At 71.1% G+C, this 42,067-nt stretch carries 34 protein-coding genes (1 of these 34 cut by a window edge); 19 read left to right on the plus strand and 15 right to left on the minus strand.

The window, feature by feature from the left end; all coding sequences use genetic code 11:
- Together Psi01_RS03915 and Psi01_RS03920 are read right to left on the minus strand one after the other, a co-directional pair.
- Nucleotides 1–140: the start of a tetratricopeptide repeat protein gene (locus Psi01_RS03915; RefSeq protein WP_204062524.1), read on the minus strand. 1,276 nt of this gene lie to the left of the window's left edge; only the first 140 of its 1,416 coding nucleotides appear in the window; its start codon is at nt 138–140; its stop codon lies off the left edge, out of view.
- 117 nt (nt 141–257) lie between these two features.
- Nucleotides 258–1,640, minus strand: coding sequence for a DUF4331 domain-containing protein (locus Psi01_RS03920; RefSeq protein ID WP_204062525.1), 1,383 nt, complete (start codon nt 1,638–1,640; stop codon nt 258–260).
- Between the two features lie 275 nt (nt 1,641–1,915).
- Between Psi01_RS03920 and Psi01_RS03925 the strand changes: the two genes are divergently transcribed.
- The 5 genes from Psi01_RS03925 (at nt 1,916) to Psi01_RS03945 (ending at nt 8,437) form a co-directional block, all read left to right on the plus strand.
- Nucleotides 1,916–2,164 carry an acyl carrier protein gene (locus Psi01_RS03925; RefSeq protein WP_204062526.1) on the plus strand — a complete coding sequence of 83 codons (249 nt, stop codon included), beginning with the start codon at nt 1,916–1,918 and terminating at the stop codon, nt 2,162–2,164.
- 5 nt (nt 2,165–2,169) lie between these two features.
- Nucleotides 2,170–3,423 carry a beta-ketoacyl-[acyl-carrier-protein] synthase family protein gene (locus tag Psi01_RS03930; RefSeq protein WP_204062527.1) on the plus strand — a complete coding sequence of 418 codons (1,254 nt, stop codon included), beginning with the start codon at nt 2,170–2,172 and terminating at the stop codon, nt 3,421–3,423.
- Nucleotides 3,424–3,743: 320 nt separating this feature from the next.
- A complete protein-coding gene (locus tag Psi01_RS03935) occupies nt 3,744–5,522 on the plus strand; it encodes an ABC transporter ATP-binding protein (RefSeq protein WP_239127040.1) in 1,779 nt (592 codons plus the stop codon).
- Nucleotides 5,523–5,845: 323 nt separating this feature from the next.
- Nucleotides 5,846–7,501: a urocanate hydratase gene (gene hutU / locus Psi01_RS03940; RefSeq protein WP_204062529.1), complete on the plus strand. Its 1,656-nt coding sequence runs from the start codon at nt 5,846–5,848 to the stop codon at nt 7,499–7,501.
- 120 nt (nt 7,502–7,621) lie between these two features.
- Complete coding sequence (locus Psi01_RS03945) at nt 7,622–8,437, plus strand: MurR/RpiR family transcriptional regulator (RefSeq protein WP_239127042.1); 816 nt, start codon at nt 7,622–7,624, stop codon at nt 8,435–8,437.
- Nucleotides 8,438–8,601: 164 nt separating this feature from the next.
- Here the strand turns inward: Psi01_RS03945 and Psi01_RS03950 are convergent, their stop codons facing one another.
- The 4 genes from Psi01_RS03950 to Psi01_RS03965 all read right to left on the minus strand — a co-directional run bounded on the left by Psi01_RS03950 (nt 8,602) and on the right by Psi01_RS03965 (nt 12,694).
- A complete protein-coding gene (locus Psi01_RS03950; protein ID WP_204062531.1) occupies nt 8,602–10,008 on the minus strand; it encodes an FG-GAP and VCBS repeat-containing protein in 1,407 nt (468 codons plus the stop codon).
- 317 nt (nt 10,009–10,325) lie between these two features.
- Nucleotides 10,326–11,075, minus strand: a complete 750-nt coding sequence (locus Psi01_RS03955) for an ABC transporter permease (protein WP_204062532.1) — start codon at nt 11,073–11,075, stop codon at nt 10,326–10,328.
- 27 nt (nt 11,076–11,102) lie between these two features.
- Nucleotides 11,103–12,092: an ATP-binding cassette domain-containing protein gene (locus tag Psi01_RS03960; RefSeq protein WP_204062533.1), complete on the minus strand. Its 990-nt coding sequence runs from the start codon at nt 12,090–12,092 to the stop codon at nt 11,103–11,105.
- Between the two features lie 71 nt (nt 12,093–12,163).
- A complete protein-coding gene (locus Psi01_RS03965) occupies nt 12,164–12,694 on the minus strand; it encodes a PadR family transcriptional regulator (RefSeq protein ID WP_204062534.1) in 531 nt (176 codons plus the stop codon).
- A 106-nt stretch (nt 12,695–12,800) separates the two neighbouring features.
- Here Psi01_RS03965 and Psi01_RS03970 point away from each other — a divergent pair, with 106 nt between their 5' ends.
- From Psi01_RS03970 to Psi01_RS03990, 5 genes are all read left to right on the plus strand, one after another.
- Nucleotides 12,801–13,487 carry an SDR family oxidoreductase gene (locus Psi01_RS03970; RefSeq protein WP_204062535.1) on the plus strand — a complete coding sequence of 229 codons (687 nt, stop codon included), beginning with the start codon at nt 12,801–12,803 and terminating at the stop codon, nt 13,485–13,487.
- Between the two features lie 64 nt (nt 13,488–13,551).
- A complete protein-coding gene (locus tag Psi01_RS03975) occupies nt 13,552–14,808 on the plus strand; it encodes an allantoate amidohydrolase (RefSeq protein WP_204062570.1) in 1,257 nt (418 codons plus the stop codon).
- Nucleotides 14,796–16,148 (plus strand): formimidoylglutamate deiminase, encoded by a 1,353-nt coding sequence (locus tag Psi01_RS03980; protein WP_204062536.1) that lies wholly within the window; start codon nt 14,796–14,798, stop codon nt 16,146–16,148. The genes Psi01_RS03975 and Psi01_RS03980 overlap by 13 nt, the downstream gene beginning before the upstream one ends.
- Nucleotides 16,145–17,323: an imidazolonepropionase gene (gene hutI / locus Psi01_RS03985; protein ID WP_204062537.1), complete on the plus strand. Its 1,179-nt coding sequence runs from the start codon at nt 16,145–16,147 to the stop codon at nt 17,321–17,323. The genes Psi01_RS03980 and hutI overlap by 4 nt, the downstream gene beginning before the upstream one ends.
- Before the next feature lie 228 nt (nt 17,324–17,551).
- Nucleotides 17,552–18,466: a sigma-70 family RNA polymerase sigma factor gene (locus Psi01_RS03990; RefSeq protein ID WP_239127044.1), complete on the plus strand. Its 915-nt coding sequence runs from the start codon at nt 17,552–17,554 to the stop codon at nt 18,464–18,466.
- Between the two features lie 562 nt (nt 18,467–19,028).
- Here Psi01_RS03990 and katG read toward each other — a convergent pair.
- Genes katG through Psi01_RS04005 form a run of 3 tightly spaced genes read right to left on the minus strand, consistent with a single transcriptional unit; the run spans nt 19,029 to nt 22,362 of the window.
- Nucleotides 19,029–21,260 (minus strand): catalase/peroxidase HPI, encoded by a 2,232-nt coding sequence (gene katG / locus Psi01_RS03995; protein ID WP_204062539.1) that lies wholly within the window; start codon nt 21,258–21,260, stop codon nt 19,029–19,031.
- 33 nt (nt 21,261–21,293) lie between these two features.
- A complete protein-coding gene (locus Psi01_RS04000; protein WP_204062540.1) occupies nt 21,294–21,731 on the minus strand; it encodes a Fur family transcriptional regulator in 438 nt (145 codons plus the stop codon).
- A gap of 55 nt (nt 21,732–21,786) precedes the next feature.
- Nucleotides 21,787–22,362: a GNAT family N-acetyltransferase gene (locus Psi01_RS04005; RefSeq protein WP_204062541.1), complete on the minus strand. Its 576-nt coding sequence runs from the start codon at nt 22,360–22,362 to the stop codon at nt 21,787–21,789.
- Between the two features lie 102 nt (nt 22,363–22,464).
- Here Psi01_RS04005 and Psi01_RS04010 point away from each other — a divergent pair, with 102 nt between their 5' ends.
- Nucleotides 22,465–23,115 (plus strand): PadR family transcriptional regulator, encoded by a 651-nt coding sequence (locus tag Psi01_RS04010; protein WP_204062542.1) that lies wholly within the window; start codon nt 22,465–22,467, stop codon nt 23,113–23,115.
- A 21-nt stretch (nt 23,116–23,136) separates the two neighbouring features.
- Here Psi01_RS04010 and Psi01_RS04015 read toward each other — a convergent pair whose 3' ends face one another.
- Nucleotides 23,137–24,099 carry an ABC transporter substrate-binding protein gene (locus Psi01_RS04015; protein WP_204062543.1) on the minus strand — a complete coding sequence of 321 codons (963 nt, stop codon included), beginning with the start codon at nt 24,097–24,099 and terminating at the stop codon, nt 23,137–23,139.
- A 339-nt stretch (nt 24,100–24,438) separates the two neighbouring features.
- Here Psi01_RS04015 and Psi01_RS04020 point away from each other — a divergent pair, with 339 nt between their 5' ends.
- The 7 genes from Psi01_RS04020 (at nt 24,439) to Psi01_RS04050 (ending at nt 32,934) form a co-directional block, all read left to right on the plus strand.
- The gene (locus Psi01_RS04020) at nt 24,439–25,749 is read left to right on the plus strand and encodes an ammonium transporter (protein ID WP_204062544.1); all 1,311 of its coding nucleotides are present in this window, start codon (nt 24,439–24,441) and stop codon (nt 25,747–25,749) included.
- Nucleotides 25,746–26,084 carry a P-II family nitrogen regulator gene (locus Psi01_RS04025; RefSeq protein ID WP_049576418.1) on the plus strand — a complete coding sequence of 113 codons (339 nt, stop codon included), beginning with the start codon at nt 25,746–25,748 and terminating at the stop codon, nt 26,082–26,084. Before Psi01_RS04020 ends, Psi01_RS04025 begins: the two co-directional genes overlap by 4 nt.
- A 3-nt stretch (nt 26,085–26,087) precedes the next feature.
- Nucleotides 26,088–28,364 carry a [protein-PII] uridylyltransferase gene (locus tag Psi01_RS04030; protein WP_204062545.1) on the plus strand — a complete coding sequence of 759 codons (2,277 nt, stop codon included), beginning with the start codon at nt 26,088–26,090 and terminating at the stop codon, nt 28,362–28,364.
- Nucleotides 28,365–28,584: 220 nt separating this feature from the next.
- A complete protein-coding gene (locus Psi01_RS04035; RefSeq protein WP_204062546.1) occupies nt 28,585–31,497 on the plus strand; it encodes a nitrate- and nitrite sensing domain-containing protein in 2,913 nt (970 codons plus the stop codon).
- Nucleotides 31,494–31,916, plus strand: a complete 423-nt coding sequence (locus Psi01_RS04040) for a roadblock/LC7 domain-containing protein (RefSeq protein ID WP_068921742.1) — start codon at nt 31,494–31,496, stop codon at nt 31,914–31,916. The genes Psi01_RS04035 and Psi01_RS04040 overlap by 4 nt, the downstream gene beginning before the upstream one ends.
- Before the next feature lie 87 nt (nt 31,917–32,003).
- On the plus strand, nt 32,004–32,366 hold the full coding sequence (locus Psi01_RS04045) for a DUF742 domain-containing protein (protein ID WP_204062547.1): 363 nt from the start codon (nt 32,004–32,006) through the stop codon (nt 32,364–32,366).
- Nucleotides 32,347–32,934 carry a GTP-binding protein gene (locus tag Psi01_RS04050; RefSeq protein WP_239127046.1) on the plus strand — a complete coding sequence of 196 codons (588 nt, stop codon included), beginning with the start codon at nt 32,347–32,349 and terminating at the stop codon, nt 32,932–32,934. The genes Psi01_RS04045 and Psi01_RS04050 overlap by 20 nt, the downstream gene beginning before the upstream one ends.
- A gap of 72 nt (nt 32,935–33,006) precedes the next feature.
- On the opposite strand, the gene betA is transcribed toward Psi01_RS04050, so the two are convergent.
- The 5 genes from betA to Psi01_RS04075 all read right to left on the minus strand — a co-directional run bounded on the left by betA (nt 33,007) and on the right by Psi01_RS04075 (nt 39,688).
- Complete coding sequence (gene betA / locus Psi01_RS04055) at nt 33,007–34,635, minus strand: choline dehydrogenase (protein ID WP_204062548.1); 1,629 nt, start codon at nt 34,633–34,635, stop codon at nt 33,007–33,009.
- The gene (locus Psi01_RS04060; RefSeq protein ID WP_204062549.1) at nt 34,632–35,567 is read right to left on the minus strand and encodes an ABC transporter substrate-binding protein; all 936 of its coding nucleotides are present in this window, start codon (nt 35,565–35,567) and stop codon (nt 34,632–34,634) included. The genes betA and Psi01_RS04060 overlap by 4 nt, the downstream gene beginning before the upstream one ends.
- A 103-nt stretch (nt 35,568–35,670) precedes the next feature.
- The gene (locus Psi01_RS04065; RefSeq protein ID WP_204062550.1) at nt 35,671–36,660 is read right to left on the minus strand and encodes an ABC transporter substrate-binding protein; all 990 of its coding nucleotides are present in this window, start codon (nt 36,658–36,660) and stop codon (nt 35,671–35,673) included.
- On the minus strand, nt 36,657–38,648 hold the full coding sequence (locus Psi01_RS04070) for an ABC transporter permease (RefSeq protein WP_204062551.1): 1,992 nt from the start codon (nt 38,646–38,648) through the stop codon (nt 36,657–36,659). The genes Psi01_RS04065 and Psi01_RS04070 overlap by 4 nt, the downstream gene beginning before the upstream one ends.
- On the minus strand, nt 38,645–39,688 hold the full coding sequence (locus tag Psi01_RS04075; RefSeq protein ID WP_239127048.1) for a quaternary amine ABC transporter ATP-binding protein: 1,044 nt from the start codon (nt 39,686–39,688) through the stop codon (nt 38,645–38,647). Before Psi01_RS04075 ends, Psi01_RS04070 begins: the two co-directional genes overlap by 4 nt.
- Nucleotides 39,689–40,061: 373 nt before the next feature.
- Here Psi01_RS04075 and Psi01_RS04080 point away from each other — a divergent pair.
- On the plus strand, nt 40,062–42,067 hold a 2,006-nt coding region (locus tag Psi01_RS04080; RefSeq protein ID WP_204062553.1), incomplete at its 3' end, for a sensor histidine kinase.

The following is a 42,067-nucleotide window of genomic DNA, read 5'->3' on the forward strand; positions in this document are numbered from 1 at the left end:
ATCCCCACCTTGACGCGGGTCCGCGCGGCGGACGTCCCGCGGAGGCCGGAGCCCTCGGAGCCGTTGGAGCCTCCGGAGGCGTCGGGGACGCCGGTGCGGCCGTCTCGCGGCGGTCTCCTCTCGGGGAGGGAAGTCTTCACGGTGATCTCTCCTGGGCGGGGCGCGGTCACGGCGGGAACGGTCTCCCGGAAGTCCGGGAAACGCGGGGAGTACGGGGGGTGCGGAGCCCGGACGGGCCGGGCTCCGCACCTGGGGGATCAGTTCTGGTTCACGGCCTTGTTGCTGGGGAGCGGGATGTAGGGGAACGTCTTGCCGGTCGGCTTGTCGTTGGCGTCCACCTTGTCGCCCGCGGCCAGCGCGTCGACGAGCTTGCCGCTCTGGGCGGCACCGGCCACCACCTGCAGCGAGATGTCGACCGTGTCATCGACGAAGCGACGGCCGTTGGGGTAGCCCTGCGGGTCGCCACCGATCACGCCGAGGCGGTTGGGGTCCTTGCTGGGCGCGATGGACATGTTCAGCCGCAGCATCTCCGAGGGGCGCAGCTTGACCGCGTCCTTGTTGAGGGTCTGCGAGTTGAGGTCCGTCTTGATCGGGCCGTTGTCCTTCGCGATGCCGGTCAGGAAGATCTCGACCAGGTCGTTGCGCGGGGTCGCCGGCGCCTTGATCCCGTAGATGGCCTCCAGCAGGCGGGCCAGCTCGGGGTCGGTGACGCGGTTGACGACCGCCGGGATGCCGGCGTCCTTGTCAGGGCTGATCGAGTTGAAGGTGTCCTTCAGCCCGGCCGGCATCACGAGCTCGTTGACCAGCGGCTGTCCCAGCCGGGAGACCTGGACGAAGCCGTCGGCCCCCTTCTTGTCCACGGTGGACCACACGCCGATGACCGGGTTGTCCTTCGAGTTGCCCTTCAGCGCGACCTCGTCCTTGGGCAGCTGGAGCGCCAGCGTGTTGACGTTGTAGCCCTTGAGGGTGTCCTGGCCGACCTCGGACAGGTCACCGCCGTACAGCAGGTCGAAGACCCGCAGGTCGAGGAAGAACGACTCGTCCGACTGCCCGGCGTAGGTCTTGCCGTCGCCCGGCAGGGTGGTGATGGCCTGCGAGCGCAGGGCGCCGTAGTCGGGGATCGAGGCGGCGCCGACGTTGCTCGGCGCCACGATCCCGTTGGACACCAGCGTCTTGGTGCCCTGCGGAGTGATCTTGAGCAACGTGTAGCGCTGCCTGAACAGCAGGTTCTCGTCGTTCAGCGAGGTGACGGGGCCGTTGTTGTAGAGGAATGTGGCGTTTCCACGCTTGTCCTCATTGCGGAACCGCCACTGGTAGGTGATGTCGGGCTTCGCGTCGCCGTTACTGTCGATCTTGATGTTGTAACGGGAATTGACGTCGAACGAGTAGAAGTTCGGTCCGCCGTTCGGCTCCTGGAACGGGATGAAATTAGCGAGGAGCGTTACGGTGTCTGTTTTGTCGGGGCTGACGAACGCGTAGACGTCGGTGTTGTCGTTGCGCGGGTCACCTGAGATCATCGGGGCCTCGCGGTGCGAGGACGCCGTGCCGGTCGCGGGGCTGAGCAGGGCGAACGAGGAGGCGATCAACGCTCCGGACACGCCCAGTCCCAGCAGGGCGCGCCGGTTGATCCGGAGCTCCATGTCGTAGGTCCTTTCGGCTGCCGGTCGCGGACGCGACCGGCCTCGGGATGGGGAGAGCAAGGATCCGGCCGGGTTCCTCGACGGGTTGTTCGTCGCAGGGGCGCCATCGGATTGCCGCAATTTCCCGGCCGTGAAAACCATCCGCAAATGAGTGGGAGGCGCGGGAATTCCGCCTCCCAGGGTCTAGACAGAACATGTGTCTAGAGGGCATAGTCCGGGGTCTGCATGGGCGCGAGCGGATCGAATCCCGTCAAATCCCGTCAAAAGGTGGGCGAATGACAAGCCTTGACTCAGCCACGTCCGTCGTCAGGTCGGCGATCGCCGAGGTGCTCAGTGTGCCGAGCGACCAGGTGAAACCCAGTGCCACCATCGCCGACCACCAGATCGACAGCCTCGAGTGGGTGGAGATCGCGGTCATCATCGAGGAGCAACTGGGCGTCCAGCTCGAACCGGCCGACTTCGCCGGCGCGCGGACCGTGGCCGACATGGCCGGCATCCTGCACGCCGCGATGGCGGCCCGGTGACCGGGATGAGGGGCGAGGAGGGCCCGGCGGGCGGGCAGAAGGGCGTGCGCGTCGTCGTCACCGGGATCGGGGTCAAGAGCCCGGCGGGCAACACCGCCGGGGAGGTCCTGTCCACGGTGCTGGCCGGCAAGTCGACGGCCACCGCGATCCCCGGCCTGGCCGGCGGTCCCGTGCCCATCGGATGCCCGCTGGCCCCCTTCGAGCCGCTCGACTACTTCACCGGCCGTGAACTGCGCACCCTCGACCGGACCGCGCAGATCGGCCTGGCCGCCGCGATCGACGCCGTCGCCGACGCGGGCGAGCCGTCCCCTGAGGACTGCGGCGTCTACGTCGGCACCGGCGGGGGCGGGTTCGCCACGCTGGAGAACCTGATCGTGGGGCACGCCCTCGGCAGGGAGAAGGTGCCGGTGCACGCCGTACCGGCGCTGATGTCCAGCTCCACGGCCGCGCGCATCGCCATCCGGTACGGCTACCGCGGGCCGTGCCTGACCTTCAACACGGCCTGCGCGAGCGGGGCCACCGCGATCGGCGAGGCGCTGCGCGCGATCCGTTCGGGCACGGTCGGCTCGGCCGTGGCCGGCGGCCTGGACGCGCTGCTGTCCCCGCTGGTCATGGAGGCCTTCGCCAAGGTGGGCGCGCTCTCGGAACGGCTGGACGCGCCCGCGGAGGCCTCGCGCCCCTTCGACGAGAAGCGTGACGGCTTCGTCATGGGCGAGGGCGCGGCCTTCCTCGTCCTGGAGCGCTCCGATCTGGCCGAGGCGCGCGGCGCCCGCGTCTACGGGGAGGTGAGCGGCTACGCGGCCAACTGCGACGCCAACCACATCGTCGCGCCGCTGCGGGACGGCTCCGTCGCGGCCGACTGCATGCGCGCGGCGCTGGCCGACGCCGGGCTGTCGCCGGAGGACGTCGGCCACGTCAACGCGCACGGCACCTCCACCCCGCACAACGACGACGCCGAGGCGCTCGCCCTGCGCGACCTCTTCGGCGGGGCCTCCGGCGGGCGCACGCCCCCGGTGACCTCCACCAAGGGCGTCAGCGGCCACCTGGTCGGCGGGGCGGGGGCGTTCGAGGCGGTGGTGGGCCTGCTCTCGGCCCGGGAGGGTCTGGTCCCGCCGACGGCCAACTTCACCTCGGGCCCGGCCACGGAGATGATCGACCTCGTCCACGGGGCGCCGCGCCGGATCCCGGCGGGTCCGGTGCTGTCCAACTCCTTCGGCTTCGGCGGCAGCAACGCCTGCCTGATCCTGACCCCCGCCTAGCCCTCTCTCTGTTCCTTCTCTGTCCGCTCCTTCACGGCTGCGCCCCCGAAGCGCCGGCCGCCGCACCCCTCCGCGCGCGGTCCGGCGCTTCTCGCCGTTCCCCCTCCCGCCGCATCGCCGCCCCTCGGCGCCATCCCCCTCGCCGGAGTGTAAGTCAACGTAAGTTGACACGATCATGAAGTCAACTTATGTTGACAAGGTCGACTTTGGTCTACGAAAACGGGCGAAACGCTCGGGGAGAAGGCATGAGCGGTAGACAGGAAGAGCGGCGGCCGGGGGCCGGTCGCGTTCGTCCGGAGGGGCAACCGGAAGGGAAGAGAGTGACCGCGACCGCATCTGAACACGTACCCGGCCAGGGTCCGGCAGCCGGACCCGGGGGCAGGGCATCGTGGAGCCTGCTGTTCGACTACGTCAGGCCGTACTGGCGCGTCCTGCTGGCCGGCGGGGCCCTCAGCCTGATCAGCTCACTGGCCGGGCTGGCGATGCCGCTGCTGGCCAAGTCGGTGGTCGACGCGTTCGGCCGGGACCAGTCCCTGGCCGGGCCGGTGCTCGCGCTGACGGCCGCCGTGGTGCTGGGCGCGGGCATCGGGGCGCTGGGCCGGTACATCCTGGAGCGCATGGGCGAGGGCATCGTGTTCTCGGCCCGGCGGAGCCTGGTGGGACGCATGATGAGGTTGCGCGTCTCCGAGGTGGACCGGCTCAAGCCGGGCGACCTGCTCTCCCGGGTGACCTCCGACACCACCCTGCTCCGCGCGGTGTTCACCGACGGGATCGTCGAGTCGGTCAGCTCGCTGTTCATGCTGGTGGGCGCGATCGTGATGATGGCGATCATGGACGGGGTCCTGCTCCTGGTCACCCTGGCGGTCCTCGTCGTGGTCGGCGGGCTCGTGGGCCTGGTCATGCCGCGCATCCAGCGGGCCTCGCTCAAGGCGCAGGAGGCGGTGGGCGAGATGGGCGCGGTGCTCGACCGGGTGCTGCAGGCCTTCCGCACGGTCAAGGCCAGCGGCGCCGAGGAGCGGGAGATCGCGTCGGTGGGCGCCGCGGCGCGCGAGGCCCGGGACCGGGGCGTCGCCGTCGCCTGGTTGTCCTCCATCGTGGGCATCTCCGCCTGGGTCTCCGCGCAGCTCGCCTTCGTGGCCGTGCTCGGCGTCGGCGGGGCGCGGGTCGCCTCCGGCGCGATGGAGGTCTCCGCGCTGATCGCCTTCCTGCTCTACCTGTTCTTCCTCGTCGCGCCGGTCGGCCAGCTGGTCTCGGGGTTCACCCAGGTGCAGGGCGGCCTGGCGGCGGTCAAGCGGATCCGGGAGATCGAGGACCTCCCGGCCGAGGAGACCGCCGGGCCGGTCCCCGCGCCCGGCACGGCCCCCGCGGGGGTGACGTTCGAGTCCGTGGGCTTCCGCTACGGCGACGACCGGCCCATGGTCCACCACGACGTCTCCTTCGCCGTCCCGGCCGGCGGCATGACCGCGCTCGTCGGCCCGTCCGGGGCGGGCAAGTCGACGGTGTTCGCGCTGCTGGAGCGCTTCTACGAGCAGCAGAGCGGGACGATCACGTTCGACGGGCGCGACATCCGGCACTGGCCGCTGGCCGAGCTGCGCGCCGCCGTCGGCTACGTCGAGCAGGACGCGCCCGTGCTGGACGGCTCGCTCCGGGAGAACCTCCTGTTCGCCGCGCCCGACGTGCCCGAGGAGGAGGTGCGCCGGGTGCTCGCGCTGACCCGCCTGGAGGACCTGGTCGCCCGCCTCCCCGAGGGGCTGGACACCAAGGTCGGCCACCGCGGGGTCCTGCTGTCGGGCGGGGAGCGCCAGCGCGTCGCCATCGCCAGGGCGCTGCTGCGCCGGCCCCGGCTGCTCCTGCTGGACGAGGCCACCTCCCAGCTCGACGCGGTCAACGAGCTGCGGCTGCGCGAGGTCATCGCGGAGGTGGCCAGGGAGACGACCGTGCTGGTGATCGCGCACAGGCTGTCCACGGTGACCGGCGCCGACCGGATCGTGGTGATGGAGGCGGGCCGGGTCAGGGCCGTGGGCACCCACGACGAGCTCCTCGACGGCGACGACCTCTACCGCGAGCTCGCCGCCACCCAGTTCCTCCTGCCGACATAGACGCCGTGCGACCGTCCGCTCCGTAGACTCCTGGCAAATTCCTGGGGCCGTTACGGGGCGGTTCGGGCAAGACGGTCCGGCGGCCCGGTTGACCGTGGGGGAAACCGGGAACCCCCGCTCTGCGAAGCCTCTCCTTCGCGCCGGAGCGCCCGTGGCGCGCTCACCGGTCCACCGCCGGTCCCGTTCGTGCGGAGCGCGGCCGGGACGGGGACCGCAGGAGGGGCATCCCGGCGACCGTTCCGGGATGCCCCCTCCCGGGTTGACCTGTGGCCTCCGAGTGACAAATATGAATGCGTTCATTCAGGACGATGGGGAGGCCATTCATGACCGGCAGCCGGACCGTCCGCGCGCCGCGCGGCACCACGCTCACCGCCAAGGGCTGGCCGCAGGAGGCCGCGCTCCGCATGATCCAGAACAACCTGGACCCCGAGGTGGCCGAGCATCCGGAGCAACTCGTCGTCTACGGGGGTTCGGGCAGGGCGGCCCGAGACTGGCGCTCGTTCGACGCGATCACCCGCACGCTGACGACCCTGGAGGGCGACGAGACGCTGCTGGTGCAGTCCGGCCGCCCGGTCGGCGTCTTCCGCACCCACGAGTGGGCGCCCCGCGTGCTCATCGCCAACTCCAACCTGGTCCCCGACTGGGCGGACTGGGAGGAGTTCCGCCGCCTGGAGGCCGCCGGCCTGACCATGTACGGGCAGATGACCGCGGGCTCGTGGATCTACATCGGCACCCAGGGCATCCTCCAGGGCACCTACGAGACCTTCGCCGCCGTGGCCGCCAAGCGTTTCGGCGGCTCGCTCTCCGGCACGATCACGCTGACCGCCGGGCTCGGCGGCATGGGCGGCGCCCAGCCGCTGGCCGTGACCATGAACGGCGGCGTGGCGATCTGCGTCGACTGCGACCCGCGCAGCATCGAACGGCGCATCGAGCACCGCTACCTCGACGTGCGGGCCGCCGACCTCGACGAGGCGCTGCGCCTGGCCTACGAGGCGCGCGACGCCCGCCGCCCGCTGAGCATCGGGGTCGAGGCCAACGCGGCCGAGGCGGTGCCCGAGCTGCTGCGCCGCGGTGCCGAGATCGACATCGTCACCGACCAGACCTCGGCCCACGACCCGCTGATGTACCTGCCGCTGGGCGTCTCCTTCGCAGACATGGCCGCCGAGCGCGACAAGGACCCGGCCGGGTTCACCGCGAAGGCGCGCGAGTCCATGGCCAGGCACGTGGAGGCGATGGTCGGCTTCCAGGACGCCGGCGCCGAGGTCTTCGACTACGGCAACTCGATCCGGGGCGAGGCCAAGCTCGCCGGATACGCCCGAGCGTTCGACTTCCCCGGCTTCGTGCCCGCCTACATCCGCCCGCTGTTCTGCGAGGGCAAGGGCCCCTTCCGCTGGGCCGCGCTGTCGGGCGACCCCGCCGACATCGCCGCCACCGACCGGGCCATCCTGGAGCTGTTCCCCGACAACGAGCCGCTGGCCCGGTGGATCCGGATGGCCGGGGAGAGGGTCCACTTCCAGGGCCTGCCCGCCCGCATCTGCTGGCTCGGGTACGGCGAGCGCCACCTGGCCGGCGAGCGGTTCAACGACATGGTCGCCTCCGGGGAGATCCAGGCGCCGGTGGTCATCGGCCGCGACCACCTCGACTGCGGCTCCGTCGCGAGCCCGTACCGCGAGACCGAGGGCATGCTCGACGGCTCCGACGCCATCGCCGACTGGCCGCTGCTGAACGCGATGCTCAACGTGGCCTCCGGCGCCGCCTGGGTCTCCATCCACCACGGCGGCGGGGTCGGCATCGGCCGGTCCATCCACGCCGGGCAGGTGACCGTGGCCGACGGCACCGCGCTGGCCGCCGAGAAGCTCAACCGGGTCCTGACCAACGACCCCGGCACCGGCGTGATCCGCCACGTCGACGCCGGATACGACGAGGCCGTCGCCGTCGCCGAGGAGCGTGAGGTCCGCGTCCCGATGCGCGAATCCTGACCTGCCGCGCTCCGATAAGTGAGATGGGGGACCGCCGAGGTCGGCGCTTGGGTACGGTGAGGCATCCTCCGCCTCCCCCGGCGGGGAATGATCACGGGCGGCGGATCGGTTGGAGGGGACGTGGGCGACGGACTCGACCGGCTTCTGGAAGGTCGCCGGCTCTCGCCGGTGCAGCGGCGGATCGCGCGTTACCTGGACGACCACCTCGACGAGGCGATCTTCCTGTCGAGTGTGGAGCTGGCCGAGCGGGCCGGGGTGAGCCAGCCGTCGGTGACCAGGTTCGCGATGGTCCTGGGCTTCGCCGGATACCCGGAGCTGCGCCAGGCGCTGCGGCCCCTGGTCGTCGGCGGCCAGGACCCGTCGCGGGCCAACGACCTGCAGACCGCGATCGACGTGGAGATCGGCAACCTCCGGGCGGTGCGGGAGGGGCTGGCCGACGCCTCGGGCGTCACGGAGCTGGGCGCCGCGCTGGCCGCCTGCGAGCCGCTGCCGGTGCTGGGCCTGCGGGTCTCCAGCGGGCTGGCCACGACCTTCGCCTACTACGCCCGCCGGATCCACCCGGACGTGCGGCTGCTGACCCACGGCGGCTCCGAGCTGGCCGACGGCCTGCACGCCGCCCGCCGGGCCGGAGCCGGCTGGCTGCTCGCGGTGGTCCTGCCCCGCTATCCGGCCGAGGCCGTGCAGGCCCTCAAGGACGCCCAGGGGCTGGGCCTGCGCACCGCGGTGATCACCGACCGGCGGGACGTGCCGTTCGACGCGGACGTGGTCCTGGACGCCCCGGTCGGCGAGCGGCTGGTGTTCGACTCGCACGCGGCGCCGCTCGCCCTGGCCATGGTGCTGGTGGAGGCCATGGCGGACGCGGCGCCGCTGCGCACGCAGGCCCGGCTGGAGGAGTACGAGCGGATGACCGACCAGGCGGGCGTCTTCACCTGCTGAGCGGGTGCTGAGGCCCTGCATCGGAACGCCCCGGCGAAAAGGGCTCCCGGTGAGCTTCCCGCTCTCTCCCGGAGAGCCGCCGTCCTGACCGGACGCCGGTTTCGGCGATCGATCACGGGATTCAAGCGGGACTCGTTCGCCGGAGCGGCATCACCGGGGTGGCGTCATTGGGGCAGGGATGCGGCGAAGCGGGCGCCGGGCTCGACGGCTCCGACGTCTTGCGGGTGGACGACCTGGGCGGTGGGGAAGGCGCCGGTGGCCGTGCCCGGCAGCACCGTCAGCATGCCGCGCCCGGTGTTCTTGCCCGGTGCGCCGACCAGCAGCTCGCCCTTGCCGTCGCCGGTGACATCCAGGATGGAGACCGCCTCGCCGAAACGGTCGCCGGCTGCGGATTGTTCGGGCACCGGGTCGGCGGCCGGGTCGGCGTTGTCACCGTCTTGGCTGATGAGCCGCACGCCGGCGGGCTGCGGCCCGGATTTCGAGCCGGGCACCAGGGCGACCAGACCGGCCTGGTCGTGGCCGGAGACGGGGGTCGCCGGAGCGCCGATGGCGATCTCGGCGGCGCCGTCGCCGTTGACATCGCCCACAGCCACCTTCATCCAGTCGCTTGGCAGGCCAGCCAGCCAGGACAGATTCCGTGCGGTGTAGCCGGGATAAGCCATGCCGGCGCCGTAGCGGGAGCCGTAGAAGACGTTGACGGTGCCGGTGCTGGGCGTGACCATGACCACGTCGTCGTAGCCGTCACCGTTGACGTTGCCGATGGCCAGCTTGGAGTCCCGCTTGGGGCAGGCCTGGGCGGTGGGAGCAGTCGAGCCGCAGGCGGCCGGTGAGCCCATCACGTACGGCGTGGCCGAGGGGTTGCGGATGTCACCGATGTACCACAGGTAGTACTCGTCGCCGCCCAGGTTGGCGACGGTCACCATCTCCAGCAGATCATCACCGTTGAGCAGGCCAGTAGCTGCGGAGGAGACATAGGGCTGCCGGCCGGACACGAATTCGGCCTGCTCGTGGGGCCCACCGTTGTACCAGCCGCCGAGGCGGGCGTTGTAGCCGCTCTTCCAGGCGGCAACGATGTCGATCTTGGGGTCGCTGTCGGCCCGGCCGGCCTTCAACCCGTCCAGGTAGGGTGCGGTTGCGATGAGGTGCCGCGCCACGATGCCTTCCGATTTCCAGGTGTGGATCTGGACGTCGTGGTGGCCGGTGGAGATCAGATCCTGGCGGCCGTCGCCGTCGAGGTCGGCGGCGCTCAGTTCGTTGCCCCACTGCTCGCAGTACAGCACTCCGCCCCAGCGGGTGGTGCCGGTGTTGCACTGCGGCGCGGGCCGGAAGTTCTCATGTCCACCGAGCCCGTTCGGGCCGCCGTACAGCACCGTCACCAGTCCGGAATTGGCGCTGCCTTGAGCGCCGGGATAGGACGGGCTGCCCACGGCCAGGTCGTTGTAGCCGTCGCCGTTGAAATCGGTGTTCTTGACCGAAGGAGCCGCCTGCGCGCCGGCCGGGGCGGCGGCCGGAAGGGTCAGGGCCGTGCTCAGCGCGAGGACGAGCGCCGCCCGGGTGGCTGTCATGTGCATGCTCGCATGATCGCGGCGGCCTCTTGTGATCGACTTGCGGCTGACCGCAGACGCTGATCAGCGACATCCCCGGCGGCGGTGAGCCGGTCATCGATCCTGGCCTGCAGTGCGGTCGCGAAGGGTGTCGAGGTCGTTGGTCGCATCTCGATCCTCGGCACCCTTCGCCGCTTCCGCTCCGGCGTGGCGGTCAGCCTCGTCTGTCGGCACGCACCGCCGTACCGCTCTCCTGTTCAGGACTTGCTTGCGTCCAGGGTGTGTCTCTTGGATCTTTGCCGTCCGGGCGACCGCAGTGGGCAAGAGGATTCGAGAAACACGCCCTAGCCCGCCAGTTTGCGCAGGGAGCGGACCGACCAGGTCAGGGCGAGCACGCCCAGGACCAGGAAGATGCCGAAGGCGATCGGGATGTCACTGTCGGAGAAGTCGCCGGCGAACAGGGCGCGGCCCGCCTCGACGGCGTAGTAGAGCGGGTTGAACTTGGCCACCGTCTGCATCCAGTCGGGGGCGAGCGACATCGGCAGCATCAGGCCGGACAGCAGCATCAGCGGGAGCAGGAAGAACTGCACGATCTGCGACATGCCGTTCTCGTCGCGCACCGCCAGCGCCAGGCCGTACGACAGGTTGGCGGCGAACAGGCCGGTCACCGCCATGAGCAGCAACATCAGGCCCATCGCGGCCAGGCTGATCCGCAGGCCCATCAGCGCGGCCACGCCCAGCACCAGGAGTGACTGCAGGACCAGCATGAGCATGTCCTTCACCACCCGGCCGAGAATGATCGCGGGCCGCCAGGCCTGGCTGACCGCGAGCCGCTCCAGCACCCCGTTCCGGGTCTCGTTGATCATGCCGAAACCGGCGAACATCGAACCGAACAGCGCGATCATCACCAGCGCCGCCGGAGTGAACACGATCAGTGCCTCGGTCAGCTCCCCGTTCGGGGTGATGCTGGTCAGCAGCGGGGCGAACAGCAGCAGATACAGGACGGGCTGCATGATGCCGATGATCGGCCATGCCAGGTTGCGGCGCATGACGCCGAGCTCGTAGCCCGTGAACAGCAAGGTGTGTCGAAGCATGGGGGGAGTCCTCGGGAGGGTGTCGGGTCAGGCGGCGTCGCGCAGGGAGCGGCCGGTGTGCTTGAGGAAGACGTCGTCGAGCGTGGCCCGGTCGAGCGAGATGGAGCGGATGGCCAGGTTCTCGGCCTCCAGCGCGCGCAGCAGCGTGGGCAGGCCGTGCTCGCCGTCGTCGAGGTAGGCGCGCAGGGAGTCGCCCTCCACCTGGGTCTCCTTGATGTACGGCTGCGCCGCCAGGACCTTCCGCGCGCCGTCCAGGTCGTCGAGCCGGAGCGTGACGACGTCGCCCGCGAGCTCCTTCTTGAGCTTCTCCGGGGTGCCCTCGGCGACGATCTCGCCGTGGTCGACGATGACCAGCCGGTCGCACAGCGCGTCGGCCTCGTCCAGGTAGTGGGTGGTCAGCAGGACGCTGGTGCCCTGGTCGCGCAGGGCGCGGATCTCGTCCCAGAGGTTGGCCCGGTTCTGCGGGTCGAGGCCGGTGGTGGGCTCGTCCAGGAAGACCAGGGGCGGCCGGTTCACCAGCCCGATGGCCAGCGAGAAGCGCCGCTTCTGGCCGCCGGAGAGGGTCTTGACCGGGCGGTCGGCGATCTCGCTCAGGCTGAAGGCGGCGAACAGCTCCTCCGCGCGGGCCAGGGCCTCCTTCCGGGACATCCCGGCGATCCGGCCCGCCAGGACAAGGCTCTCCCGGCCCGGGGCGTTGTCGTCCACGCCGCCGGCCTGGCCGACGTAGCCGATCTTCTCGCGGACCTTGGCGGCCTCCTTCACCACGTCGAACCCGGCCACTCTGGCCGTGCCCGAGGTGGGGATGGTGAAGGTGGCCAGCATCCGGACCGTGGTGGTCTTGCCGGCGCCGTTCGGGCCGAGGCAGGCGAAGATCTCGCCCTCGTCGACGGCCAGGTCGATGCCCCGGACTGCCTCGACCTCCTCGGTCTTGCCCCTTCCCCGTTTGGCGATGAATGTCTTGCGCAGGTCGTGCGCCTCGATGATCACGTTTTCTCCGTTCGTCGGGATGTCGAGCATGAACCCTCCCGTCGTGGGAGGGGCAACAGGTTTTCGCGGTGCGGCTTCCTCCCGGGAAGGCCGCGGGGCGGCTAGGGCAGCTCGCCGTTCTTGACCCTGCCGACGCTCTCCTCGATCCAGGTGAGCTGGGCCTGGAGCTGGGCGGCGTGCAGGCGCAGGGTCTCGCTGATGTGCCGCGGGGCTCCGTAGGCGCTCTTGGCGGGGATCGCCCGTTCGAGCATCGCCAGGGAGGCCCGCAGCTGCTCCGCCCTGCCCTCCATCGCGGCGGTCAGGTCGGCGGGGGAGAGCCGGTCCATGAAGGTCAGCGCGACCTGGAAGGGGTCCACGATCGGCCGGACCTCCCACCAGTGCCGCATCAGCTGCATCATGAACTCGGCCCGGCCTGCCTCGGTGATCTCGTACACGGTCTTCCCGCCCCTGCCCTCCTCCACGCGGTGCAGCAGGCCCTCGTCGGCCATCTTGGACAGTCCGTGGTAGATCGAGCCGTAGGCCACGTTGGCCCACCCGTCGGCACCCCACGTCTCAAGGCGGCGCCGTACCTCGTAGCCGTGCAGAGGACCGTCGAGCAGCACACCGAGAAGGAGAACACGCGTAGATGACATATGCAAGTTTGTATATAAATTTTAATACGCGGTCAAAACCTCCGCGGGCGCGCCGTCACCGGGGGCCACGGGTGGGAGCGTTCCGTGACCTCGTAGGATTGCCGCCATGTCAGCACGCCCCACCGCCCTGATCACCGGCGCGTCCCGGGGGATCGGGGCCGCCGTCGCGCACGCTCTGGCCCCCACGCACGACCTGCTACTCGGCGGGCGCGACCGCGAGGCCCTGGACAAGATCTGCGCGGAGCTGCCGGGCGCGCGGCCCTGGCCGGTGGAGCTGACCGCCGTCACCCCGGCCGACGTCGCCGGGATCGACCGGCTCGACGTGCTGGTGCACAGCGCCGGGGTGGCGCTCCTGGGCCGCGTCGAGCAGGCGCGGGCGGAGCTGTGGCGGCGCACGATGGAGATCAACGTGATCGCCGTGGCCGAGCTGACCCGGCTGCTGCTGCCCGCCCTGCGCGCCGCGCGCGGCCAGGTCGTGATGATCAACTCCGGCGCCGGGCAGCGGGCCAACCCGAACTGGGTGCCGTACGCCGCCAGCAAGTTCGCCCTGCGCGCCCTGGCCGACGGGCTCCGGCTGGAGGAGCCGGACCTGCGGGTCACCACGCTCTACCCGGGCAGGGTCGACACCGACATGCAGCGCGGGGTCCGCGAGCAGGAGAAGGGCGCCTACGAGCCGGAGCGCTATCTCAGCGCCGACTCGGTGGCCAGGGCCGTCCTGTCGGCGGTGACCGCCTCGCCGGACTCCTACGTCACCGAGATCACCGTCCGCCCCGCCGTGGGGCCGCTCACCTGACGGCCGAGCGCCCCGGCTCGCCAATGAATGACTCCATTCACATAATGGAGGGGTGTTCGACGAGATGTGGGGTGCCATCGAGCACCTCGGACGCGACGGCCGGACCGGGGGCTACCTGCGCGACGCGTGGTCGCCAGCCGACCTGGAACTGCGCGAGTGGTTCCGGCAGGAGGCCGGCAGGCGCGGCCTCGACCTGGAGCACGACCGTAACGGCAACCTGTGGGCCTGGCGGGGCGACCCGTCGGCGGGGGACGGGGTGGTCACCGGCAGCCACCTCGACTCCGTACGGCAGGGCGGCGCCTTCGACGGCCCCCTCGGGATCGTGTCGGCCTTCGCCGCCCTGGACCTGCTCGACGAGCGGGGGGCCGAACTCGCCCGGCCGCTGGGGATCGCCTGTTTCACCGACGAGGAGGGGGCCAGGTTCGGCGTCCCGTGCATGGGCTCCCGGCTGCTCACCGGCGTCCTCGACCCCGACCGGGCCCGCGGCCTGACCGACGACGCCGGCGACAGCCTGGCGGAGGTGCTCCGCCGGGCCGGCCGCGACCCCGGCGCGCTCGGCCGCGACGAGGAGACGCTGCGCCGCGTCGGCGTCTTCGTGGAGCTGCACGTCGAGCAGGGCCGGGGGCTCGTCCACAGCGGCGACCCGGTCGGCGTGGCCAGCGCGATCTGGCCGCACGGGCGCTGGCGGTTCGACTTCCGCGGCCAGGCCAACCACGCGGGCACCACCCGCCTGGAGGACCGTGACGACCCCATGCTGCCCTTCGCCCGCACCGTGCTGCAGGCCCGCGCCCTCGCCGAGCGGGCCGGCGTGGTGGCCACCTTCGGCAGGCTCCACGTCTCGCCGGGCAACGCCAACGCCGTCCCCGGCCTGGTCAGCGCCTGGCTCGACGCCCGCGGCGGGGACGAACGGGCGGTGCGGGCGCTGGTCGGGGAGCTGACCGCCTTCTCCGGGGCGGAGGTGAGCACCGAGTCCTGGACCCCGGCCGTCGAATTCGGCGCCGCCATGCGCGACCGCCTCGCCACCGTGATCGGCGCCGCGCTCGCCCGCCGTACGGCGCCGCCGGAGACCGGGGCGCCCGATCCGGCCGCACCAGTGCCCGAGGCCGCCGCGGCCGACCCCGCCGCACCGGTGCCGGTGCTGCCGACGGGGGCCGGGCACGACGCCGGGATCCTCGCCGCCGCGGGCGTCCCCAGCGCGATGGTGTTCGTGCGCAATCCGACGGGAATCTCTCACTCCCCCGAGGAACATGCGGAAAGATCCGACTGTCACCTCGGAGTCGCCGCCCTCGCCGCAGTCTTGGAGGACCTGTGCCGGAGCTGACCTACTGGTGCGAGCTGGCCTGGCTGCCGCCGGGCGAGGTCGTCGCCGGCGTCCTCGTCGAGATCTCGGGATCGCGGATCACCGCCGTCACGCCCGGGATGGCCGAGCCGCCGGCCGGGGCGACCAGGCTGGCCGGGCTCACCCTCCCCGGCCTCGCCAACGCGCACTCCCACGCCTTCCACCGGGCCCTGCGCGGGGCGGCCCAGACCGGCAAGGGCAGCTTCTGGACCTGGCGCGAGCAGATGTACGGCGTGGCCGGCGCCCTGGACCCCGACTCCTACCTCCGGCTGGCCAGGGCGGCCTTCGCCGAGATGGCGCTGGCCGGGATCACCTGCGTCGGAGAGTTCCACTATCTGCACCACGCACCGGGCGGCACGCCGTACGACGACCCGAACGCCATGGGCCACGCGCTCGTCCAGGCCGCCAGGGAGGCGGGGCTGCGCATCGCGCTGCTGGACACCTGCTATCTGACGGGCGGGGTGCGGGCGCCGCTGAGCGGCGTCCAGCTCCGCTTCGGCGACGGCGACGCCGAACGCTGGGCCGTGCGCGCCGAGGCGCTGGCCGCCGCCTACGCCGGTGAGCCGGACGTCGAGATCGGCGCGGCCATCCACTCGATCCGCGCGGTCCCGCCCGAGCAGATGCCCACGGTCGCCGCGTTCTCCCACCACCACGCCGCCCCGCTGCACGCCCACGTGTCCGAGCAGCGGGACGAGAACTCCTCCTGCGTGGAGCAGTACTCCGCCACGCCCGTCCAGGTGCTGCACGAGCACGGCGCGCTCGGCCCCCGCTCCACGGCCGTGCACGCCACGCACGTGTCCGAGGTGGACATCGCGCTGCTGGGCCAATCCCGCACGCACGTGTGCATGTGCCCCACGACGGAGCGCGACCTGGCCGACGGCATCGGCCCCGCGCGGGCGATGGCCGAGGCGGGTTCGCCGATCACGCTCGGTTCCGACAGCCACGCGGTCGTCGACCTGTTCGAGGAGGCCCGCGCGGTCGAACTGGACGAGCGGCTGGCCACCGAGCGGCGCGGGCACTGGCGGGCCGCCGAGCTGCTCCAGGCCGCCACCGTCACCGGGCACGCCTCGCTGGGCTTCCCCGACGGGGGGATGCTGTGCCCCGGGGCCTGGGCCGACCTGGTCTCCGTCCGGCTGGACTCGGTCCGCACGGCGGGCGTCGGCCCGCCCGCCGAGACCGCGGTGTTCGCCGCGACGGCGGCGGACGTGCACTCAGTGGTCTCCGGCGGCAGGCAGACCGTCGCCGAGGGCCGTCACATCCTGGGCGACGTCGGCGCGATGCTCGCCGAGGCGATCCGCGAGACACGGCGGGTGAGGGCATGACCACTCCGGAGAAGGGGGCCCGGGCGGGGAGCACGTTGTTCGACCGGATCGGCCTGCTGTACACGGGGGATCCCGGCCGCGAGGAGATCGAGCAGGCCGCCCTGGTCGTCGAGGACGGCCGGGTGGCGTGGACCGGCCCGGCCGGGCGGGCCCCGGACGCCGACGAACGCGTGGACGTCGAAGGGCGCTGCGTCATCCCCGGCTTCGTCGACAGCCACGCCCACCTGGTCTTCGCCGGGGACCGCACCGCCGAGTTCACCGCCCGGATGTCGGGAGAGCGCTACACCGCCGGGGGCATCCGCACCACGGTCGCCGCGACCCGGGCCGCCTCCGACGACCTCCTCGCGGAGCGGACGTCCCGGCTGGTCGCCGAGATGCTCGCCCAGGGCACGACCACGGTCGAGATCAAGAGCGGCTACGGCCTGAGCGTCGACGACGAGCGCCGCTGCCTGCGGATCGCGCGGGGGTTCACCGAGGAGACGACCTATCTGGGGGCGCACGTCGTCCCGCCGGACGCCGCCTCCGCCGACGACTACGTCCGCACGGTCACCGGGGAGATGCTCCGGGCCTGCGCGCCGTACGCCAGGTGGGTGGACGTCTTCTGCGAGCGCGGAGCCTTCGACGCCGACCAGACCAGGGAGATCCTGACCGCCGGGATCAAGGCCGGGCTCCGGGCCCGCCTGCACGCCAACCAGCTCGGCCCGGGGCCGGGGGCGGCCATCGCAGCCGAGCTGGGGGCCGCCTCCGCCGACCACTGCACCCACCTGTCCGACGCCGACGTCGAGGCGCTCTCCTCGGCCGGGGTGGTGGCCACCCTGCTGCCCGGCGCCGAGTTCTCCACCCGCTCGCCGTACCCCGACGCCCGCCGCCTGCTGGAGGCCGGGGTGACCGTCGCGCTGGCCACCGACTGCAACCCGGGTTCCTCCTTCACCTCCTCCATGCCGTTCTGCGTGGCGCTGGCGGTGCGGGAGATGGGCATGACGCCGCTGGAGGCGCTCAGGGCCGCCACGATGGGCGGGGCCCGCGCGCTGCGCCGTACGGACGTCGGGACGCTGCGGACGGGGGCCCGGGCCGACCTGGTGGTCCTGGAGGCCCCGTCGTACGTCCACCTGGCCTACCGCCCCGGGGTACCCCTGGTGGCGCAGGTCTGGCAGGGGGGCCGCCGTCAGGCGTGAACCGCCCACGGTGGGTATGCGGATTCGATCGCGGGCCGCGGCATCCTCCTTGAGGAGGAAAGCGAAACCATTCTGTGGGCGTAGTCCTTTAGGGAATCTTTGCCCTGGACCGCACGTTGATTGAGCAAGCGGCGTGTCCGTTCGCGCGGGGCGTGGAGCGAGCGGACGGGCAGGCCATAAGCAGGCGGAACGAGGTGCCACCGAATGGCAAGGCCGACGGGGAATCGCATGCAGGATCAGCAGGTCTCGGACCGAGACCTGCTGGGGACCTACCTGGCGGAGATCGGGCGGGTCCCCCTGCTTACCGCGGAGGAGGAGGTCGAGCTCGCGAAGCGGATCGAGGCCGGCCTCTTCGCGGAGCAGTTGCTGGACAGTGGGTTGACGGAACCGCGAATCGCGGACGCCGCCGATGAGGAGCTGGAACGGCTGGCCATTTCGGGGCAGCGGGCCAAGGACGAATTCATCCAGGCCAATCTACGTCTTGTGGTGGCGGTCGCGCGCAAATACTCCGGACGGGGAATGCCGCTCATCGATCTGGTCCAGGAGGGGAACCTGGGACTGGTGCGGGCGGTGGAGAAATTCGACTATCGGCGTGGTTACAAGTTCTCGACCTACGCCACGTGGTGGATCCGCCAGTCCGTGGGACGCGCGATCCACGAGCAGGCCCGCCCGGTCCGGCTGCCGACCCACGCGGGGGAGCAGATGACCAGGCTGATGCGCGTCCGCCGCGACATGCTCGCCGAGTTCGACCAGGAGCCGACGGACGCCGATCTGGCGGCGGTGCTGGAGCTCCCCATCGAGCGGGTCCGCGAACTGCGCCGCTGGGCCTCCGACCCGGTCTCGCTCCAGCTCGGCGTGGGCGACGAGGACGAGACCGAACTCGGCGACATGATCGCCGACGAGACCTGGGCGGACCCCGAGCAGCAGGCCATGGACATCCTCGAGCGCGAGCGCCTCGAGGAGTGGCTGACCGGCCTCGAAGGCCAGACCCGGGAGATGCTCCGCTGGCGCTACGGCCTGATGGACGGCCGCGAGCACACCCTCACCGAGGTCGGCGAACGCTACGGCATCGGCCGCGACCGCGCCCGCCGCATCGAACGCGACGCCCTGGCCCGCCTGCGCAAGATGGCCATGGCGGCCTGACCTCTTCTTTTCCCGTTCTCCGGCCGTACGGGTCTGCCCGTACGGCCGCGTCGTATCCGGCGGGGTTGGCGCCGGTACGGCGCGGAACACAGACCAAGGCCTGGCGCCGGTACGGCTCCAGCGTCGTCAACGCCGAACCCGCTGCGACGCTGCCCTCGCCCACGCTGCCCTGCACCGGGACCAGCTCACCTGGCGCCGGTACGGCGGGGCGGGGAGCGGTGGCGGTCGGCGCCGTTGTACGGCGGGCAGGGCCGGGGCGGCGGGGCTTTCCCGGGCGCCCAGCGTGCGTCCTGATGCTGAAGCGCAGGTGCGGGGCCGGTTCAGGATGGGGCGCCGTTGCCTTGCGGCCATGCCGGCGGGAAGGAGCGCAGGGCGGGGCGCCGTACGTCCACATGAAGTGTGACGGGCTCTCCGATGAGGAGTCGAGGCGTCAGTCGATGCCGCCCTCGACGCTATCGACGGGACCGTCGGGGCGTGAGCGTCCCGGGGCAGCGGTGGTGAGAACGGCGGCGGCCGCCGCGGACGATCCGCGGCGGCCGCCGGAGTGACCCGGACCTTCTGATCAGACCAGGTCGAACCGGTCGAGGTTCATGACCTTGAACCACGCCGCGACGAAGTCGTTGACGAACTTCTCCCTGGCGTCGTCGCTCGCGTAGACCTCCGCGAGGGCGCGCAGCTCGGAGTTGGCGCCGAAGACGAGGTCGGCGCGGGTGCCGGTCCACTTGACCTCGCCGGTGACGGCGTCACGGCCCTCGAAGGTGTTCTGGTCCTCGGAGGTGGCCTTCCACGCCGTGCCCAGGTCGAGCAGGTTGACGAAGAAGTCGTTGGTCAGCGACCCGGGGGTCGTGGTGAAGACGCCGAGCGGCGACTGCTGGTAGTTCGCGCCCAGGACGCGCAGACCGCCGACGAGGACGGTCATCTCGGGGGCGCTGAGGTTCAGCAGGTTCGCCTTGTCGAGCAGCAGGTACTCGGCCGGCAGGCGGTTGCCCTTGCCGAGGTAGTTGCGGAAGCCGTCGGCGGTCGGCTCCAGGGCGGCGAACGACTCGACGTCGGTCTCGTCCTGGGAGGCGTCCACGCGGCCCGGGGTGAAGGGGACCCGGACGTCGTAGCCGGCGTTCTTGGCGGCCTGCTCGACGGCCGCGCTGCCCGCGAGGACGATGAGGTCGGCCAGCGAGATCTGCTTGCCACCGGTCTGGGAGGCGTTGAAGGACTGCTGGATGCCCTCAAGGGTGCGCAGCACCGTCGCGAGCTGGTCGGGGTCGTTGACCTCCCACCCGCTCTGCGGCTCCAGGCGGATGCGGGCGCCGTTGGCGCCGCCGCGCTTGTCGCTGCCGCGGAAGGAGGAGGCCGAGGCCCACGCGGTGGACACGAGCTGGGACACCGACAGGCCCGAGGCGAGGATCTGGGCCTTGAGGGCGGCGATCTCCTCGTCGCCGACGAGCTCGTGCGTCACCGGGGGGAGCGGGTCCTGCCAGATCAGCGTCTCGCTGGGGACCTCCGGGCCGAGGTAGCGCACGACCGGGCCCATGTCACGGTGGGTCAGCTTGAACCACGCCCGGGCGAAGGCGTCGGCGAACTCGTCGGGGTTCTCCAGGAAGCGGCGGGAGATCTGCTCGTAGATCGGGTCGACCCGGAGCGCGAGGTCGGCCGTCGTCATGCCGGGGGCGTGGCGCTTCGACGGGTCGTGGGCACCGGGGACGGCGTCGGCCCCGGCGCCGTCCTTCGGCATCCACTGGTGCGCGCCGGCGGGGCTCTTGACCAGCTCCCACTCGTAGCCGAAGAGGGTCTCGAAGAAGCTGTTGTCCCACTGCGTCGGGGTGGGCGTCCAGGTGACCTCGATACCGCTGGTGATCGTGTCACCGCCCTTGCCGGTGCCGTGGGTGCTCTTCCAGCCGAGACCCTGGTCCTCGATCGAGGCGGCCTCGGGGTCGGGGCCGACGTGCTCCGACGGGCCCGCGCCGTGGGTCTTGCCGAAGGTGTGACCACCCGCGATCAGGGCGACCGTCTCCTCGTCGTTCATCGCCATCCGGCGGAACGTCTCACGGATGTCGCGGGCCGAGGCGAGCGGGTCCGGGTTGCCGTTCGGGCCCTCCGGGTTGACGTAGATGAGGCCCATCTGGACCGCGCCCAGGGGGTTCTCCAGCTCGCGGTCGCCGGTGTAGCGCTTGTCGTCGAGCCAGGCGGTCTCGGGACCCCAGTAGACGTCCTCCTCGGCCTCCCAGACGTCCTCGCGGCCGCCGGCGAAGCCGAAGGTCTTGAAGCCCATGGTCTCCAGGGCGACGTTGCCGGTGAGGATCATGAGGTCGGCCCAGGAGATCTTCTGGCCGTACTTCTTCTTGACCGGCCACAGCAGGCGGCGGGCCTTGTCGAGGTTGGCGTTGTCCGGCCAGCTGTTGAGCGGGGCGAAGCGCTGCTGACCGGCGCCGGCGCCGCCGCGGCCGTCGCTGATGCGGTAGGTGCCCGCGCTGTGCCACGCCATCCGGATCATGAGCGGGCCGTAGTGGCCGTAGTCGGCCGGCCACCAGTCCTGAGAGGTCGTCAGCACCTCCGCGATGTCCCGCTTCACGGCCGCGAGGTCGAGGCTCTTGAACGCCTCGGCGTAGTCGAAGTCCTCGCCGAGGGGGTTGGCCACGGCGGGGTTCTTGGCGAGGATCTTCAGGTTGAGCCGCTCCGGCCACCACTGGCGGTTCCCGCCGCCCTGGGTCGGGTGCAGGGCGCGCTCGTGCGCGACGGGGCAGCCGCCCGCGCTATCGGGCTTCGGGTCGGTGACGATTGCATCGTGGTTCTCGGACATGGGGAGATCCTTCTGACTAGGGGATCACGGTGCTCAGGAAGCTTTGGCGGTGGAACAGTCGGGGCACAGCCCCCAGTAGACGACCTCGGCCTCATCGATCGAGAAGCCGTTGTCGTCGGACGCTGTCAGGCACGGCGCGTGGCCGACCGCGCAGTCGACGTCGGCGACGGCACCGCAGGACCGGCACACGACGTGATGGTGGTTGTCCCCGACGCGTCCCTCGAACCGGGCCGGGCTGCCGGCCGGTTCGATGCGCCGGACGAGCCCCGCCGCGGTGAGCGCGTGGAGGGCCTCGTACACGGCCTGAAGCGAGATATGGCCTACACGGTCGCGCACCCCGGAAGCGATGGTCTCGACGTCGAGGTGGTCACCGTCCCTGACGGTCTCGAGCAGCGCGACGCGAGCAGCGGTCACCCGCAGTCCCGCACCACGCAGCTCCTCGGCGGGGGTCGGATTCCCGGGTGCGCTCATGGCGCCAAACCTACTGCCATAAACACGAACGATACAAGATAACGAACGATGCAAGTTATGTGTCGGTCCGGGAAACGTCCGCCGGACGGTGGCGCGCCGCGCGGTCCAGCCGCAGTTCCATGAAGAGCATGAAGGCGTCCAGACCGGACAGTCCGGCCTCGGTGCGGTCGAATATCGGCCTGTCCCGGAAGCCGAGGGATCGGTACAGGGCATGGGCCTCGCGCATGAACGTCGCGGTCTCCAGGCGCGCGGCCCGATAGCCGATCGTGCGCGCGTCGGCCAGCAGCCTCTCCAGGATCGCCCGCCCGATCCCCCGGCCCCTGGCCTGGGGGCGCACGTACATGCGCTTGATCTCGGCCACGGCGGAGTCGACGGGCTTGAGCGCGCCGACCCCCACCACCCCGGAGTCCGTACGCGCGACGAGCAGGCGTCCACGCGGGCCCAGCAGGTGGGGCAGTTCCCGGGTGAACTCGCGGTGGTGCGCCGCCACGGTCGCCTCCGTGTCGTCGAACACCACTCCGTGGTCCGCGGCGAGCCGTTCTCCGCACCACACCAGGTACTCCCGCAGGATCTCCCCGGTTACGGCCTCGGCCCGCGCCGGCGGCCCGCCGAGCTGCTCGATCCTCGCCATCGGCCTCTCCTCGCGGATGCGTGCCCGCCCGGGGGTGCCACGCCGGACTGCTGCAGTCTGGAGCAAACCGACGCTACTCCAAACTGGAGTAGCGTCAAGGGCGTGAGCTCCCCGAAGCAGCCTCGTCTCACCACCACCTCGTACGCGTTGCTGGGACTGCTCGCGGTCCGGCCGTGGACCGCCTACGAGCTGACCCAGCAGATGCGGCGCAGCCTGCACTTCGTGTGGCCGAAGTCAGAGAGCCTGCTCTACACCGAGCCGAAGAAGCTGGTCGGGGCGGGCCTGGCCCGCGTCACCCGTCAGCGCCGGGGCGGCCGGACCCGGGCGCAGTACCGCATCACCCCCGCCGGCCGCCGCGCGCTGGAGACGTGGCTCGACACCGAGCCGGCCGCTCCGCTGTTCGAGATCGAGACGATGCTGCGGGTGACCTTCGCCGACCAGGGCACCCCCGAGCAACTGGCCCGGGCCCTGCGCTCGGCCGGCGCCTGGGCGGACGGGGAGCTGGCCCGGGCCCGGCCGCAGCTCGAGAACTATCTCGGCGCGGGCGGGCCGTTTCCCGAGCGCCTCCACCTCATCGCGCTCGTCGCGGGCTTCTACGGCGAGCTGTTCGACCTGATGCGCCGGTTCTTCGGCGACGCCGCGGACCTCGTCGAGACCTGGGAGGCCACGACCGGCGTCCCGCTCGACGCGGACCTGCGGGCCATGCTCGAACGCACTCTGCACCGCACCGAACCGGCGGGCCCGCCCGGCTAGCCCGCGGCCCGGGGACGGGGGTCAGGGCCTGGCGTACTTCTCGAGGTCGTCGAGGATCTTGCCGGCGGCCGTGACGCCGATGCCGAGCATCCAGGTCTCGTCGTCGACGTTGTGGGCCTTGCCGTCCTTCACGGCGGTGAGGTTCTTCCAGAGGGGACCGGCGGTGACGGCGGCCTGGCTCTCGGCGGCCTGCCGGCCGTAGGCGCTGTAGAACAGCACGTCGCCGTCCGCCTGGGCGAGGTTCTCCTGGCTCAGCTCGCCGAAGCGCCTGTCCTGGGCGCTCTCCAGGCGCTGCGGTTCGGGGCGGCCGAAGCCGGCGTCGCCGACGACGATGCCGCTGAACGACTCGGGGCCGTACATCCGGATCTGGTCGGGCATGAAGCGCACGATGCTCACCTCGACCTCCGGGGCGCCGCCCAGGTTCTCGGCCCTGTCCCGGTAGGCGGCCAGGAGCCTGTCGGCCTCGGCCTTCTTGTTCAGCGCCTCGGCGTCGAGGAGGAAGTTCTCCTTCCAGGTGATGCCGACCTTCTCGGTGAAGACGGTGGGCGCGATCTGGCTGAGCTTGGCGTAGAACTGCTCCTGCCGGAACTTCGAGCCGAGGATCAGGTCCGGCTTGAGGGCCGTGATGGCCTCCAGGTTGGGCGACTGGAGCGTGCCGACGGCCTTGGTGGAGGCGAGCGCCGCGCCGAGGTATTTCGGCCATGCCTGATTCTCGGAGGCCTGCGCCGCGCCGACCGGGGAGAGCCCCAGGGAGACCAGCGTGTCGAGCTTGTCGGTGTCGAGGACGACGACGCGCTTGGGCGATTCGGGCACCTTGGTCTCGCCCATCGCGTGCTTGACGGTGCGGGTGGGGCCCTCCTGCTGCGCGGCCGTACCGTCTCCCGGGGCGCCGGAGGAACCCGAGGAGCCGCAGGCGGACAGGGCGAGGACGGACACAAGCACGGCGGCCGCGGCCTTGGCGAGTCCGTCCAGGCGCGTGGTCATCGATTCTCCTTCGATCGATCAGGTAAGGCGGGCCTAAGTCTATTTGCGGCTGCCCCGGCTACCGAAGGTGAGCTGTCCGAAACAAGGTCGAAACACCACCCTGTCGAGTTTCACAGATGCGAAACACCCGGGGTCGTGCCCCGAAACCGGCGGAGAACACGCTGTGGCGCACGGGAGAGGAAACCGGGCCACGGAGTGCTCCGGGTGTCGGAAGGCACAGAGGGCACGGCTCGCTCTCCCGGCAGGAACGTCAGTGCGCGGCCGGTCGAAGGAGCCCTGGAAGCGCCCACTGCGACTGTGCAACCGGCCACACGCCAATCGGAAGGAGGGTCGCGTCGAATGAAGATCGATAGCGGCTCCACTGCCTGGATGCTCATAAGCACCGCACTCGTGCTGCTCATGACGCCGGGCCTCGCGTTCTTCTACGGGGGCATGACCAGGGCCAAGAGCGTCCTGAACATGATGATGATGTCGTTCGTCAGCATCATCACCGTGACGATCACGTGGGTGCTCTTCGGGTACTCCCTCGCGTTCGACACGGTCGGTGAGGGCGACGGCTTCCTCAACAAGCTCGTCGGCGGGCTCGACAACATCGGCCTGATGGGCGTCAACGAGGCCGCCTACAACGACACGTTCCCGATGATGGTCTTCTCCGCCTTCCAGCTGACCTTCGCCATCATCACCGTCGCGCTGATCAGCGGCGCGATCGCCGACCGGGCCAAGTTCGGCGCCTGGGTGGTCTTCAGCGTCGTCTGGGCCTCGATCGTGTACTTCCCGGTCGCCCACTGGGTGTGGGGCGGCGGCTGGCTGACGCAGCTGGGCATCGAGGACTTCGCCGGCGGTACGGTCGTGCACATCAACGCCGGAGCCGCAGCCCTGGCCCTGGCGCTGGTGCTGGGCAAGCGCGCCGGATGGCGCAAGGAGCCCATGCGCCCGCACAACCTCACCCTGGTGCTCCTGGGCGCGGGCCTGCTGTGGTTCGGCTGGTTCGGCTTCAACGCGGGCTCCGAGCTGGCGGCAGACGCCACCGCCGGACTGGCGTTCATGAACACCCAGATCGCCACCGCCGTCGCGGCGGGCGCCTGGCTCATCGTGGAGAAGATCCGCGACGGCCACGCCACCTCGCTGGGCGTCGCCTCCGGCGCGGTCGCCGGTCTGGTCGCGATCACCCCGGCCTGTGGTTTCGTCGACCCCTGGGCCGCGATGCTGATCGGCCTGCTGGCCGGTGCGGCCTGCGCCTACGCGGTCGGCCTGAAGTACAAGCTCGGCTACGACGACTCGCTCGACGTGGTGGGCGTGCACCTGGTCGGCGGTGTGATCGGCGCCGTGGCGCTGGGCTTCGTCGCGGCCTACCCCTTCCTGGACGGCCAGAACAAGGGCCTGTTCTACGGCGGCGGCTGGACCCAGCTCGGACTCCAGGTCCTGGGCCCGGTGGCGGTCGGCGGCTACTCGTTCGTCGTGACCTACATCCTCGGCAAGATCATCGACAAGACGATGGGCTTCCGGATCACCGCGGAGGACGAGGTCGCGGGCATCGACATCACCACGCACGCCGAGACCGGCTACGACCTGGGCACCTTCCACGCCTCCGGCGTGGCCGCCCCCAACGGCCCGGCGGTGGCCCCGGCGGGTAAGAAGGTGGACGCATGAGACTCATCACGGCGGTCATCAAGCCCTTCAAGCTCGATGACGTGAAGGCGGCCCTGGAGCAGTTCGGCATCAAGGGCATGACGGTCAGCGAGGCCAGCGGGTACGGCCGGCAGCGCGGCCACACCGAGGTCTACCGCGGAGCCGAGTACCAGGTGGACCTGGTCCCCAAGGTCCGGCTGGAGGTGCTCGCCGAGGAGGACGACGCCGAGGACGTCATCGACGTCATCGTCAAGGCGGCGCAGACCGGGAAGATCGGTGACGGCAAGGTCTGGTCCGTCCCGGTGGACACGGTGATCCGGGTCCGCACCGGGGAACGCGGCCCCGAGGCGCTCTGACCGGTGAGAGGCGACACCCGCTCGTACGCCGCGGCCCGCAAGGAGCGGGCCGCGGACGTCGACCGCTGGCTGACGGACCTGCTCCGCACCGCCTGCGGCACGCCGTACGGGCGCGACGGGGACATCAGAGGAATCGACGAGCGCGGCGCCCTGAGCGGGGTCGCGCTCGTCGCGGTCGGGAGCCTGGGCCGTTCGGAACTGGCCCCGGGCAGTGATCTGGACCTGGTCCTGCTGCACGACGGCCGCGACGACGTCGCCCGGATCGCGGACCGCGTCTGGTACCCGATCTGGGACTCGGGCGTGAACCTCGACCACTCCGTGCGGACCGTGGACGAGGCGGCCAAGGTCGCGCGCGAGGACCTCAAGGCGGTGCTCGGGCTGATCCAGGCCAGGCACGTGGCGGGGGACCCCGAACTGACGCGGGCGGCCCGGGAGGTCGTGCTCGCCGAGTGGCGGGCCGACTCCCGGCGCCGCCTGGGCGAGCTGCGCGACGCCGCCGACCGGCGGACGGAGTCGAGCGGCGAGCTGGCCTTCCTGCTCGAACCCGACCTGCGCGACGCCCGCGGCGGGCTGCGCGACGTGCAGGCGATGCAGGCCGTGGCCGCCGCCTGGGTCGCCTCCGCGCCCGGTCCCCGGGTCCGCGAGGCCTACGAACTCCTGCTGGACGTCAGGCACGGCCTGCACCTGGTGACCGCGCGCGGGACCGACCGGCTGGTGCTGCAGGAGCAGGACGCGGTCGCCGGGATCCTGGGCCTGCTGGACGCCGAGGCGCTCATGCGCAGGCTGGCCGAGGCGGGCCGGACGATCGCCCACGCCTTCGACGGCACCTGGCGCACCGTGGAACGGCTGCTGTCGGGCCCGGCCCCGCGGGGGCGCCGCCCGCTGGCCGACGGCGTCGTCGAGCACGGCGGCGAGGTGGCGCTGGCCCGCGGCGTCAGCCCGCGCAAGGACCCCGTGCTCGTCCTGCGCGCCGCCGCCGCGGCGGCGGAGGCGGGCCTGCCGCTGGCCCCCGCCACGGTGAACGCCCTGGCCTCCCAGTCGCCGCCGATGCCGGTCCCCTGGCCGGACGAGGCGCGCGACGCGCTGGTGGCGCTGCTGGGCGCCGGCCGCGCGGCGGTGCCGGTCTGGGAGGAGCTGGACCAGGCGGGCGTGCTGGTACGGCTGCTGCCCGACTGGGAGCGGGTACGGCACCGCCCCCAGCGCAACCCGGTGCACCGCTACACGGTGGACCGGCACCTGATCGAGACCGCGGCCGGAGCCGCCGCCTTCACCCGCGAGGTGTCCCGGCCCGACCTGCTGCTCATCTGCGCGCTTCTGCACGACATCGGAAAGGGGTATCCGGGCGACCACTCCACGACCGGCGCGGTCGTCGCCCGCGACATCGGCACCCGGATGGGACTGCCCCCGGCGGACGTGGACATCCTCGAAACGGTCGTCCGCCACCACCTGCTGCTGCCGGAGACCGCCACCCGGCGCGACCTGGACGACCCGGTGACGATCTCCCGGGTGGCCGGGGCGGTCGGTTCGCGTGAGGTCCTGGAACTGCTCGCCGCGCTGGCGGTGGCCGACGGCAACGCCACGGGGCCGGCCGCCTGGAACGCCTGGAAGGCCTCACTGGTCACCGACCTGGTGCGCCGGGTGCGCTCGGTGCTGTCGGGCACCCCCCTGCCGCCCGCGCCCTCCCTGTCCGCGGAGCAGGCGTCGCTGGCGCGGCACGGCGGCGGCGCGATCCGGGTCAACGGGGGAGCGGTCACCGTGGTCGCGCCCGACCGGGCGGGGCTGCTGTGGCGCGCGGCGGGGGTGCTGGCCGCGCACCGGATGGTGGTACGGGCCGCCTCCGCGGCCTCGGCGGGCTCGACCGCCGTCATCGAGTTCTCGGTCGTCCCCGAGTACGGCACGCCGCCCGACCCGGCGACGCTGGAGGCCGATCTGCGCCTGGTGCTGGCCGGCAGGCTCGACATCGAGCAGCGGTTGGCCCGCCGTACCCGTTCGATGCGCCCCGCCCGGGTGCCGGTGGCGCCCCCTCGGGTGACTTTGGTCGATGACGCATCTCACACGGCTACTGTCATAGAAGTACGCGCCCACGACCGTCCGGGGCTATTGTGGCGAATTGGCAGAGCTTTTGGCGAATGTGGTCTTGACGTACGGGCTGCGCGGGTCGAGACTCTCGGCGCAGAGGCGGTGGATGTCTTCTACGTGGTCGACAGGGCCGGACGTCCTCTTACGGATGAGGCCCAGCGTGCACAGGTGCGCGATCAGATACTGGCAGCGTTGCGATAACCATCGCAAATCAGTCTCTCGTCACCTTTGTAACGATTAAGTCCGGTTTGTCGGCTATGTCGGTTCTGTCCCGTGAGCGTGTGGTCTTATGAGGCCACTCATGTCGTGATGGTGAAGGGTAGCGAGAGCGGTGACGACGGGACCTACCGATAGCGAGAACGCGTCGGTGCGAGACCGCGGCAAGCGGCCTGCCGCCCGATTCGGTCTGCGGAACTGGCGCGTGCGGACGCGTCTGACGGCGCTGATCCTGGTGCCGACGACCGTGGGCGTCGTGCTCGCCGGAGCGCGTGTGGCGGCCTCCGTCGACAGCGTCGCCGGCTACCAGCGCACGGCGGCCGCGGCGGAGTACTCCTCCCGGCTGCGTGATCTGGCCCAGGCGATGGGATTGGAACGTGACCGGGGGACCTGGGCCGCGTTCCAGCCCTCCAACAAGACCCTGGTGAGCAGCGCCGACGCGCAGCGCAAGACGGTCGACACCCTGTTGCAGAGGGTGCGCCAGGACCTGCGGGCGATCGACGACTCCTACGGCCCCCGAGCGGTCAAGGCCGCCAGGGACGCCGGCTACCAGCTCGACAGCCTGAACACGACGCGCGAACTGCCCGGCACCGTGCGTGCCGAGCGGTACAGCTTCCTGATCAACCCGCTGCTCCAGCTGCACGACGAGCTCGCCCTGGTCGGTGACGACCCGGGGATCGCCGGCAGCGCCCGCGGCCTCAGCGCGCTGGCCTACGCCAAGGAGGAGGTCTCCAAGCAGCGGGCCCGCCTGCTGGCCGGTTACTACGAGCCCTCACTGATCAGCGCGCAGCAGGTCGAGGAGTTCATCGCCTCCCGCTCGCGGATGGAGGAGCGCAAGACCGAGTTCGCGATCGAGGCGGGCGCGACCAACGGCCAGCTGCTCAGCACCGCCCTCGTCGACGAGAAGGTGCACCGCGCCGAGCTGACGAAGTCCAAGGCGATCGCGCTGGCGAGCAACCCCAACGCCAGCGGCCGCCTGCTGAGCGACCTGGCCGAGGTCAGGCAGTGGTTCAACGACAACACCGAGGTCCTGGAACGGATCAAGAAGGTCGAGACCAAGGTCGCCGGTGACGTGATCACCCGGGCCCGCGAGCTGGAGGACACCGAGCAGCGTGTCGCGATCATCGCCTCCGGCATGATCCTGGCCCTGCTCCTGCTGGTCCTCGGCCTGACCGTCCTCATCGCCCGCTCGATGGTCATGCCCCTGCGCCGCCTGCGGGCCGAGGCGCTGGACGTCGCCGGGTTCAAGCTCCCCGAGGTCGTGCGCCAGCTGCGGGTCTCCGGTGACACCGCGGCCCCCGAGGTGGCCCCCATCTCGGTCGACAGCCACGACGAGATCGGGGAAGTCGCCAAGGCCTTCGACGAGGTCCACCGGCAGGCCGTACGGCTCGCGGCCGAGGAGTCCGAACTCCGCTCCAACATCAGCGCGATGTTCGTCAACCTCTCGCGCCGGACCCAGACCCTGGTGGAACGGCAGATCTCGCTCATCGACGGTCTGGAGAAGGGCGAGCAGGACGGCGGCCGTCTGGCCGACCTGTTCAAGCTCGACCACCTGGCCACCCGCATGCGCCGCAACTCCGAGAACCTCCTGGTCCTCGCCGGCCACGAGCCGACCCGCCGGCGCAGCCAGCCGGCCAAGCTCGTGGACGTCGTGCGCGCCTCGCTGTCGGAGGTCGAGGACTACGAGCGGGTCCAGGTCAAGGTGCACCGCGCGATCTCGGTCGCCGGAAGCGCCGCCAACGACATCGTCCACCTGGTGGCCGAGCTGGTGGAGAACGCCATCCAGTTCTCCCCCCGGGCCAGCCAGGTCGTCGTCTCCAGCAGCATGATCGAGGGCGGCGGCGCGCTGCTCGCGGTCAGCGACGCGGGCATCGGCATGACGGCCGAGGAGCTCGTCGAGACGAACCGCCGCCTGGCCGACCCGCCCGTCGTGGACGTGTCGGTGTCGCGCCGGATGGGCCTGTTCGTGGTCGGCCGCCTGGCCCTGCGCCACGGCATCCGCGTCCAGCTCCGCCCGCAGGAGGGCGGCGGCCTCATCGCCATGGTCCTGTTCCCGCCGGAGCTCATCGTCGCGGCGGCCCAGCAGGTCCCGACCCCGTCGTGGGGGGCCGAGCCCTCCATGTCGCAGAACTCCTTCGGTCAGGGCTCGTTCGGGCAGCCGTCCTTCGGCCAGGGCTCCTTCGGCCAGACGTCCTTCGGGCAGAGCTCGCTCAACCAGCCCTCGATCGGCCAGGGCTCGTTCGGGCAGAACTCGCTGCCGCCGGCGCCCTCTCCCGAGCGTCCGGTGCCGGACCCCCGGCAGCCGGTCTCGTCCTCCTTCAGCTCCTTCACGCAGAGCAACGAGACCTTCCCGCGCAACGGGGAGGCGTTCACGCAGAGCGCCGAGGCGCCCCTTCCCCGGCGCCAGGCCGGTGGCCTGAACGGGCTGAACGGGCTGAACGGCCTGAACGGCGCCCCCGCGGGGCCGGGCGCCTCCGGCGACCCCGCCGGAGCCGCGTTCTCCGCCTGGGGACAGGTCTCCCACGACGACCCCGTCACCGCCTCGATGCCCGCGGTGGGCGTCTCCCCGCTCGACGCCGAGCAGGAGGAGTTCCTGCCCATCTTCGCCTCCGTGGAGTCGGCCTGGTTCCGCAGGGCGGAGAGCGTCGAGGAGCCGGTCGAGCAGCCGGAGGGCCCGGCCCGGGAGGCCGAGGCGGTCGCGGACGACGTCCCCGTGGAGGAGATCACGCCCGCGGTCGGCATCGCCACCGGCGTGCCGGCCGAGGAGGAGGTCCCGGTCCCGGTCAGGGAGCCGATCTCCGTGCGGACCAGGACGCCGGCTCCGGTGCGTGAGCCCGAGAACTGGCACACTCCCGCCGACGCCGGCTGGCAGGCCGCCCAGGCGGCCAGCGACCCCAGTCTCGGAGGGATCACTGCGGCGGGCTTGCCCAAGCGGACCCCCAAGGCCAACCTGGTGCCCGGCACCGCGGCCAGTGTGCCTTCGACCCCGATGCCGCCCATCTCCGCCGAGCGGGTGCGGAACCGGTTGTCGAGCTTCCAGCAGGGCGTGCGGCGGGGCCGTGCGGAACTATATGAGGACACCGCCAGGAACATGGCGGAAAAGGAGGAGGGCCAGTGACCACTCTGAGCCATGAGGCCCGCAGGTTCGACTGGTTGATCACGGAGTTCGTCCGCGGCACTCCCGGTGTCGCGCACGCGGTGGTCGTGTCGGCCGACGGGCTGCGGATCGCCAGCTCCGAAGGCTTCCCGGACGACCGCGCCGACCAGCTCGCCGCCGTCGCGGCCGGACTGCTCAGCCTGACCGTGGGCGCCTCCCGCGTCTTCGAGGGTGGTGCCGTCACCCAGACCGTGGTCGAGATGGAGCGGGGCCTGCTGCTGGTCATGGCGATCAGCGACGGTTCGGTCCTCGCCGTTCTGGCCTCCCCCGAGTGCGACATGGGTCTGGTGGCCTACCAGATGACCCTGCTCGTCGACCGGGCCGGCCAGGTTCTGACCCCGGCGCTCCGGGCCGAGCTGCAGTCCTCCCGGGGGCGATGATGGGCCGGGTCGTGTCGCCGGTTCCGCAGGATCGTGCGGTGAGCGCGTCCCGTCGCTCGCCTTCGGTGTCCCGGCCGGGAGAGGGTCGTGCTGGGCTCTGACGGAACCGGGGACGAGGAGCCCCTGTTCCGTCCGTACGCGGTCACCGGTGGTCGCGCCGAGCCGCGCTATCACCTGGCGATGGAGACACTGGTCTCGTCCTCGGCCATCATGGATGAGGAGCTGGCTCTGCTCACCCCCGAGCAGGACGCCATCATCAGGCTCTGCCGTTCGTTCCGGTCGGTCGCCGAGATCTCGGCGTTGCTGAGGGTCCCCCTCGGCGTGGCCCGCGTTCTGGTGGCGGACATGGCCGACGAAGGCCTCGTCCGTCTCCACCAGCCGCGTCTCGACCAGGGACAGCCGGATCTCAACATGCTCGAAAGGGTGCTCAGTGGACTTCGCAGGCTCTAACCGCGGCGGCCTGACGTCGACGAAGATCGTCGTCGCGGGCGGGTTCGGCGTCGGCAAGACCACATTCGTGGGCGCCGTGTCCGAGATCCTCCCGCTGACCACGGAAGCGGTCATGACGGAGGCGAGCTCGGGGGTCGACGACCTCGGCCTGACGCCGAACAAGGCGACGACCACCGTCGCCATGGACTTCGGCCGCCTCTCACTCGACAGCGACCTGATCCTGTACCTGTTCGGCACGCCGGGCCAGCACCGGTTCTGGTTCATGTGGGACGACCTGGTCCGCGGCGCGATCGGCGCCGTGGTCCTGATCGACACCCGCCGCCTGGCCGACGGGTTCCCGGCGATCGACTACTTCGAGGAGGCCAAGCTTCCCTTCGTGGTCGGCATCAACGGCTGGGACGGGCAGTTCCCGCACACGGAGGAGGAGGTGCGGGAGGCGCTGGCGCTGGCCCCGCACGTCCCCATCGTGCGCACCGACGCCCGCTCCCGCGACTCGGTCAAGGGCACGCTGATCACGCTGGTCGAGCACGTCCTGCGGGTCCGCGCCGCCTACGGCATGTCGGTCTGACACGGGCCTGACGCACGGCGAGATCCCGGTACGGCTCCGCGGAGCCGTACCGGGATCTCGCCGTGCGCGCCCTCAGGGGGTGTGGCGGTAGAACTCCACGCGCTCGGGCGGCAGGGGGGCGTCGCCGCGGACGAGGTCGGCGGCCTTCTCGGCGAGCATCATCACCGGGGCGTAGATGTTGCCGTTGGTGACGTACGGCATGGCCGAGGCGTCCACCACGCGCAATCCCTCCAGGCCGTGGACCCCCATGGTCGCCGGGTCGACGACGGACATCTCGTCCACGCCCATCCGGCAGGTGCACGAGGGGTGCAGCGCCGTCTCGCCGTCGCGGGCGACCCAGTCGAGGATCTGCCCGTCGGTCTCCACGGAGGGCCCGGGGGAGATCTCCCCGCCGCTGAACTCGGCGAAGGCCGGCTGGGAGAGGATCTCCCTGGCCTTGCGGATCGCCTCGACCCACTCGCGGCGGTCCTGGTCGGTGGACAGATAGTTGAACCGCAGGGCGGGCTTGAGGCGGGGGTCGGCCGACCTGATCCGCACGCTGCCGCGCGCGTCGGAGTACATCGGCCCGACGTGGACCTGGTAGCCGTGGCCCGAGGCGGGGGCCGAGCCGTCGTAGCGGATGGCGATCGGCAGGAAGTGGAACATCAGGTTGGGGTAGGCCGCCTCGTCGTTGGAGCGGATGAACCCCCCGGCCTCGAAGTGGTTGCTCGCCCCCGGTCCCGAGCGCCGGAACAGCCAGTCCGCGCCGATGAGGGGCCGCCGCCACATCGCCAGCGACGGCGCCATGGAGACGGGCTTGACGCAGGCGTGCTGGACGTAGACCTCCAGGTGGTCCTGGAGGTTCTCGCCCACCCCGGGCAGGTGGTGCACGACCTCGATCCCGAGCCGCTTGAGCATGTCCGCGTCGCCGACGCCGGACAGCTGCAGCAGCTGCGGGGAGTTGATCGCGCCGCCGCACAGGATGACCTCTCCGGCGCGCACCCGCTTGCCGTCGAACTCGACGCCGACCGCCCGCTTCCCATGGAAGATGATCTTCGAGACGTATGTGCGGGTCCGCACGGTGAGGTTGGGGCGGCCCATCACCGGGTGCAGGTAGGCGCGGGCGGCGCTGAGCCGGCGGCCCCGGTGCAGGGTGCGGTCGAAGGCGGCGAAGCCCTCCTGGCGGAAGCCGTTCACGTCGTCGGTCAGGGAGTGGCCGGCCTGCTGCACCGCGGCGAAGAACGCCTCGAACAGCGGCCCCTCCGCCGGGCCCCGCTCCAGCTTCAGCGGCCCGTCGTGGCCGCGGAACGGGGTGCCGGGATCGGCCAGGCAGTTCTCCATGCGCTTGAAGTACGGCAGGCAGTGGGCGTAGTCCCAGCCCTGCATGCCCGGGTCGGCCGCCCACCGCTCGTAGTCCAGCGGGTTGCCGCGCTGGAAGATCATGCCGTTGATGCTGCTCGAACCGCCGAGCACCTTGCCGCGGGCGTGGTAGACGCGGCGGCCGTTCATGTGCGGCTCGGGCTCCGACTCGTACTTCCAGTCGTAGAACCGGTTGCCGATGGGGAACATCAGCGCCGCCGGCATGTGGATGAACACGTCCCACCGGTAGTCGGCCCGGCCCGCCTCCAGCACCAGCACGCGGACCGAGGGGTCGGCGCTCAGCCGGTTGGCCAGGACGGAGCCGGCGGATCCGCCGCCGACGATGACGTAGTCGTAGCTCAACTGGGTACCCAGTCCTTCCAGATGATCTCGTTGGCGTCGATCCACTTGCGGGCCGCCTGGTCGGCGCTGAGCCCGTTGTTGGTGATGTCGTTGGCGACGGTGTTCTGGTTGTCGTTCGTCCAGACGAAGTTGCGCACCAGCTCGTAGGCCTTGCCGCCGGTGTCGGCGAACCTCTTGCTCACGATCTTGTCGAGCAGGTAGGGCGGGTAGTCGCAGGTGACCTTCGCGGGATCGGCGTCGCAGCCGATCGAGTAGGGCGGGAGGTTGATCTTGGCGAGTTTGAGCTGGGTGAACAGCCACTGCGGCTCGTAGAAGTACATGAGCAGCGGCTCGCGCTTTTCCGTGGCGCGTTTGGCGGCCTTTATCAGCGCGTCCTCGCTGCCCGAGTAGATCACCTTGTAGTCGAGTTCGAGATTGCGCACCAGCGCCTCGTCGTTGGTGACATAGGTCGGGTCGCCGTCAAGGACCTGACCTAAATCCCCGGTTTTGTCGGTCCGGAACAGGGAGGCGTATTTATTGAGGTTCCGCCAATCGGTTATGTCTGGATATTTCTCCACCATCCACTGGGGGACGTACCAGCCGATGATCCCTTTGTTGCCGTTCCGCCCGGCGGAGACCGCGACCTTCTTCTCCTCGATGTAGGTCTTCTTCTCCGCCTCGCGCCCCCAGTTCTCGACGATGACGTCCACGGTGCCCTTCTCGAAGCCCTCCCAGGACTTGGCCTCGTCGAGCTCCACCGTCTCCACCCGGTAGCCCAGCTCGTCCTGGAGCAACCGGCCGAGTACGGCGGCGCTGGCCTCGTAGCCGACCCACGGGTTGATCGCGATCCGCACGGTGCCGCCGGTCTGCTGCGGGGCGGGCTCCTGCGCGCTGCACGAGGCCAGGAACAGGAGTGCCGCGACACCCGCGGCGAGTTTCGTGCCACGTCTCATCAGGTACCTCCAGACGGAGGCCCCGGCACGGTCGTGGCAGGGCCGCGCGGCCTCCGGAGAACGGGCCCGGCGGGGGCGGGGCCGCCCGCCGGGCCGGGTCAGGTCACTTCGGGATCCACGCCGCCCACACCGTCGGGTTGGCGTCGACCCACTTCTTGGCGGCCTCCTCGGCGGACATGCCGTTGTTGGTGATGTCGTTGGCCACCGCGTTCTGGTGCTCGTTGGTCCACTGGAAGTTCTTGACGAGCTCGTAGGCCTTGCCGCCGGTGTCGGCGAACTTCTTGCTCACGATCTTGTCGAGGTCCAGCTCGGCGTAGTCGCAGGCGACCTTCTTGGGGTCGGCGTCGCAGCCCTCGGTGTACGGGGGCAGGTTGACGCGGGCCAGCTCGACCTTGTTGAACAGCCAGTGCGGATCCCAGAAGTAGAACAGCAGCGGCTTCTTCTGCTGCTGGGCCTGGGTGGCCGACTCGATCAGAGCCGCCTCGCTGCCGCCCACCACGACCTTGTAGTTCAGCTTCAGGTTCTTGATCAGCGCCTCCTCGTTGCTCACGTAGGAGGGGTCTCCGAACAGCAGCTGGCCCTTGTCGCCGGACTCGGAGGTCTTGAACAGGTCGGCGTACTTGTTCAGGTTCTTGTAGTCGGTGATGTCGGGGTACTTGTCGGCCATCCACTTGGGGATGTACCAGCCGATGACGCCCTTGTTGCCGGTGGAGCCGGCCTCGACGGCGACCTTCTTCTCCTCGATGAAGGACTTCTTCAGGTCCTCGTGGCCCCAGTTCTCCACGATGACGTCGACGTCGCCGTTCTCGAAGCCCTCCCAGGAGACCTGCTCGGCGAGCTCCTTCTTCTCCACCGTGTAGCCGAGCTTGTCCTCCAGGAGGTGGGCGATCACCGCGGCGCTGGCCTCGTAGCCGGCCCACGGGTTGATGGCGATCTTCACGGTGCCGCCCGCCGCGGGCGCCGACGATCCGGCACCGGTGGACGGCTGTGCCGAGCTGGTTCCGGTGTCCACCGTGGCGCCGCCGCAACCGGCGGCGGCCAGCCCCACAGTGAGCAGGCCGGCGAGCAGGCGGATCCGGGATGCGATCCTCATGCGATCCTCTTCTTTCGCGTGGTCGTGCGATCGGACGTGCGGGGGGAGGGGCGCCGGTCGGCGCCCTGCGTGATCCGGTCGAGCAGAATCCCGAGCAGCACCGTGGCCACGCCGGCGGCGAAGCCCATGCCGAAGTCGGTGCGCTGGGAGAACCCGGAGACGACGTCGTAGCCCAGGCCGCCCGCGCCGACCAGCCCGCCGACCACGACCATGGCGAGCGTCATGACGATGCCCTGGTTGGCGGCCAGCCGGATCGCCGGGCGGGCCAGCGGCAGCCGTACCTTCCACAGCAGCTGCCGCTCGGTGGAGCCGCAGGAGAGCGCGGCCTCGACCGCGGCCGGGGACACGTTCCTGATCCCGTCCTCGACCAGCCGGATGACCGGCGGCACCGCGTAGATCACCGAGGCGAAGATGGCGGTGAAGCGGGTCGCGCCGAACAGGGCCAGCGCGGGGAGCAGGTAGACGAAGGCGGGCATGGTCTGCGCGGCGTCGAGCAGCGGCCGCTGCACGGCGGCGAACCGGGGGGAACGGGCCGCCGCGACGCCGAGCAGCAGCCCGATGAGCAGGGTGAGCACCACCGCCACCAGGACGGTGGTGAGCGTCTCCATCGTGTGCTGCCACAGGCCGATCAGGGCGGTGGCCAGCAGGCAGCCCGCGGCCACGGCGGCGGTCCGCAGGCCGCCGGTCCGCCACGCCACCGCGACCGCGACCGCCGTGACGAGCCACCAGGGCGCACCGGTGAGCACGGCCTGCAGCGGGTTGAGCAACACCTCCGTGATGAAGTTCCTGATCGCGTCGGTGACGTCGTACCAGGAGAACTTGGCCCAGTTCACGGCCTCGTTCACCGGCGCGGCGAAGCGGAGCACCCACTCCTCGGGGAACTCCGCGGGCAGGACCCGCCCCAGCGCGAGACCGGCCGCGACGAGCACGGCCGCCACCGCCCACCGCAGGCGGGGACCGATCCGGGCCTTGCCGCCGGTGACGGGGTACGGCGGGCGCGCGGCGGCCGACATCGTCATCCGGTCGAGCACGATCGCCATGATCACGATGGCGATCCCCGCCGGGAGCATCAGGCCGACGTTGGCCCGCGTCAGCCCCCGGATGATGTCCGAGCCCAGTCCCGGCGCGGCGATCAGCGCCGCGATCACCACCATGGACAGCGCCATCATGATGGTCTGGTTGACGGCCAGGCCGAGAGTGGCACGTGCCATCGGCAGCTCGACCTTGAACAGGGTCTGCCGCCGGGTCGCGCCCAGGGAGACGGACGCCTCGACGGCGGTCGGCGAGACCTGCTCCATCGCCAGCGCGGCGATGCGGATCGCGGGCGGGACGGAGTAGATCAGCGTGGCGACCGCGCCCGAGGCGGGGCCGATCTGGAAGAACAGCACCATCGGCGCCAGATAGGCGAACGTCGGCATGATCTGCATGACGTCCAGGACGGGGGCCAGCAGGCGGCGCAGGCGCGGGGAGTGCCCCGCCCAGATCCCCAGCGGCAGGCCGATGACCAGCGAGAGCAGCACCGCCGTCAGCACCAGGGCGAGCGTGGCCACGCTCGCCTCCCACAGCCCGAGAACCCCGAACGAGATGAACCCGAGCCCGGACAGCAGCCCGATCCGCCACCCGCCCGCCAGCCAGCCGAGCGCGGCCGCGATCCCGATCAGGCCCGCCCAGCCGGGGGCCTGCAACGCCAGCAGGAAGGCGTCGTAGAGGCCGCCGACGAACAGCCGGATGTAGTTGACGAAGAACAGGAAGACCGGGCTCTGGTTGCGGTTGGCGTCCACCCAGGCCCGTACGTCGTTGACGAACCGGAAGGGGGCGGCGTCGTCGTCGTGCGGCAGGGTCGCGGTGCCGCGGAAGGCCAGGTAGGCGGCGACCACCGCGACGATCCCGGCGGCCGGGACCACCCAGCGCGGCGGCCGTACGGCGTCGCGGGGGGCCGTGGGCGGTATCGCCTGCACGGGTGGGGCCGGGGGTGCCTGGGAGGTCATGACCCGGTCCCGGCGCGCCCGGACATGGCGGTGAGGATGTCGAGGCGGTCCACCACGCCGAGCAGTTCCTCGCCCTCGACGACCCGGATCGGCCGGGCGGACTCCATCACGGCGGGGACCGCGTCCCGGATGATCGTCCCCGCCGGGAGCGCGGGGCCGTCGAGATGCTCGTCGTCGGCGGGGGAGCGGCAGATCCAGCGGAGCGACAGGACCTCGCTCCTGGGCACGTCCCTGACGAAGTCGGCCACGTAGTCGTCGGCGGGGGCGCCGACCAGCTCCTCCGGGGTGCCGAGCTGGACGATCGCGCCCGCCCTCATGATCGCGATGCGCTCGCCCAGCTTGAGCGCCTCCGACAGGTCGTGGGTGATGAAGAGCATGGTCTTGCCCACCTCGCGGTGCAGGCGGACGACCTCGGCCTGCATGTCCCGGCGGATCAGGGGGTCCAGCGCGCTGAACGGCTCGTCGAACAGCAGCACCTCGGGGTCTGCGGCCAGGGCCCTGGCCAGGCCGACCCGCTGCTGCATGCCGCCGGACAGCTGGTCGGGCCTGGCCTCGGCGAAGCCGTCCAGGCCGACCAGGGAGAGGATCGCCCGGGCCCGCTCGTGCCGCTGCCGGCGCGGGACGCCCTGGACCTCCAGCCCGTAGGCCACGTTGTCGACGACCTTGCGGTGCGGCAGCAGGCCGAAGTGCTGGAAGACCATGCTGACCCGGTTGCGGCGCAGGTCCCGCAGCTGGGCGGGGGAGGCGGCGCGCACGTCCTCGCCGGAGATCGTGATCTCTCCGGCGGTCGGCTCGACCAGCCGGGTCAGGCAGCGGACCAGGGTGGACTTCCCGCTGCCGGAAAGGCCCATCACCACGAACACCTCGCCGGGCCGTACCGTGAAGCTCACGTCCCTGACGGCGGCGACGCATCCGGTCTTCGCGCGGAGTTCGTCCGGATCGAGTTCGGCGTCGGGACCGCCCAGCACGCGTTCCGCCCGTGGTCCGAAGATCTTCCACAGGCTGCGAACCTCGATCGCGACGCCGTCGGGTGAGGTCACTGTCTCCTCCAAAGCTCAGCGCTCGGATGCAGTGAGGTTACGGGCGCACGGGGAACGATAAAGCGGAAATATCCGGAATCACAATGCTGTGATCTTCAAGAGACCGTCGTGGTCCCGATGTGTTACGTCGGCGTGTCGTTATGGAACGGTGTAAACGGCCATTTGGGTGCTTTGTCCGCTAAATGTGGTATGGGTCGCCCGAAATTGAACATTCAACCTTTAAATGGAGCTCCAGGTTCTCGCCTCACTTGTCTCATGAGTGGCCATTTGTGTGGCTATGGTCGGTGGCCTTCACGGGTTGAAGTGTGCTCGAATTGCCGTGAAGCGCGGCTAATTCGGTCAGCGAGGGTCATCCACCGAGAGGCAGCGTCCGGTGAGTACAGAAAGAGCCGGTGACGCAGGGAGCAGTCTTCGGCTGCGCAACTGGCGGGTGCGCTCCAGGCTGGTCGCGCTCATCCTGGTCCCGACGGCCGCGGCGGTGCTGCTCGGCGGCGTCCAGGTGATCGCCTCGATGAACGCCGCCGCCGACTACCAGAGGGTCAACGACCTGGCCCGGCTGTCGGACGACATCGGCGCGCTCACCCACGAACTGGCCGAAGAACGCGACCGCACCGCCTGGTTCATCGCCCTGGGCCGTCCTGAGCGCGGGCTCAAGGGGATCAACGACCAGCGGGACGCGGTGGACACCGCGGCCGAACGCGTCCGCGACGGCGGCACCCTGCTGCGGGGCGAGCTGACCGGCCGCACCGGCGACGAGGTCGAGGCCGCGCTCACCCGGCTGGAGGACCTGACGCCGCTGCGCCGGCAGGCGCTGGAGACCAACCTGCTGCCCGACGCCGCCATCGACGCCTACACCCTCGTGGTGGAGGACCTCCTGTCCCTGCACGACGAGCTCGGCAAGGGCAGCGACGACGACCTGCTGTTCGGCCAGTCGCTCACGCTGACCGCGCTCGCCCGGGCCAAGGAGAGCCTGTCGCAGCAGCGGGCCCTGCTCTCGGTGGTGCTGGTGGCCGGCCGGTTCGAACAGGACCAGATGGAGAAGTTCCTCGGCGCGCTCTCCTCCGAGCGCAACGGTCGCAAGGCCTTCGCCGCCGAGGCCGGCACCGCCGACCGGCGCTTCTTCGACGAGACCGTCAACGGCCGCAGCGCCGACCGGGCCGACTTCCTGCGGGAGCTGGTCCTGCTGCGGGCCGCCTCGGGGGCCCCGCTCAAGGGGCTGGACCAGGCCGAGAGCGACGACGCCCGGCAGTGGTTCGACGGGGTGTCGGTGACGATCGACCGGATGCGCGCCGTCGAGCAGCGGCACGCCCAGGGGATCGTCGCGCGCAGCGGGGCGCTCGGCGACGCCGAGCAGAACCGCGCCCTGCTGGTCATCGGGGCGGTCGCCGCGCTGCTGCTGGCCGTACTGCTGATCACGACCGGTGTGGCGCGCTCGCTGGTGCGGCCGCTGCGGCGGCTGCGCACCGAGGCGCTGGAGGTGGCCGGCGAGCGGCTGCCGTCGTACGTCCAGCGGGTGCGGGAGACGCGCGACGGAGAGCTCGAAATGGACGTGCCGCCGATCGGGATCGTCTCCCGCGACGAGATCGGCGAGGTGGCGCGGGCCTTCGACGAGGTCCACCGGGAGGCCGTACGGCTGGCCGGCGACGAGGCCAAGCTGCGCAACACGGTCAACGCGATGTTCGTCAACCTCTCCCGCCGCAGCCAGACGCTGGTGGAACGCCAGCTCAGCCTGGTCGAGCGGCTCGAACGCGGAGAACGCGACGACAACCGGCTGGCCGACCTGTTCAAGCTCGACCACCTGGCCACCCGCATGCGCCGCAACTCCGAGAACCTGCTCGTCCTCGCCGGCCAGGAGGTCGCGCGGCGCTGGCGGCAGCCGGTCGAGGTCATGGACATCGTCCGGGCCGCGCTGTCGGAAGTGGAGAACTACGACCGCGTGGTCACCCGGATCCACTCCGAGGTGGCCGTGGCGGGCCCGGCGGTGAGCGACGTGGTCCACCTGCTCGCCGAGCTGGTGGAGAACGCGGTCGCGTTCTCGCCGGGGGAGACCAAGGTCGTGGTCTCCAGCAGCCGGATCGACGGCGGCGGAGTGATGATCGGGGTGAGCGACCAGGGCATCGGCATGACCCTCGAAGAACTCACCCAGGCCAACACCCGCCTGGCCGGCCCCCAGGCCGCCGACGCCGCGGCGGCTCGCCGCATGGGTCTGTTCGTGGTCGGCCGCCTGGCCTTCAAGCACGGCATCCGGGTCCAGCTCCGCCCCCAGGAGACCGGCGGCCTGACCGCGATGGTCCTGCTCCCAGAGAGACTCATCGCCCCCCTCCCCGGCCCGTCGTTCCCCTCCGGAGGACAGCCCTTCGCGGGCGCGGACCCGTCTTT

The sequence above is a fragment of the Paraplanobispora siamensis genome (assembly GCF_016863175.1).
Taxonomy (GTDB): Bacteria; Actinomycetota; Actinomycetes; order Streptosporangiales; family Streptosporangiaceae; genus Planobispora; species Planobispora siamensis.

Coding starts and splice junctions, on each gene's coding strand:
- Psi01_RS03965 (WP_204062534.1), bottom strand. CDS start 12,694: ATGTCATCTACGCGTGTTCTCCTTCTCGGTGTGCTGCTCGACGGTCCT.
- Psi01_RS03925 (WP_204062526.1), top strand. CDS start 1,916: ATGACAAGCCTTGACTCAGCCACGTCCGTCGTCAGGTCGGCGATCGCC.
- katG (WP_204062539.1), bottom strand. CDS start 21,260: ATGTCCGAGAACCACGATGCAATCGTCACCGACCCGAAGCCCGATAGC.
- hutI (WP_204062537.1), top strand. CDS start 16,145: ATGACCACTCCGGAGAAGGGGGCCCGGGCGGGGAGCACGTTGTTCGAC.
- Psi01_RS04015 (WP_204062543.1), bottom strand. CDS start 24,099: ATGACCACGCGCCTGGACGGACTCGCCAAGGCCGCGGCCGCCGTGCTT.
- Psi01_RS04070 (WP_204062551.1), bottom strand. CDS start 38,648: ATGACCTCCCAGGCACCCCCGGCCCCACCCGTGCAGGCGATACCGCCC.
- hutU (WP_204062529.1), top strand. CDS start 5,846: ATGACCGGCAGCCGGACCGTCCGCGCGCCGCGCGGCACCACGCTCACC.
- Psi01_RS04000 (WP_204062540.1), bottom strand. CDS start 21,731: ATGAGCGCACCCGGGAATCCGACCCCCGCCGAGGAGCTGCGTGGTGCG.
- Psi01_RS03990 (WP_239127044.1), top strand. CDS start 17,552: ATGCAGGATCAGCAGGTCTCGGACCGAGACCTGCTGGGGACCTACCTG.
- Psi01_RS04060 (WP_204062549.1), bottom strand. CDS start 35,567: ATGAGACGTGGCACGAAACTCGCCGCGGGTGTCGCGGCACTCCTGTTC.
- Psi01_RS03950 (WP_204062531.1), bottom strand. CDS start 10,008: ATGCACATGACAGCCACCCGGGCGGCGCTCGTCCTCGCGCTGAGCACG.
- Psi01_RS03930 (WP_204062527.1), top strand. CDS start 2,170: ATGAGGGGCGAGGAGGGCCCGGCGGGCGGGCAGAAGGGCGTGCGCGTC.
- Psi01_RS04065 (WP_204062550.1), bottom strand. CDS start 36,660: ATGAGGATCGCATCCCGGATCCGCCTGCTCGCCGGCCTGCTCACTGTG.
- Psi01_RS03920 (WP_204062525.1), bottom strand. CDS start 1,640: ATGGAGCTCCGGATCAACCGGCGCGCCCTGCTGGGACTGGGCGTGTCC.
- Psi01_RS03970 (WP_204062535.1), top strand. CDS start 12,801: ATGTCAGCACGCCCCACCGCCCTGATCACCGGCGCGTCCCGGGGGATC.
- Psi01_RS03955 (WP_204062532.1), bottom strand. CDS start 11,075: ATGCTTCGACACACCTTGCTGTTCACGGGCTACGAGCTCGGCGTCATG.
- Psi01_RS04025 (WP_049576418.1), top strand. CDS start 25,746: ATGAGACTCATCACGGCGGTCATCAAGCCCTTCAAGCTCGATGACGTG.
- Psi01_RS04020 (WP_204062544.1), top strand. CDS start 24,439: ATGAAGATCGATAGCGGCTCCACTGCCTGGATGCTCATAAGCACCGCA.
- Psi01_RS03960 (WP_204062533.1), bottom strand. CDS start 12,092: ATGCTCGACATCCCGACGAACGGAGAAAACGTGATCATCGAGGCGCAC.
- Psi01_RS03975 (WP_204062570.1), top strand. CDS start 13,552: ATGTGGGGTGCCATCGAGCACCTCGGACGCGACGGCCGGACCGGGGGC.
- Psi01_RS04005 (WP_204062541.1), bottom strand. CDS start 22,362: ATGGCGAGGATCGAGCAGCTCGGCGGGCCGCCGGCGCGGGCCGAGGCC.